Here is a 43918-nt window from a genome sequence, read left to right on the forward strand (position 1 = left end):
AATGCGAGTTTCCATGTTTTATCTCCTTGAATATGCTGGAGATACAATGTCTTTTTGCCAATTATGTTCCAAAAGTGAATAGATATGCGCCAAAAAGGACAGAAAACATCGAAAACAAGACGGTGATCATTATGGTAGGGCATTTTCTTTTAAAACTTTTGTTTAAAGCACGTTCATAGAGAGTTTTTGTTGATCATAAAAAAGGGGTGTAAAAACGACAAGGCACGCTATTGGGATTTATGAGTTCATTGAACAAAATAATATGGATGTTTTTTTGTTTATATTCTTTCACAAATAAAAGCACACTTTGTATAGAGAGCTCTTTCTTTGTGTTTTCAGCATTGTATTCTTTTGACAAATGCTTTTCTTTTTGATTGTATCAAAAAGTTTAAAGACAGACCGTGTTAGGATATAAAATGTTTTGTTCAGCTTTTTTTAAAAATAGTGAGAAATATGGACCGCTTTGTGTTGGTTTTGATCCGAGTCATAAAGTTTTGCAATCATGGAATTTAAGCTGTGATTATAAAGGTCTAAAAGATTTTTGTGATATTCTCTTAGCAGCGGTTGTGGGTAAAGTGGGGATGATAAAACCTCAAGCCGCATTTTTTGAGTTATATGGGGTGGAAGGGCTTCAAATTCTCAAAGAGCTTATTGAAAATGCACAGGCACAAGGTTTGTTGGTTCTCGTTGATACGAAAAGAGGGGATATTGGCTCTACCGCTGAGGCTTACGGTAAAGCTTGGCTTGGTTCAAGCAGTGCGTTTAAAGCAGATGCTATAACAGTCAATCCTTTTTTAGGATTTGATGCTCTCATTCCTTTAATAAAGATTGCAGAAGAAACAAAAACGGCTGTTTTTATGGTTGTTCAATCTTCGAATCCAGAGGGAAGGCACATTCGAAATGCGCGCATTGGTGATCAAACAGTTTCTGTTCATTTGGCACAGCGTATTTTTGAATATAATAGCCAATCTTCAAGTCAATATCATCATGTTGGTCCTATTGGGGCAGTGATTGGAGCAACATTGGGCAATGAAGCAAAAGATACAATCGAACAGTTAGAAAATAACTTATTTCTCGTTCCTGGTATTGGGGCTCAAGGGGGAACAATAACACAATTAACTCAGCAGTTTCCTCAAAGGCTATGGCAGAATCTTATTCCTTCCATTTCAAGATCGATTACACAGGTTGGTCGAAATAGTGTTGATTTAAAAAATGTTATTCATGATTTTGCCGAGCAATCTAAAAATACGCTTCTATCTTAAAGTTTTTTGCTAAGTTATCAAAGAAAAAAAGCTCTTATAAAAGAAGGGGGCTTATCAAATTTTAAGTCAGATACTTCTTTCAAAAAGTGATTTGCTTTATCTAAAGTCAAGAGTTATTTTTGATCTTTTCAAAAAGTGTTCATATATTTGTTATTTTCTGTTGGGATTGGGAGGATCAAATACGGAAAGCAAATGTTTGAAAAAAAATGCAGAAATCTTGGAAATATATGAAAAATTGCTTCAAGGAAGACAAGATATAAGGAAGAAAATGCAAGGAATACCTGAACAGTGCTAAAAGATGAGGCATAAGAGGGCTTGGAGAGTGTATTCGTTTTGGGAACATTTTAGTTTAAGGGCTATGATTCATCTTACAGGATAAACTCTTTTAGAATATCGCTTTATAAGGATATTGTTTTTGTAAAATAAAAGACTCTAACATGTTATTAAAAGTTTTTAGATTGATAAAGTCATTGCAGCGTTGGTTTCTATGGGATAATGGTTATTCGTGAACACATATTGTTGCTAGAGAATAACATGTCATTGAAACAAGAAAAAACCAAAGCCCGTTTACCCCGTGGTTTTGTGGATCGTACAAGTGCACAGTTGTATGCAACTGAAACAATGATTACAAAAATTCGTGAAGTTTATGAACTTTACGGCTTCGAGGCACTGGAAACACCAATTTTTGAATATACGGATGTCTTGGGTAAGTTTTTACCTGATGAAGATCGTCCAAATGCGGGCGTTTTTTCGCTACAAGATGATGATGAGCAATGGATGTCTTTGCGCTATGATCTAACTGCTCCTCTTGCTCGTTATTTTGCAGAGAATTTTGAAGTTTTGCCAAAGCCTTATCGCAGTTATCGTCTTGGTTTTGTGTTTCGCAATGAAAAACCTGGACCAGGGCGCTTTCGGCAATTTATGCAGTTTGATGCGGATATTGTTGGAACATCAACGGTAGCAGCGGATGCCGAAATTTGTATGATGGCAGCAGACAGTTTGGAAAAGTTAGGGTTTCACCAGCATGATTATGCCATTCGCTTGAATAACCGAAAAATTCTGGAAAGTGTTTTAGAATTGATTGGTTTAGGGGAAAGGGAGCAGATTGAAAGGCGCTTAATTGTTCTTCGAGCAATGGATAAACTGGATAAATTTGGTCCTGAAGGCGTGCGTTTGCTTCTAGGCAAGGGGCGTTTGGATGAAAGTGGTGATTTTACAAAAGGGGCCGAGCTTAAGGATAAAGAGATTGAGTGTATTCTTTCCTTACTGACTGTAAATGCAAAAACGGCAGAAGAAATCCTTGATGTTCTCAGACAAGTCGTTGGTCAGAGTGCTCAGGGGCTTGAAGGGGTTCGCGAGCTTGAGGAAATGCAAGCAATCTTTGTCGCTAATGGTTATCACAATCGCATTAAAATTGACCCTTCGGTGGTTCGTGGATTGGAATATTATACGGGACCTGTTTTTGAGGCGGCATTGCTTTTTGATGTTCTCAATGATGATGGGCAAAAAGTTGTTTTTGGTTCTGTTGGTGGCGGAGGGCGCTATGATGGATTGGTGGCACGCTTTCGTGGTGAAAATATTCCGGCAACAGGTTTTTCAATCGGGGTCTCACGCTTGATCGCAGCTTTGCAAAATCTTGGAAAGTTGCCTATGAAGGACACAACAGGGCCGGTTGTGGTACTGAGGATGGATAAAGAGCCAGAGGCAGTTGCTGGTTATCAAAAAATGGTGATGCAATTGCGTGATGCGGGAATTCGTGCTGAGCTCTATTTGGGGGAATCGGGGATAAAAGCACAGATGAAATATGCAGATCGGCGCAAAGCTCCTTGTGTGGTTATCCAAGGTTCACAAGAACGTGAGAGTGGAAAAATACAGATTAAAGATTTGATTGAAGGGGCGCGTTTATCTCATGAGATCAAAGATAATCAAACATGGCGTGAAAGTCGACCAGCACAAGTGACGGTTGATGAAGAGCAATTGGTTCAAACAGTACAAGATATTTTAGCAGCTCAAAGGCGGTTATGGTAAAAGTTTTATAGAAGCGATTGCCTGAAATATTCGGGAAATTTGAGATTCAATTTTTAAAATCTGTACTTTTCTCGTTTAGGCATACTTACGCATGCGTTAAAATGAGCAAAAAAATTTTAACGAAGAAAAAACTCTGAGAAAATTAAAGGGTTTCACGTAACGCTTCTGCAAAAGTTTATAAAAATATTGACAAGTTCATATTGGCTTCATCTTTGAATTCTCATCTATGAGCATCAAATTCTTTGATGTTCTCTTCTTAGACATTACAAAATCTAGCATTATTGCAAAAGGAGGGAGAACGAGAGCGTTTTATCCTAAAAGACTTTTTAAGCTTCAAAAAACAATGGAATGACTTAAATCGAACAATTTTTTACAGGAGCATGTTTGGATGAATTGTAAGCTGCCATAATGGTAACTGACTGATAGTATGCATTATTTCAATAAAATCAATTCTTTAATGGAGAAATAAAAATGGCCCAATATGATTTTACCGTGCTCTATGAACGAAATCCCTTTATTCTTGAAAGACCTGAGAATATTGGAAAATCATTTAAACTCCCTCCTTCAAACTTCGGATTTGAAAATCTTCCGCAAATTACTTTTTCAGGCGCCTCGTCGTGTCGGCGTATGATTTTGGGGCTATCATTTAGTGGTATGAAAGCTTTTTTGGTGATGTTGTGGCAGGTAGGGAAAATGTCAGATGAAGATGATGTGGATTTGTGGTTTGATCAGATAACATTGGATCATGATATTCTTGAGGAATTTTTGACTTGCGATCTTTCAATTCAAGAACCAGAATATCTTAATTTTGAAAGTTTTAAAGAAGGTATCAAAGAATTAGAAGAGAATAAAATTGTAGCGAAGGGGACAAAAAAAGATTGTTATTTCATTAATCCAGATATTTTTGGTCTTCCTGAATGTGATGAAGATTTTGAGCTCGATGAAGAGGAAGAGATAGAAGAGGAAGAAATGAAAAAACACTTTATGGTAGAATATCCAAATAGACGCCTTCTTTAACTGTTTTTCTCTTAGAGAAAAATAAAAGCTTAGAATAAATGACTATTAAAACAGCAATGAATCTGTTTATTGTATGTGAATTGGAATGTTTACGGGATCTGTTTTTATTTAATATTCTTCATGAACGGTTATTTATGCAGAGCCGTTTTTATACCATATTTTTTTCTTGATGCTTTTGTGAAGCTTGCAGTAATGATGTTCATAGCTTTTGTGTTTTAGAGCGTTTATGAGACGCATTTATACTCTTTTTAACCGTTTATTCATATGCCAATCTCACGTGCTAATGAGCAAGAAAATAGTTTTAAGAGATTCAATATAAGAAGGGATAAAATAAAACAATCTTATGATATTCAGTGCCTCTCATTCGACATGAAAAATTATAAATTATCTTTATAAATCAAATTATTGTTTGACACAAAGTTTTTTCAAAGCAGTTAAAACGTGAAATACCTATTAAAAATTTATTGCTGGGATATTTTCTTACCGAAAACGCTCAACCAAATTATAGTGTCTGCTTTGACAAATAGATGTTTCAAAAAATACAAACGACACAAATTTTCTTTACTAAGGAAATTTGTGTCGTTAAATTTTGTTTAAATGGACGACTTTGGGGGCGGAATTAGCTTTTCAAAGCTTTTAAAACATTTTGTGGTGAAGAGACTTCGTAAGGATCTGTCATGCAATTGTCTGAAAAACCCGCTTCTTCAAACCATTGCTCAACCACACCATCATTAATAACGGCAGCATAGCGCCATGATCGCATGCCGAAACCAACATTGTCTTTTGCAACCAGCATACCCATTTTGCGTGTGAATTCACCAGAGCCATCAGGAATTAATTTCACGTTTTTGATATTTTGTGTTTTTCCCCAAGCGTTCATGACAAAAGCATCATTGACGGAAAGGCAATAAATTTCATCAATACCCGCTTGTTTAAATTCATCATAGAGTTTTTCAAAGTCAGGCAGCTGAAAGGTTGAGCAAGTAGGGGTAAATGCTCCAGGAAGAGAAAAAAGAATAACACGCTTTCCTTTAAAGTAAGAATCGCTGTTAACTTCTTGCCACCGATAAGAATTATTTTCACCCACTTCATCTCGGACACGTGTATGGAATGTTACATTGGGAACAGTTTTTTTCATCATAAGGATGCTCCTATATTTTTTACAAAAATTTCGTTTTAAAACAGCTTTTGTCTTTAAAAGCATATCGGAAAGAACGGTTTAAATAAAAGGGATTCTTTAAAAATTCTGACTTCTAACGAGTGTGCAAATATTTCACACTTCCGTCAAGTAGAATTAATGGTCGACTTTGGATACTCTTCACCTTAAAATTAAAGGAAAGAATATGAAGGTATTTACATGACCATAAAGACAGTTTTGACCACGGCTTTTGAGGGGCAAAAACCGGGAACGTCTGGTTTGCGCAAAAAAGTGTCTGTTTTTCAACAACCTCATTATGTAGAAAACTTTATACAGTCTCTTTTTGATAACATTGGACCTCTTGAAGGAAAAATGTTGATTCTTGGGGGCGATGGGCGCACTTTTAATCGTACTCTCCTTCAGATTGTGTTGAAGATGGCAGCGGCGCATGGTGTTTCTTGTGTTAAAATGGGAAGGGGCGGTATTCTTTCTACACCTGCTGTTTCGCATCTTATTCGTAAAACTCATGCCCATGGTGGACTTATTCTTTCTGCAAGCCATAATCCTGGTGGTCCAGAGGGAGATTGTGGTATTAAATACAATGTTTCCAATGGTGGACCCGCTCCTAATTCTTTATGTGATGCTATTTTTGCAACATCGCAACGTCTTTCCTTTTATAAAATTCTTGAAGCACCAGATATTGATTTAGATAGGCAAGGTACGATCTTTATGGGAGCCATGCGGATTGATATTATTGATTCTGTCGCTGATTATGTTGCTTTGATGCAGGAGCTTTTTGATTTTGACTGTATTGCCAAGGCCGTCGCTCGAGGTCTTACTTTACGGTTTGATGCTATGCATGCGGTAACAGGGCCTTATGCTCATGAAATTTTTGAAAAATGCTTAGGATTTTCTGAAGGGACGGTGGTTAATGGTATTCCTTTGCCAGATTTTGGAGGCGGTCATCCGGATCCCAATTTGGTTTATGCCAAGGCTCTTTATGATTTATTGATGTCAGAGCAAGGACCAGATCTTGGCGCAGCCTCTGATGGTGATGGAGATCGTAACCTCATTATTGGTCGTGGGCAATTTGTCTCGCCTTCAGATTCTTTGGCTATTATGGCTGAGCATGCACACCTCATTAAAGGATATCGAAAAGGTGTTGTGGGGATAGCGCGTTCTATGCCGACGGGACGTGCTGCTGATCTGGTTGCGGAAAAACACGGATTAAACTTTTTTGAAACGCCAACGGGATGGAAGTTTTTTGGAAACCTTTTGGATGCGGGGAAAGTAACCTTTTGTGGTGAAGAAAGCTTTGGAACTGGCTCTCATCACATCCGCGAAAAAGATGGTTTATGGGCTGTCTTATTTTGGTTAAATCTTTTAGCGATAACAGAAAAAACTGTCGCACAAATAGTTCAGCAGCATTGGTACACCTATGGGCGTTTTTACACGTTACGGCATGATTATGAAGAAGTCGAAGCAGATAAAGCTTTGGAACTTATAGAACATTTGCGTACGCACTTACCACATGCAGGAACTGAAATTGCTGGATTTTTCGTCAAAAAAGCAGATGATTTTACATATCATGATCCTGTTGATCAGAGCGTTAGCACGCGGCAAGGTATACGTATTTTTTTCGAGAACGGAGCACGGTTGGTGATCCGTTTGTCGGGAACAGGGACGCTAGGTGCTACTTTACGACTTTATTTTGAACAGTATGAAAGTGATCCGCGCAAACACAATTTTAATCCGCAAGAAGTTCTCCAACCTTTGCAACAGGTGGCACTAAAACTGTTAAATATACAACAAGCATTGGGGCGAGATCGCCCTGATATTATCACCTAAGATCAGTGGAATGTTTTTTGTAAAGGTATGATGATTGATCACATGAGGTATGTTTTTAGGGACGTGATTTTATTGGCCATAAGGCAGAGCTTCCATTTTCAAGCTCGTTTTGTTTTTTCCTCTTTTACATGTCAATTGGATTCCTAAAACTTCTGGCTTCTTAAAACCAAATGCTGTAGGTAATTATAATCAGGCATAATCGGGGAATTTATGTCCAATGGTTTCTAATGGTTTGATAGAAATATTTGTTTAATAGGGGGGGCTCATACACAACAAAATACGATCATTGTTGCACATTTCATATGGTTGTCTTAAAGAAGCTTCTCTCTCAAAACGCTAAAAACGTATCTTATGCGTGTTACTTTTGAAAGGGATAACCGGCCATCCATTGAGCAGCACCATTTTTATGCTTATGAGAGAGTAAGACCAGCACCATCATTCACTTTGCCCGCTTTCAATGTTGGCTCTTATATTTGAGAGTATTTAGTATTTTGAATAATTGTTTTACACGGCTCTTCCTACTTGTAACATGCAAGGAAAAGGCTTTGGTTTATTCAATGTAAAAGAGGTTGAGAGAATCTCAGCTTATTTATTGGCTCTCATTCAATATACAAAACCATTAACTATGATTATAAATCAGTCTGTTCTCTAACATTATGACTGTTATCTTTACTTAAATAAAAGGTCAAGTTGAGGCTATCATTTTCTTGTTTCTCAGTTTTTAGCTTTTTGGAAGCGTTTTTATTCAGAGATGTTCCTTTTCTAATTGTTTTTTATTCATTCGTTAATTGTATTGGTGATGTATAAGAAAATGATTTTGATTCATTTATGAGAGAGAATGAAGTGAGTAAATTTTATGATATGCGGGGGCTTATTTAAGTTATATAATGATCAATCATTTTTATAAACCCATGTATGGTATGTGATGATAGCATTCATGAACACAGTTGGCAGATGAAGGTTAAAACAAAGGGAAATGTTTTTCTAAAATAATGGACAATAAGTACTTCTTGCTTTATGACCAGTCATAACAAATGATTTTTCTTTTAAAAGGGGAATTTATGACCCAATATCCCAAATGTCCTCGTTGTGATTGTCTTTATACTTATGAAGATGGTGAAAATTTTGTGTGTCCTGAATGCGCACATGAATGGCCACAAAAAAACGATGATACTGTTCTTGTCAATACTGTTTATGATGCCAATGGTCAGATTTTAACAAATGGAGATACCGTTATGGTGATAAAAGATCTGAAAGTAAAAGGCGCTTCATCTGTTTTAAAAGGTGGTACTAAGGTAAAGAATATTCGCTTGGTGGATGGGGATCATAACATTGATTGCAAAATTCCAGGGATTGGTCAGATGAGTTTAAAGTCGGAGTTTGTGAAAAAAGTTTAGGCATTTATCCCCTTGCAATTGTTTTTGCATTTCGCTGGTTTTTTATTTTTACATTCTTCTCGAATGGGCTTTTTTTGTTGTTTCACAGATTACACCAATCAGATAGAGGCAATATATTTTCCTTTATTGCAAAGCCATGTATCGCAGAGGAATAGTGGCTCTGTCTTTTCTTTTAATACGCAGTTATGGGTGAAGTTGGATGTTGACTTACATGCGACAGTAAAAGTATGTGCTTTATGAGAAGAACAACGCGGTAAAGCAGACAAACTTATTCCTGCTGGATTGAAGAAATATTCTCATTTTTTATTAGATAATTTCTCAAACAATCATAATAGATCTAGCTTAAATGTATTTATTTTTTACAGGTAATTCCACCGTTTGCGTCATATTTATGGAAATGAGATTGAAAATGATAGAGGGGAAATTCTTGATTTTAAGAATAGAAAAAGGACGGTATGATCTTGATAAGGTCGTACGGTTATGCTTTTCCAGTTTTTAGTGCTGCAACAGTCTCTTATAAAAAGTGTGTATAAGAGCTATTAAAAATAGTTTTTGTTATTATCCAGTTTGTGCTGTGTAAGCGGACGATTTTGATTGATACAATAAAAACAGAATTGAAATAAGAAGAATGCCAGAATTCTCATTCAAGTTGCAAAATGTGATCTTTGTTGATTGGCTGCTACAAGAAGTATTTTGCGTGATTTTATCGTTGGGAGAAGTGAGAAAGATGGAGCAAATGGGCACTCTATCTTACAATGTTTTCTTTTTTGGGTTTTCTTTTTTTGTAACGGGTCGTGTTTTCCTAGTTAAAATTGCATGACAAGATTATAAAACAAAATAAATTTAAAGTGCATGCCCATGTTTTGTACTTCTGTGGATATCATTATTGGGTTTGTTGTGAAACAACCGATGCTTCTTAAAAGGGGCTTTAAAACCTTTTTAAGGCATATATGGAGGTGAAAGGTGAGTGAAGGTATTATTATTGGACAGATTTTTTTAACAGTACTGTATTTTTATGGCTGCATAGCTTACTTTTAAAATTTCAGGAATAAAATGACGCAAGATTGTTACACTCCATGTTTGAGCGCTGTTGAAGAGGGGCAATCGGTGTGGTTATTTTACCTATTGAGGTCAATATTTATTGTGGCATGGCTTCAACGCCTAAAACTTCAGGGATAAAATGGCGTAAAAGATTTTCAATACCATGTTTGAGGGTTGCCGTTGAAGAGGGACATCCAGCGCAGGCACCCCGCATATTGAGATAAACAATACCATTCTCAAATCCGCGAAAAGTAATGTCTCCACCATCATTGGCAACTGCTGGGCGGATACGCGTTTCAAGCAGCTCTTTAATGGTTAAGACAATATCAGCATCTTTTTCGTCATAAAATTCTTCGTTAAGGGCATGGGTTTGTGCTTGTATTGTAGCGTTGGTGGTGATTACTGGCTCATTGGATAGAAAATGTTCCATGATTGTGCCTAAAATGACGGGCTTGAGATGTTGCCATTCTCCTTCTTTTTTGCTTACGGTGATAAAATCATAGCCTAAAAAAACACCATTGATATTGGGAATATTAAACAGCTTAGCCGCCAAAGGTGAGTTTTTAGCTGCTTCTTCAGGGTCACGAAATTCTAATACGCCCTCAGAAAGAACCACGCGTCCTGGCAGAAATTTAAGTGTTGCAGGGTTTGGTGTGGTTTCAGTTTGAATAAACATAGACTCTCCTTTTATAATGAAGGATTAGGAAGATCTTACATTGTAGAATATTATATTTTTTAGGCAATAGATCTAATATCGTCATCGGCAAGATTGCTAGGAATAACAATGACAGGAATTGAAAAAGCTGTCCCTTTATTCCCGATTAATTGAACAAGGGGTCCTGGTCCTTCTGTATGTCCACTGGCTGCTAAAACAATTAGTGCAATCCTTTTATCTTCGTCGATCAGTTTGGAAATCTCATCAATTTTTTTTCCTTCACGCACCACTATTTCTGTTTCAAGCGCATGGGTGGTGCGGACTTCACTGGCAATGCCTCCTAATATTTTATGAGCACTTTGCGTTGATTCTGTGCGCATAACGTTGTTTACACCCAGAAAGTGTTGAAATTCCACACTATCAACGACACAAAGTAATACCAATGTTCTATTGGTATTTTGGGCATGCTGTGCGGCAAACGCAACGGCACGCCGACACTCTGGTGTTTCATCAATAATGACTAAGTTCTTTTTCTTGGGTTCTTTTTTCGGATTTTTTGGTTTGGAAATCATGCACTTTCTCTATTTTGTACAAACGATTTTTTTGCTCTCTACAGTTTTTAGTTTTATTATCTTTATGTATCGTGCAAAAATCCAATAATTTCACGAATTTTTTTCATATTTTCTTCTGCGAGCATACTAGCACGTTTAGCGCCATCACGCAAAACAGAGTCGATATAATCACTTTCTTGATGCAGTCGACGTAATTCTTCTGTTATAGGGGCAAGCTTATGGACAGCAAGGTCGGCTAGGGCTGTTTTAAAATGCGAAAATTGTTGACCAGAAAATTCTAAAAGAATCTTTTCTTTGCTGACGTTAGCAAAGGCGGCATAAATACCAAGCAGGTTATCCACTTCTGGTCGTTCTTTTAAAGCGGTCAGGGTATCGGGAAGAGGAGCCGAATCCGTTTTGGCTTTGCGTATTTTTTTTGCGATAAGATCAGCATCATCGGTCAAATTAATGCGTGAAAAATCTGAAGGATCTGATTTTGACATTTTTTTCGTCCCATCGCGCAAAGACATAACGCGTGTGGCTGTTGTTCCAATAAGCGCCTCTGGGAGGGGAAAGAAGCATTGCCTTTTTTCTTCATCCGTTTGCATAGAGATACCAAAATTTAATTCGGCAATACGTTGTGCATAGTCGTTGTTAAATTTTTGTGCAATATCGCGTGTGAGTTCAACATGCTGTTTTTGATCTTCGCCTACTGGAACATGCGTTGCACGATAGACTAAAATATCAGCAGCCATCAAAGTGGGATAGGCAAAAAGCCCGAGGGATGCTTTTTCGCGATCTTTTCCTGCTTTATCTTTAAATTGTGTCATGCGTTGAAGCCAGCCGATACGGGCAACACAATTAAAAATCCAGGCGAGTTCAGCATGTTGAAAAACACGTGATTGGTTAAAAATAATGTGTTTTTGAGGGTCAATACCGCAGGCTAAAAAGGCGGCTGTCACTGTTCTGGTGGATTCCCGTAAAGTAAGGGGATCTGGGTTGACTGTGAGCGCATGCATATCCACAACACAATAGAGGCAGTGATGAGAGTTTTGCAGTTCAACCCAACGCTGAATGGCTCCAAGATAATTGCCAAGATGTAAATGACCACTCGGTTGTACGCCGGAAAAGACAAGTGGTGTGAAGGTATCCATAGGAGTGCTCTTTCTTCAATTAAGGTTATTTGTTTTATTGTTTTTGACAAAGTATAGATATTATGGGCGTTTTTTCAAATTTTTAAGCATGTGAAAAAAGGAATGGGTGTTGAATAAAAAATAGGCACTAAAATAGATCAAGAATATGCCAAGCATGATCCCAACTAAGGTGCTGGCGCGCAATAAAAAGGATGCTTGTGAGGATAAAGGAAAAGACAAAAAACTAAACACATTCAATCCGTAATAGAGGGCTAGTGCACTCAAAAGGGTTGCCATCATGAGACATAATATTCGCTTTATCAGTTGGAAGTCGTATTTCCAATAACCGCGTTTGAGAAGGACACCCCAAAGCAACAGGGCGTTGACCCATCCAGAAGTAATTTCAGCAATAACAATGCCTCGTGCAGAAAAAGAAGGAAATAATGTTAAGGCGAGACTGATATTGATGAAAACGCAAATACCTGTAAAAATCATCGGTGTTTTGGTATCTTCATGGGCAAAAAAATTAGGAATAAAGACCTTAATGAGAACAAAAGCTGGAAGTCCTAGTCCATAAAGTTCCAGTAATTGTGCCACATGATGTGTTGATTGACTGGTAAATTGTCCTCGCTCAAAGAGCAAACTGACAATGGGAGTGGAGAGCAACAAAAAAGCGATGGATGCTGGAAGTGTTAACAATAGCGTTAATTCAATAGAGCGGTTTTGTAAATGGTGGGTTTCTTCATGCTTTTTGCTTCGCAAAGCGCGTGTTAATTCTGGTAAAAGAACGGTTGCAACGGCAATGGCGATTACGCCTAGAGGCAATTGATAAAGACGATCAGCATACATCAAAGAAGAGACAGCACCCGATTGACTAGAAGCAATGTTGGTATTAATGAGCAAATTGATTTGTGTGATGCCACCTGTGATAGCCGCTGGGAATGCTAAAGTTAATAGCTTGCGAACATTAGAACTTAAATGGGGCCAGCGGAAGGATATTTTCATGCCACTTTGACGCAAAGCAAGGGCAATTAAGGTGAGTTGAAGAAGCCCTGCTGCCAATACACCCCAAGAGAGATTTAAGCCAATATGCCAAGCGTCAAGTTTATAAATCCAAGCATAGGCAAGCACACCAATCAGAATAATGTTTAAAAAGAGTGGGGCAATGGCGGCAATAAAATAGCGTCGCAGAGCATTAAGCATGCCTCCCATCATGGCAGCAAGCGACATGCAGGTTAAATAGGGAAACATGATCGCAGTAAAGTGAATTGTAGCGTTAAATTTTGTCGCATCTTCGGTAAAACCTGGGGCAATAATGGTTCGTACCAGAAAAGGCATACTCAGTTCCATCGCAATCGTTAACAGTAAGAGCAGCGAAAAGAGAACGCCAAAGACTTCTTCTGCAAATTTGCATGCCGTTTCTTGACCATCTTCAGTGATTTTTTTTGCAAAAAGAGGAATGAAAGCAGCGTTAAAGGCACCTTCAGCAAAAAAACGACGAAATGTGTTGGGAAAACGAAAAGCAGCGTTAAAGGCATCAGAAACAGGACCGGTCCCTAGCGCTGCTGCCATAAGCATTTCGCGTACGAAGCCAAAAATACGGCTCATAAGGGTTCCGGAAGCAACTGTTGCAATTTTTTTTATCAATGTCATAAAGATATATCGGTTTTGTTGTAAAAGAGAAGCGATGACAGGAGAAATAAACCGTTTTAAATCGTAAAAATCTGATCTGTATCCCAATCAAGGATACTTTTTGTAAGCGTTGTACGACGGTGTTTATCTTTCTGTCAACAATGGTGCTTGAAGACTTTTTTATGCTCCTTGTTTACTGTTGCATTACAATTTTTATTTTGCCATAAAATAATTAAAATTTCTTTTCAAACTGAAATATGGGGGCGATATCATAACAGTTTGAAGGGACATATGGGGATCTATAATGATAATTCCTCTTTATGGTGTGATGTCGTGAATAGTACAACCCAATACCCGTTCTGTTTTACGTGAGGGGCGTGACCCTATTAAAGAACGCAAATAAAATAAAAGCGTGAAGCAATGCGCAATCTTCATTATTTATCCATTATTTAAAAGACAGTACTTTAGATGTTTTTAAAAGTCGTAAGGCTGAGCTAAAAGGTGATGGAAAAGCTCCTAATTTGTTTTTACCTTTACGACTTTATATTCTCCTCAAATTAGGCTGCCTTCCCGTTTTAGAGATTACATAAACAAAAGGATAGGAAGACGTGATCTTTCAACAGCATTTTGCCTGTTCAGGTTTCTTTTCACAGTTAATGAGGATAAAATCTGAGGAAATAAGATAAATTTGTTCTCTCATGGTTTCCATTCCCGTTGAGGTGCGATTGATTTGCCAATGAAAGCAGGCGGGTAAAGGCTATCATTTTTATCAGAGAGGGCAAAAAGTTAAAGTTTATGAATCCTTTAGATATTCATTGCCATTGCTTTTGCGTGCTCTGTTTTGTGAGGTTGAATATTTTCTTGTCTTTTAGGACTCTGATTGACGGTTTCTGTCATTTTTTGCACTTTAATTGTTTCGTTACTAAGAGTGTTGGAACATTTTTTTTCATTATTTTTCTTTATAGATTGATGCTGGATAGATTGATGCTGGTTTGGTGCTAGGCGCTCATCGAATTTATGGTTATAAAAATACATGGGTTGTATATGCTGTTCTATCTCTTTTATTTGCTTGACTATTTCCATAATCTCTTTTGCTTTAACGGTTGATGTGCCAAGACTCTTCGCAAGTCTTTCAGGATTATTTTCCTTTATAGCTTCATGCTCGCTTGAGGATAAGCGCTCATTGATTTTTTTGAGATAAGTCCTTATCTTCCCCCTTAGTTCAGGAGAGTTTGATAAGGTTTCTTGCTGTTGTGCTTTTGACAAGGAAAAGAGATTTTTCATCCAAGCCTTAGGCATTTCTACCGATTGTTCACACCGCCTTTGTTTTACATGATGGGTATGGAGAATGTCTCTTTCTGTTTGTTTAAAAATATTGATATAACGATCAATGGCTCTACAGAGGGGCAAAATATTTGCTTCAGCATGCGCGCGCGTTGTTTTTTATGCCAAATACATTGCTACCAGAAAGTTTAGAAATAGATTGGGGGGAGGTGGCAATTTGATAGGTGAGCTGTTCTCCTTCAGTATGATTTTCATGGATCATCTCAATTCTTTCCCGCAAAATATGACGATTGCCATAAATGATTTGGCACAAAGTTTCGATTTCTTTTCTTCTTGCTTGAATGGATGCGTTGTTTTTTATCCTTGTGGTAATTTCATTGTTGGTAAGGGGGCTATTGTTTCTGCGGGGATAAGCACTTCTTGCTGGTTTTGAACTTTTGGTGCTGTAAAGGAGAGGGCGTCACCGATTTTTAATGTCTGTATTTGCTCTGGGGTGAGATCTTTTTTATTTCCCAAGATGAAAATCCCGTTGGCATCAAGCATGAAGCCATTGGGTCCACTGCCTCTGTAGAAGCCTTTATAGGTATGACCTTCTTTCGCTGTTGTAATAAGATGATGATGAATATTTTCAAACCCAAGATGTTTCATATTGTACATAAATTCTTTTAAAATAAGTATTTTTTTTGGATTTGAGATATCCTCAAGCAGATGTTTTATCTCTTCCTTATCATTATGTTTTAGCGATGCAATGCTGGCAAGATTCATGCGTTTTTCTGTTACAAGAGAAAAGTCGAGTGTGTGACCAGCAACTTGCCCAAGTTTTTCAAAAAACATTCGTTGTGTGCGTCCATTACCTTCTCTGAAGGGATGCGTATAGTTGAGCTGTATTAACATTTCAGTGACATGTTCAACAAATGTTTCGCGGGTTAAGCCTTTTAAACTATTCGTTTCAGAAAGTATTTTATCTAAATTTTCTAGTCCCTCTTGTATCTGTTTTGCTGGGGCAAAAAATACCAGCTTTTTTCATCATTGGCATATAAGCAACGCTACCATCTTTAAATGTAAATGGTTTTTCACGTGTTTGTCCGGCCCATTCAAAAGTATTTTTAAATAGGGTGTGATGAATATATTGGAGATATGTGGAAGTTAATTTTTGCGGTGGCGTTTCTTGGCGTAGATGAATGATTGCTTTTGTTGTATCATGCGCACATTGCACTTTTAATTTTTTATAGTCTTTTATTCCATATTTATTTTTTAAAGTGATACTATTAGGGCAAAAGAAATTCCCGTGCATTGTCTTATTTTCTTCGGTTTCAGGCGATGAGGATAATTTTTCTTGTAAGGTGAGAGGGACGGTGTTCGTTTTTTTGTACCAGTGTCCCAGTATGCCGTTGCTTTTTTGGGGGGCTGTTTCGTTCTTTCTTGATGATCAGAGCATTTTTCCTTTGTCATTTGGGCAGATATTGGATTATTTGTCGCTGTATTGCTGGTCTGTAAAATGTTTTTTTGGAAATCTTTTTGCATTTGCCTCATGGAGGAAGCAGATTGAGCAATTGGTTTGGTCATTTGTTCTTGCAAACTTTGGGACATAACTTCAATGCTGTCATGTAAAGCATGAGGGGCAATCCACGGTGAAAAATGAGCTTTTTCTTTGTTTGAATGGATGCGTTGTCTTTGCTCTTTTTAGTTATTTCATCGTTTGTAAGAACGGCTCTTTTTTTCTGGAAGCAATGTTTTTTGCTGGGTTTTGAGTTTTGGGCGCTGTAAAGGAGAGGGCGTCACCGATTTTTAATGTCTGTATTTGCTCTGGGGTGAGACCTTTTTTATTTCCCAAGATGAAAATCCCATTGGCATCAAGCATGAAGCCACTGGGTCCACTGCCTCTGTAGGTACCATGATAGGTTTCTCCTTCTTTTGCGACGACAGCGAGATAATAATTTTTTTCATCCAATCCAAGATTTCTTATAGATTTGGTAAATTCTTGTAAAATGAGCAATTTTTCTGGATTTGAGATATCCTCAAGCAGATGCTTCATAGGCTCTGGATCGCTATGTTCCATGGCAGCAGCGCGGACAAAGTCTTTACGTTTTTTGCTCACAAGAGAAAAGTCTAGCTCATGTCCTGCTGCTTGAGCGAGTTTTTCAACAAACAGTCTCTTTGTGCGCCTATTGCCCTCTCTGAAAGGGTGCAAGTGGTGCAAATCTATCATTATTCCAGCTGCTTGTTCAACGAATTCTTCGCGAGTTAAGCCTTGTAAATTATTCTTTTCAGCAAGCGTTTTATCTAACTTTTCTAGTCCCTCCTGTATTTTTCTGCCAATCGCAAAAGGTTTTGTAAATTCTTTTCTTTTCAAAATGGGCATAGAAGCAACAGTACCATCTTCAAATGTAAATGGTTTTTCGCGTGTTTGTCCGGCCCATTCAAATGCACGGGAAAAGAGGCGTTGATGAAGATATTTTAGATAGGAGGAATTAAACTGCTCAGGTAGAGGTTCTTGGCGCAGTTTTATCATTTCTTTTTTTACATCATCACAACATTGTTCCTTTAATATTTCTTGCTCTTTGATGCGGTATTTATTTTTAAGCACTTTGCTATTGGGATAAAAGAAATTCTGCGATGCTTCATTGATTTGCTTAGAAATGGCTGCACTAATTGCAGGGTGTTGTTCTTGCAATTCTTCGTGTGTGGAAGAGGCACAATGTTTAGTGTTTTCTTTCATGTATATTTCCTTTCAAATGTTAACATTATTTTTTGAAAGCTTTTTTTACATTTTTTGCCTTTAATTATTTTCATAGCGTTTTCTTCAAAGAAGAGTGCCCATTTGAATGATTGAAAAAATTGACCTTATTCGCATGGAACCAAGTTAATCATGGAACAAAGTTAAAGTTTATAATTTTGAAGTATTATCGTGAAATTTTATCAATGAATTCTGTAAAATAATGGGGTGTCTTATTCAAAGTTTTCTGTATTTCATACACCGCCTTTGGTGCAATCTTGGCAAGATAATTGCACCAAAGTTTTGGATAAAAAGCCAACAATTAGGAGATTTATTACGACAAAGCTATGGCTTTTGATGCTTCGGCTCTGCGCTGTCGAATATGCGGCTGGTCTTCTTGTCTACAAGTTTCTGCAACTTCTTGATGCCGCTTTACTGTTGAGCGTTCAGGCAGCTTCGGGGGTTGCGATAAGCTTTGCTGCTTTTGTAATTTTTTATCGAGATCGGTAAGTGGTTGATGACGTTTTTGTTGTTCTTCCTGATGGTTTTGCACAATGGTTTCTCTTAACTGTTTTATTGTATCAGCATAATCTTTAATGGCGGTACAAAGGGTAGGGATATTTTCTTCAGCGGCTTTGCGTGCTCCGTTTTTTATGCCAAGGGTTTTTCTACCAGCAAGTGGAGCAAAAGATGTAGAATCCTTTTCAATTTGAAATACAAGCTCTTCTCCCATACTTGGAATTTTGTGCATATCTTCCATTCTATATTGTAAAATAAATGGATCATCATAAACAATTTGGCACCAATATTGGATCTCTCTTTGACCATATTGAACCGATGGATCTTGTTGAACTCTGCGGGCAATTTCCTGATTTGAGAGAGGCTTTATTTTCTTTTCTGAATTGAGCGAATTTTGTAAATGTTGATTTATTGGCTCTTTCTCTTGTGCTTGTCGCTGATGTTGTTGTTCCGTGTGAGAACCTTGTGAAATATTTTCACTTTTTGTATATTTTGAAGTATACATATAACCGTTAATAGCAGCACATAGGGTAGGAAGAGTTTCTTCAGCTTGTTTGCGCGCGTTATTTTTTATGCCGAGAACTTTTCTACCAGCAAGCTTAGAAATAGACTTAGGCTGTTCTGTAATATCCCATAAGAGCTGTTCTCCCATATTGGGGTTTTCTTTGATTGCTTCTATTCTTTCTTCTAAAATAAGCCTGTTGCCATAAACCTTTTCGCACAAAAATCGTATTTCTTCTTGATATGCTACGAGCAACAGCTCTCTTTCCATTGTATTAATAGATGGTTTTTGTCCATGAGATGATCTTGGTTGTTCAATTGCTGTGTGTGGAGAGGCAGGTTTTGGGACGATAGTATCGCTTTGTTTTCTGTTTTCCATACGGTGCGGTTTTCTTGAAGGAGGGACGGCATATGTTCCACTGTCTTGTGATGATGAACTGCTTTGCTGTCTGACTTTCATATGTGATGGTGTTTTGGGTCTAACACTTGGGTCGTGTGTTTCAGGATTTTGGATTTTTGTACCGTTTTGTACTCTGTCTCTCATGCGTGGCGGTGTTTGCGAAGTAGGCGTTGCATAGAGGTGTTCTCCCTCTTGAGCTGTTGTTTTGTTTTGTTGCCTATCTTTTGCGCGTGGAGGTCTTTGTGGAGCTGCTTTTGTGTGCGGAGAGGAGTTTTCTTGGATTTGTGAGCTGGGGATTTTTGTTCCGGTTTGTGCTTTTTCCCTCATGCGTGGGGGTGTTTGCGAAGTAGGTGTTGCATAAGGATTTTCTTCCTTTTGAACTGTTGGTCTGTTTTGTTCTCTATCTTTTGCGCGTGGTGGTCTTTGTGGAGGCGTTTTTGTGTGCGGAGAGGAGCGTTCTTGGATTTGTGAGCTGGGTTGTAGATTTTCTTTTGCACGTGGTGGTTTGGGCGGAGCTACTTTTGTTTGTAGAGGAGGTGTCTCTTGGGTTTTGGTGCTGGGGATTTTAGCGCTGGAGGGCATTGTGCTGGTTTGAGTATTTGCTCTCATGCGGGGGGGGGGCGGTGGCGCAACCTTTGGGTGGTGTGATAAATTTTCTGGGCGTTTTTCTACAGTTGGTTTTGGCAAACTTTGAGAAACTTGGGAAGGAGGGGTTCTGGTGGGGGATTGTTCAGCCGGTTGTTGAAATTTTTCCATCATTTCGGTGATAAAAGGGGAGGGATTTCTTTTTTTCATGCATGTTCCTTTCAAACTCTTCCAATATTGTTTTTAAATACTATTTAAAAACGTACGTTGGTGTTTATTCTATTTTATGCTTTTTCATTTGCTTTTATGAGAGAGAATATGAAACTGAATGGTCTCGCACGATTTGACTCTCTTGGCTCAGATCATAATCATTCTCTAAAGATTGTTTTCTCCAGTGTTTGGGTTAAGGGACGGAAAAATAAATTTTCTATCAATTTTCTCTCTTTCTTGGCGCAAACACCTCTTTCCTGTGTTGCGCCAAGATGTTAGATTTAATGTGAAAACTTATGTCCTGTTTAGCTGGCAAAAGCCATCGCTTTTGGGGCGGCAGTTTTGCGAGGACGAATATCTGTTTCTCTTTGTTGCGTAGAGGGTGTTGCTCCTTCATGCGTTACTATTGAAGGCTCAGGGCGTTGAGCAGACTGTAAGACGCTTTGTTGTTGATGCAAGTTTTGCGATCTCTCAGAAGATGCTTCATTGTGTTCTTGTTTTGTCTGCTGAGTTTTTGAAAAGCTTTCTCTTACTTGTGTTACAGCCGTTGCATAATTGTCAGTGGCGTCAATGAGGTGAGAAAGACCAGCTTCAGCATGTCTGCGTGCTTTATTTTTAAAGCCACAAAAGTTGCGACCAGCGTACTTGTGAAAAGATTGAGGATTTCCGACAAGTTGCTGTGCGAGTGCTTCTATTGTTTCAGGGTTTTGGAAAAGTGTTTCCACTTGTGATTGCAAAATGTTTGTGTTGCCAAAAACAACTCCGCACCAATATTGAATTTGGGCATGGTGTCTTTTGACTTTTGAATGTTGGTGAATTTGGGTAGAAATTTCTACTTCTGAAAGCGTTGCTTTTTCACGTTGATCTGGTTTTTGTAGAAGTTTAGCGACGGCTTCCTTCCCCATAAAGCGTTCATAGTTTTTGAGTTCTTGCTCTGGAGATTGTAAGAGGTTCTCTCTTGCCTGTTTTACAGCTTCTGTATAACCATCAATGGTGACACTGAGAGCGGAATAACTCTCTTCCGCTTGTCTACGCACTCGATTTTTGAAGCCCAACGCGCTGGTGCCTGAAAGTTTAGCAATACTTTCAGGATATGCTGCCATGCGCCATGAGAGCTCCTCTCCTGCAGCTGGATTTCTTTGAATTTCTTGCATTTTTTCTTGCAAAATGTTTGGGTTACCATAGGCACTTGCGGATAAACGTTGGATTTCTTCTTGATAGGTTCGAACCAATGAATGGTGTGGAAGCAATAGAATGATTTCTTCCTCTGAGAGAACTCTTGTTGTCCTTTGGGTAACTTGTGAAGGAATTGTTGAGTGTGTCGTTTCAGTTTTTTGCTGCCTTTTGGTAGAGCTGCCTCTTGTTAACGAAGCTGTTGGATTTGTTGATGCATATACAGTTTCTTCGCTTAAAAGAGATTGTCTTTCCTCATCTTCTTCCGGTATGGATGACAGTCTTTTGCTTTTTGAAGGCGTTTCTTTAGGAAGGGGGGCTGCGCCTGAGACCTCTGCCGCTGCTTGTTCATAGAGCTTTATAAGTTCTTGTATTGAAGAGGATGGAAAAGGATGAGGGTGTTTTTTTTTCATGCATGTTTCCTTTCAAAAATTGTTTTAGAAAACCTCTTTGGTGCATTCTTGCCTTTTATGCTTGGATTGCTTTGAGACAAAAGAAATATCGAGCTGAATGAGTTTCCAAAGATCTGCGCTATTTGCAATCAGCTTAATGGACATTTGTGTCTTTTATACAGTTTTTTTGTGAAATATTATCAATAAGTTATCAATAGTTATCGTGAATTACAGGCGCCATTTTTAGGACTATTTTTTGTAACATTCTAAAACAATTCTTGGCGCAATCGCGATGAAACGATTTGCGCCAAGAAACTCACTGAAAAAAAGATTAAATGAAAAACAAAAACTATCTGTTTTTATGTTTATGCCCCCTTACATGGCATAAGAAAATCCTTTTTCTCCGTGTCTTTGTCGTTGAGGGCTGCGCTCTGGACTATTTTGTTCTTGTCCTCTTGTGTGATGATGATGATGACGATGATGGTGTCTCTCAACTTGCTGAGAATTTTCTTGACGGCGTCTTTGTTCCGCCAGAGGGGTGTGCAATAGCTGTTCCGTTGCATCTTCTACAGCTTTTGTATAACCGTCAATGGCATCAACGAGCAGTTTAAAACCGTCTTCAGCTGCTTTGCGTGCTTGATTTTTTAAGCCAAGTGTGGAGCGTCCAGCAAGCCTATGCATAGATTCAGGATTTTCAGCAAGTTGATTTGAAAGCTCTTTTCCTTTAGTGGGATCTTTAAGTATGTCTTGCAAGTGCTGTTGGAAAAGCGTGTCACTGTTATAAACAGTTGTACCCCAATGCACGACCTCTTGTGCATATGCTTGAACTTGTGGATTTTTTAAAAGTATGACACTTATTTGATCAGCTGTGAGGGAAGATGAAGATCTTCCTCTTTGTTGTGGAGCAACCATTGTATAGTCGGTTTCAGATTCTTGTTGCCTTTGATTATGGTGTCTCCCTTTGGAAGGAGAAATACTGCTAACAGTTGCGTATGTAACTTCTTCTTCGCGTTTTGGGGGAGCAACCTCTGTGTAATCGGTTTCAGATTCTTGTTGCCTTTGATTATGGTGTCTCCCTCTTGAAGGAGAAACACTGCTAACAGTTGCGTATAGAACGTCTTCTTCTGGTTTTGGTCCGCGCTGGTTTCCTCTGTTTGGTTTATTAACTGTTGCATAGAGGGCTTCTGGATTTGCAGAAGGATGTGGATGATGTTTTTTCATACATATTTCCTTTCAATATTTTTAGAAAACCTCTTTGGTGCATTCCCCACTTTTAGTTTTGATAACTTTTATATAAAGGAAGATATCCAACCGAATGACCGCCAAAGATTCTGCGCTATTCAATATTGATATGTAATGAACATTTATGTCTTTTATACAGTTTTTTTATGAAATTTTATCAATAAGTTACAATAAATTACAGGATCCACTTTTAGAACTATTTTTTGTAACATTCTAAAACAACTCTTGGCGCAATCACGATAAAATGATTTGCGCCAAGAAACTCACTGAAAAAAATTACATGAAAAACAAAAACTATCTGTTTTTACGTTTATGTCCACTTACATGGCAAAAGCCATTCCTTTTTCTCCATGTCTTTGTCGTTGTGGGCTGTGCTCTGGACTATTTTGTTCTTGTCCTCTTGCATGACGATGATGATGGTGGTGTCTGTGTTCTGCTTCTCTTTCTGGACTTTCTTGTCTTTGACCTCTTTCTCTTTCATGCTCCCGTGTAAACTGTTTATGGAGCTTTTGTGCCGTATGTATATGTCTCTCAAGAGCTGAGCAAAGGGGAGAAAAACTCTCTTCAGCTTCTCTGCGGCTTGGAGACTTTACACCAAGTATTTTGTGACCTGCAAGCTTACCAGCGCTTTCAGGATTTTCTGCAAGGCCCCATAAGATTTGCTCTGCATTTTGAGGATCGTCAAGAATTTTAGCAAGGTGGTCATTCAAAGCATGTTCGTTACCATAAACAACTCTGCACCACTCTTGCGTTTCTCTTATACCATATTGAAAGTCTACGTTTTTTAAAAGCTTTGTTGTAACCACATCTTTTGGGGTTCTGGGAGGGGGTGTTGCTCCTCTGCCAACACCTTGGTAGATAGGATTTTCTAGTTGTTCAGACTCTTGCCCACCTTCAGCTCCCATGCCAACCGTTGTATAGACAGATTCGAGTGGTTTTGGGGGAGAGGGCTCACCACGTTCACCAAATTCAAGCTCTGCATAGAGATGTTCTTCTGATTTTGAGGAACGTTGCAAATCCTGAGTGCTTCTCCTCGATGTATCGTAGAGGGGATTTATTAGCTGTTCGGATTCTGTCTCACCCGTTGCCAGATTAACGACGGCATAGGGATCTGTGAGCTTTTGGGCACGCCGCCCATCACTTGGTCTTCCACCAAGTCTGTCATAGGGATTTCCTAGTGGCTGTTGGGGAGCATAGATCGTTTCTGCTGGTTGTTGAAGTGTGTATTGTTGTTGGTTGCGCTGTTCTTTGGGTGGTTTATTAACCCTTGCGTAGAGGTCTTCTACATTAGGAGATCCTAGGTTTTGTTGGTCAAGTGGCTTTTGGGGAGTATAGATCGTTTCTGGTGGTTGTTGAAGTGTATAGTGTTGTGGGTTGCGTTGTTCTTTGGGTGGTTTATTAACCTTTGCGTAGAGGTCTTCTACATTAGGAGATCCTAGGTTTTGTTGGTCAAGTGGCTTTTTGGGAGCAAAGACCGTTTCTGGTGGTTGTTGAAGTGTATAGTGTTGTGGGTTGCGCTGTTCTTTGGGTGGTTTATTAACTTTTGCGTAGAGCTCTTCTACATTAGAAGCACCTAGATTTTGTTGGTCAACTTGTCGACTTAGTTCCTCTACATTGCTAGAAGGGCTTGGGTGACTTTTTTTCATGGCTGTTTCCTTTCAATATTTTTAGAAAACCTCTTTGGCGCATTCCCCACTTTTTTGATAACAACTTTAGGATAAGGTAAGATATCAAATTAAATGATCTCCAAAGATTTCGCGCTATTCATGTTTATATGTAATGGACATTTATGTCTTTTATACAGCTTTTTTATGAAATATTATCAATAAGTTACATCAAATTACAGGATTCATTTTTAGGACTATTTTTTGTAACATTTTAAAACAATTGGTGAGCGCAATGGAGATAAAATGATTGGCGCTAAGAGTCAGTTGGAAGGCAAAAGTTCACGCGTTTTTAGCCGGTAAGAGCAAGCGATGAAGAGCGACTAACTTTCAAGCTGCGGGCTTGAGATTGTGCTTCTTGGGTGTTCTTTACAGTATTCGCAATTTCTTTTGCTTTGCTTTCCGATGTCCCAAGGAGGCACGCTAGTCTGGTATGATCTTTTTCTTGTATGGCTTTACGCTCTTCTGAGGATAGACGATTGTGTAGTTGGCGCGAAAAGTGATGGAGTTCTTGTCGTAGTGTTGGAGAATGCAATAAAGCTTCCTTTTGTTGTTCTCTTGGTAAGGCAAAAAGGTTTTGTAAATTTTTTCCAGGTGTTTCGACAGCGTGACTCAGGCGATTTTGTTCTCTTTGATGTTGCTCTAAAATTTCTTCTTTTGTTTGTTGTGTTATTGTGGCATAATTTTTAAGGGCTTGGCTGAGTTGTGGAGCAGTTTGTTCCGCCATTCTGCGATTTGGGCTTTTCATGTCAAGTATTTTTCTCCCTGCAAGTTTAGAAATTGATTGAGGGTTTTGTAAAATTTCATCAGCAAATTGATTTCCTAAGCTTGGATCAGCCGTTAAGATATCCATTTTTGTATTTAAGGCGTGGATTTTACCATAAACAGTCTTTGATAAATTTTTGATTTCTTTTCGGCATGCTTCAACATAAGCGTCATTTGAAATCTTTGTGAATAACTCTTCATGGGTGAGAGATTCTAATGTTTCTTTTGGGATCAATATTTCTTTTACATTTTGAACGTTGGTTTTTTGAAAGCAGAGGCGAGTACCGTTTTGTAATGTTTTGACGAGTTCTGGGGGGAGGTCATCTTTGTGGCCGACGACGAAAGCACCCTCTACTTCCATGACAAAACCTTCTGCTGAAAAACCTCTAAAGACGCCTTCGTAGGTTACATCTTCTTTTGTTGCAACAACAACACGATTGTTAATTTCATCCAGTCCCGCGTTTCTCATTTGGAAGATGAATTCTTTTAAAACAAGGGATTTTTGCGGATGCGTGATATCTTCAAAAAGATCCTTCATCGGTTGGGGATTGCCATATTGCATGGCTTCAATACAAGCTGCTGTCATGCGTCTTTTTGTGATGAAAGAAAAGTCAATGGTATGTCCTGCTGCTTGTCCAAGTTTTTCCATAAACATTCGATTTACGCGCCCATTCCCTTTTCGGAAAGGATGTGCGTGCTCGAGCACCATAAAAACTTCAGCGGCATTTTCAGCAAATTCTTGGCGCGATAAACCTTTTAAATTGTTCTTCTCATTAAGTGTTTTTTCGAGTTGTTTTAGTTTTTTTTGAATCTGCGGTCCGACAGCAAAAGGAACTTCATAACCTTTGGGACGCATCGCTGGCATATGGGCAGAGGTTCCGTCTTCAAATGTAAAGGATACATCGCGGGTTTTTCCAGCCCATTCAAAAGTTTTGTGGAAGAGGTTCCAGTGAATTAATTTTAAATAAGTGGAATCAAATTTTTGTGGAAGTGGTTCATGGCGAAAATTGACAGCTTCTCTGGCGGTATCATGGGCACAGCGTTCATACAGTTTTTTGGGATCTTTTATGCCATATTTATTTTTGAGTGTTAAGGTACCTTTATATAAATAATTTTGCTCTAACATATAATCTCTCCTAAGTAGGGTGGTGGTTGATAAGCGTCTTAAACGCTGCATATGAAAAATTCCCCTTCGCGTATTCTTTTGAGATTTTTGGTGTTATGAGAGGGAGTGCTTTTCCCTCAAGTGTATGGATGGTTGTATCGATCGTTTTGTGATACTTTTGAAAGGTTTTTGGGTGAGAAATGCCAAATGTTCTGTTGTGATTGTTTTCATGTATATTTTCTTTTTTCATTTATTTTTGGAAAGATTTTTTGATGTTTCTTTTTGTTTATTATCCTGTTGTGCTGTAAAATACTGGTATTGAAGGTGCTGGTATGAATCCCATGAGTGGTCAGAAAATGGATTATCTACAAGTTGACTCTGGAAAAAACTCCATTCTTTGAGGTGTAAGGAAGAGGTCAAAAAGAAAAACGTTGCTTAAAATTGTTGGTTTTTTTCTTTTGATAAAGTTATTTGTAAGAGCGCTTTGATGAAGATCGTGGATATGGCGGGTGCAATCGCTCTTGGTTTGCGGATGGAGTTGGTACTTTTCATACACAGTACTTAGATTAGTGAATCTATGGGCAAAAGCAGTCATCAAGAATCTTTCTCCATTATGTTTTTCTTATTGCTCCATACGAACATCTTGCCATATGAACATCTCGTTTGTGTATGTTTGAAACAAATTGTTTTTTATTTTGATTGTTGCTCTTATCGTATTGCGCTTCTTTAAGATCCATAAGAGAGGAATCCCTTTCTTTGGTTGGGGAGAAAGGCTTTTTTTCAGCGCTTTATCATTAAAGTAGAACACTTTATGATATCGTAAAGGGGGAAAAGCTTGTATAAGGATGATTTATTCATTTTGATGTATATCTAAAATGTTTTTTTTGGAAAAGTCGATGTTCTTGAATGTAGGTGTCTTGAGAGTTCTTATCTCAAAGATTAAATTTTGGGTTGTTTGTAGGGGACAAATTATACACAAAAAGCTTTGGAGGAATGTATTTGCAGACTTTCCTCAGTGGAGATGTTGGTTTAGTTATAGGTGATTTGATGAGGGGATTGGTGTTTTTTATAAAGACGATGGGCGCTGGTAAAATGATACACAAAATACAAAAAGGAAAAAACACGGATTTTTTTTATCATGTTTTCCCTATGTGTGTGAGGAAGCGGGTAAAAACTTTTTGTTAACGGGCTTTTAAAAAACAGAAATGTATATTGTTTTTGTTCTTTTCATAGTCAAGATCTCATAAGAGGAGGTTAGTTTTTCTTTTGTGGGGCAAAGCGGTTTTTTGCAGCTGCGGCTAACATTTCTTTTCTTCTGAAATAGATAGCGCGACCACATCGCAAAGGAGGTTGTCCTTGCATAAGGATAATTTGTTCGTCTTGACGCATTTCTTGAATAACTTCATGGGGTAAAATCAGAGCTCTTTGTTGGTAATTGACGTTGTATGAACCCTTTCCTAAAGATAAGCCTCTTGATTTGCTTGTTCCGGTTACTTCAACGGTCATTTGTCCACAGCGTTCTGAAATGTCTTTGGCAGTTTGGAAGTCTTTAATGGCAGCATAGCTGACAAAGGAGCAGCTTTCAAACCATGAACGTGCTCCAGCTTCTCCAAAGTGATTGACCAACTGACCAGAAGATTGATAAAAAAGCATTAAGGATGTACCGTATTTACGTCCACGATCGCGCGCTTCTTCTAAAATATTCATATAGCCTAGAAGATCAACTTCATCTAAGACAAATAAAACACGCTTTTTATAGTTACCGTCTGCTGTAACCATGGCATTGAGAAAGGCGCCAATAATCACGCGTCCAATAGCTGGATAACTGTTTAAAATGCTTGCGGGGAGATTGAGAAAAACATCTGTATTGCCATTTGTAATATCTGAGGAAAAAAAATCATCTCCGCAGACAAGATCTGCGTAATTGGACAAAGAAAGCCATTGAGTGTCTTTTGATGCGGTTGTATAGACTCCTGAAAAGGTTTGCTCTGCCATTTCTGTAAAAATGCCAACCATTTCGCGAATAAAAGGAGAAGGTGTTGTTTCTTGAATCATACGTAGTTGATTGACAACAGCTGTTTCTGATTGAGAGAGAATTCCACGCAATGTTTTTAAATTGCGCTCGTTGTCTTTATATTCATCAGAAAATATAACATGAGCAAGAAGAGCTGTTAAAAGGTTATGAGCTTGTGTCGAGAAATATTCCGCTGAAGAATTGTCTGATTTTTTATCTGTAAGAAGCAACTTAGAAAAGCTTACAATATTTGCTTCGCGTTGTGTTCGTGGTACGCTGTCGTCTAAAAGCCAATCGATGACATTAAAATTTTTTGTTAAAAATGAATTGGGATCGAGAACAATGACATTTCTATTCCCCATCTTTTGACGCGCAAATTTGACCATTGGGGCAACTTCTGTTGAAGGATCAAGACAAATAATAGACCCTGGATAGGTTAAGCACGTAGGAACTACTGTACTTGTGGTTTTATAGCCACCAGAACCAGCAAAAAAGATCATATGAGTTGAGCCAAAATCAAGATTAAAGGTTAGCAAAGGGGCCGTCCCACCCTTTCCCCATGTTGTTTTATTGCCAGGTGCAAAGGGAATTTTGCACACATTATCTTGATCAACACGGTATCTTTCACCCACAACAATTTGCCCATTGGCAGGAAAAATTTTCGCTGCCTCTCTTAAATTCATCCACGCGGATTCACCAAACACACCTTTTTTTGCTCGCCTGACCTTATTTTTAGGTGGAGAGGTTGTTATCAATTGAATAACGGAAAAAAAAACACCAATGATGATGCCAAAGACAACCATGGGGTCCATGAATTGAAGCGCATAATTCCACGTTATTCCTTGTTGTCCAACATAGGGACTTAAACGTTTTATTTCTCCACCAATATAATAAAGAGCTGCGGTTCCAAAAAAGATAAGGGAAACGAAAGTAATTCCTTTACGTAAGTGCAGCTTTTGCGAGAGACTATAAAACAATGACACAGCAGCTGTTAGTGCTAAGACTAGTAAAGGTTCTGAACGAAGTGTCCAATAAATTTGATTGCTCTTTAGTCCATTTGTTATAAACAACAAAAAATGAGGAACAAAGAATATCGTTAAAGCACCTAAAGCGATTGGTGTTAAAATGAGTACCATTTGTGTCTTGGTATATTTCATTGTATTTACTTTCAATTCTATCAGACGATGCTGCGAAAAGCTCTTTTTTCAGGTGTGTGATATTAAACTCTCTCTTTTTTGAAAAAGCGCAGATGACGCCAAACAGTTCTCGTTTATGAGCCCTTCTTATAAAGGAGGAAGCTTTTATCCATTCTTAGCAAGCCATAGCAAATGCTTTGGAACGATGCATTGTGCATACTTGTGTTTGCTGATGTAGCTCTTTGGCTTGCTTAACGGTTTGTGTAATTTGTTTGGCTTTATTTTCTGATACACCAATGCTTTGAGCCAGTGTTTCATACTCATTATTTTTGACAGCTTTATGTTCAGTTAGTGAGAGACGGCTATTGATGTTTTTTACAAAGTCGGTAAGCTCTTTTTGAAGTAAAGGATTTTTTGCTAAAGCTTCTTGCTGTAATTCTTTTGGCAAGGTGAAGAGCTCTTGTAAGCTTTTGCTTGGCATTTTTACTATTTTTGCACGACGACTTTGTTCTGTTGCATGTTCTTGAGTAATTTCCTTCTCCGCATGTTTTACAGCATGGGCGAAATTTGCAACGGTAGTACAGAGCATCTCAAGATGATTTTTAGCGTTTGCACGTGCTTGATTTTGTAGTCCACATAAACTGAAACCTGCAAGATGAGAAACAGAGTGCGGTGCTCTTTCAATCTGGTTGGCGAGCTGTTGGCCTAAGCTTGGATTTTTGATGATCTCTAGCATCTGTTTATCTAATATTTTTTCTTTACCATAAACAATTTTTGCCAATTTCTGGACCTGTTTTAGGCTTGCGTGGACGCAAGAATCTTCTGAAACCATTTCGGCTTTTTTATTTTCTGTCAAAGGAGCTAATCTTTCTTCTGGAATGAGAATGCTTTCAAGCTCTTTTGTTTTTGGAACTGTAAAGGTAAATTTGTCACCGGGTTTTAATGTTTTGAGTTGTTCTGGTGTGAGATGCTCTTTATTGCCGATGATATAAGCCCCTTTCACATTGAATGCAAAGCTATCATAACCAGCACCTCTATACATTCCTGTGTAGGTTTCACCTTCTTTTGCAACCATAACGGGACGATCATTAACATTGCGCCCAAGTTCTTTCATGTTGTTCATGAATTCCTTTAAAAGAAGTATTTTATTGGGATTAGAGATATCCTCAAATAGATGTTGCATTGGTTCTAGATCACCATTTTCTGCTACAGCAACACTGGCGAGCATCATGCGTTCTTTTGTAACAAGTGAAAAATCAAGCTGATGGCCTGCTGCTTGAGCGAGCTTTTCAAAAAAGACCCGTTGTGTACGTCCGTTGCCTTCTCTAAAAGGATGGAGCTGGTTAAGGAAGTTAAATAAACTTATTGCTTCAGAGTTAAATTTCTCACGCGTTAAGCCTTGCAAATTATCTTTTTCGGCAAGTGTTTGATCTAATTTTTGTAAACCTTCAGGGATTTCATCACCGAGTGCAAAAGGATTTTCCCATCCTGTTCTTTTCATTTCGGGCATAGCGGCTGTGGTACCATCTTCAAATGTAAAGGGAAGATGGCGAAGATGACCAGCCCATTCAAAGGTATTTTTAAATAACTGATAATGAATAGAGCATAGATAGGAGGTATCAAATTTTTCTGGTAGGGGGGCTGCACGCAGATTAACCATCGCTTTTGCTGTATCATGCGAGCATTTCTCCAGAAAGGATTTAAAGTTTTTTATTCCATATTTATTTTTGAGTGTTGTGGTGTTCGGGTAGACATAATGATGAGGAGAAACTGTCTGTATATTTTTTGTTTTTTCTTTTGCTTTCGGCATCGTAGCTTCCTTATAATGTTACGTTGTCCATGAGAGTATTAAATTCCTCGAGTGAAATATTCCCCCTTGCATATTCTTCTAAAATTTTTAGCGTTTTGGAATGTAGCGCTATTCCCTCTATTGCATGGGTGCTGATGGCTGCTTCAACCGCTTCACGGCGTTGTTTTAATTCTTCTACTGTCATAGGTAAAAGGTTTTCGCTGTTTTCTGTTGCTTTGGTTTTCATGCATTTTTCCTTTTATGTGCAATCGTTGCTTTAAAAGAGCCTTTAGCAACCGATGTGATCTTCTTTTAGTCTCCTCCAAAGATGTTTCGTTGTTTGAAGGGATCATAATAAATTTCTGTGACCTTAAACTTTCCTTCAACCCGTTTGCATTGGATGATGATATCAATCATTGAAATCAACAGTCCTCGAATATCATCACGCTCTAAATCACCTCCTCCGTCACTTTCTTTGACCAAAAGGGTCATTTGCTCAAAGGCAGCAAGGGCTGTTGAGGCATGAACCGTTGTAATGGAACCTGGATGACCTGAATTGACATTGCGGATATAATAAAAGGCTGTACCATCTCGAAGCTCTTGCAAAAGAATACGATCAGGACGCATCCGTAAAGATGATTCAAGCAACTCTTTGGGTCCAACAGAGGCTAAGCCTTGTCCATCTTTTGAATAGAACATCGAGACATGATTAGGGTGCGGTATCACCAATTCTTGTGTATCTTCAATGGTAATAATACGCTCTTCTTGAGGAATTTTGGCGATTAATGCTTTTGATAATGTTGTTTTACCCGAACCAGTTTTTCCTGCAATTAAAATATTTTTCTGGCATTTTACAGCTTGATTTAAAAAGGAGACAAAGTCTTTATTGCAGTAGGCATGAGCTAAGTTATGCTCGATGATTTTGAGTTCGTTAAAACGAGAAAGATAATCATTCAATGGCGTGAAAGATATCTGTTCACACAGTGAAAACAGACCTTTATTCGCGAGCTCTTCGAGAGAAAAACTCTGCGATGATGGTTTGCGAATTGTCATACTAATCGTGTTTTTTTCGACAGCCGGCGGAATAACAACTTGAATGCGCTCATTACCTGGCAGAGTAGCCGATAATATTGGATTCTTGTCTGATATGTTTTGCTTGGAATAGGATGCGACAACTTTCGCAATCCCCATAAGCTCATTAAAAGAGAGAGCCGGTGCTTCTATTGTTTTCCATCCATCAAACCCTTCCGTCATTACTTGATAGGGACGATTGATAACAATTTCAAAAAGACTTTCATCTTTCAAAAAAGCACGGATGGGTTCAAGTTTTGTGAGAACAATCGCGATGGTTTCATCGCTCATGGTATGTAAGTTTGAGTTCATTTTAAAGGTATCACAGAATTTTTGTAAAAGTTTCTTGAAACAGCTCGATTGGTAATCTGTTTTTTATTTTCGATGACTTTCAATTTATAGACGCTGGAAAAATCCAAATCGCGGGCAACAAAGATATTCACCATTTCCCCTTGGTTTTTGGATAATGTTGGAGGAATATTGGCGTAATTTTCTACGAGAATGTTTGCGATGTTTTGTCCGGAAGAGATTGTTTCAGTTTCTTCTTTTTCTTGTTTTTTTGCTAAACGTTTATTGGCATAGTTTGTCGCATCTTTTATCAGGGAGACAAGAAGCGCAGATCCAATCCTCTCTAACCAATGGTTATCAATATCTCCATCTATACCAGAACGCCCTAAACTGTCTGTTGCAGGTGAAGCTAAGGATATAATGATACCATTAGGGGTTTTTGCTCTATTCCATAGCACAAAGAGACGTGTTTGGCCTTTTTTCAAGCCGGCGCGATATTCACCAACAATTTGGGTGCCTTTATCAAGAAGGACAACACGACCATTGTCTGATAAGATATCTCTGGAGACGATACAACTGGCAAAACCTTGTTGATCACTGTTGATGGCTGTTTCTAAAATACAAGGGATAGAAGTTCCCATCGCGATGATGTAGTTTCGATTGCCAAGGGTTGAAGCACGAATACCTTCAAGCACTGTGGGTTTGAGAAGATGATTAAAACGTTGTGTCGTTTCATCAGGTTTACTTTCAAGTTGGTGAGGCAATACACCATTATTTGTTTGTGAATCTATTTTGCCTTGTTGTGTATTTGCATAAGCTAATACAGGAGCACGTTGTGCTGCTTCCAGAAGTGAGTCATCAGAATTTAATTGATTGATGTTTGGTGTTGGTAGCTCGACTTTTGGCAATAGAGCGTTATTTCGTTGAGGCTGTTCAAGGGGGGAGGGGGTAGGCTTTGCAGGGCGAAAAAGCTCTGTTTGTTTTATAACTTTTCCTTCTTTTGAAGATTCAATTGGTTGTTTTTTTTCTGTAACAAGTGTTGAATAGGCTAAATAAAGACAGACACTGAAAAGAATAATAAGAGCAATAGCTTTCCCTACATTGTTCTGTTGACTTTTTCCTTGAGCATTTTTTATTGTATCGCGATCATTGATGCTTTTTTCATCCACGGCGTTATTCATGGCTGCTTCCTAGGTTCACTTTACGTTGTACAGATGGTGATGTCGTACCTGTTTCAGGGTTAATTCCTTCTGGTACGAACCTTTTATTAAAGATGCACAATACTTCATTCCCACGCCGTAGCGTGAATTGTGCAGCTGTTGCATGAACAATAACTTTGTTGCCTTTAATCGATTTGGGAATAAGAGCTTCTTGCCCATCAGGCGATACAATGTAAATGGCAGGGATTTCAATGTTGCCTAAAAAGGTAAAGGTTGTTGTTTTTCCATTGTCATAGACAGACGCAGGTTCAATGAGGGATGAGCCTTGGGCTTCATAAGCCCAATTGCGTGGTCCAAAATCTTCATGGATATTTAAAACATCATTGACAAAGTTTTCTTCACGTTGTTTTGCTTTTTCTGCTTCGGCTAATTTCTTACGTAAGGCTTCATCTTCTGGATAACGAAACTTTACCAAGAAATACGTCTCATTGCCGGCTGAAACATCGCCTTCACGGACTTGCAGCTCGAATTGATAAGAGCGTTGTGTACCATCTTGGCGGCTTGTGACAATTTGTAAATTGGTCACAGGTTGGACTTCACGCGGCTTGAGAAAAACAAAGTGACCAGCCGGCGCAACTTGCCAAGCAACGGAATTTCCAATTCCTACATAGGTCACGTTTTCATCATCGGCAAATTCTAGCTGAACTGAAGAGCGAATGGAGCCAATGATTTGTACGACGTTGTAAGGGTCATAATTGACAAATCTGATGCGGTTATCTTTACGTGCACTGACAGGCGCTGTTTCCGCAAATGAGAGGACTGTGTGAAAGCTGAGAGTAATCGTAAAAATTAAAAAGATTGTTTGTAAAAGTCTGATCATTTTATCACCTCTGGATCAGATCTATATTCCGATACTTGAAAACCAAGTGGGTTGATGAGACGGTCAGATGTTGAAATGTGTGCGTTCACGTAGGAAAAATTTAAGATTGAAATCCAATGGGAAATATTTTCTTTTTCATTAAAGTCTCTGACCGTTTTATAGTAACGAACTTGGATAAGATCTTTGCTTATAAAAGAGATTGATTTGATTGTGACGGTAGCAATCATGTTATGATAAATATTTTGCGGACTTTCTGGATTATTGCCCGCGTACCATTTTGCAAAACGGTTTTGTTCTTTTGGAGAAGATAAAAGAGAAACTAAGCGAAAATTGTTTTCTGCTTCGGATGCTTGAAAACCTTCACGGGCACGAACATATTGGCTGGCAAAATAACGCGTTATCGCTTCATCATAGTCGTTAGGGGATTCTTTGAGGGCGCTTACAGTATCAATAATGCCTGTTGAGTTATCAACGCGGATAACAAAAGGCTCTACCGTTTTCAAAGGCGTCAAAGCTGCGACAGCTAAAGCCAGCGCAATCGTCATCAATCCAAAAAGCACTGTTAAAGCCATGGAAATTTTCATTCGCACGCGCATGCTATGCATGCGATCAATGTCAAATGAGCGGGCTTCTTTTATATATTCTTCAAGGGCATCACTTTTCACGCGTAACCTCCACAGTTTTATCAGATCGTGCTTCATGAATAACCGGCTTTAATAAAGCTGAATTGGCTGTTGCTTTTTCACTTTCCAAAGTATTGAGAATGATAGGAGTTGTAACAGTCTTTACGCTCTTTTCTGGGTGGACAACGTTTTGATTGTCCCAATTCCACTTATCTTTATTTAAAGCACGTGTATGTTTGCCATTACAGCGTGGTGGTTTTTTGGGGCCACTCAAAGAGGCGCAACCAGTAAGAGCGATTGTTAGGACCATAACAAAAGTTATTTTTCGTTTCATTTTTTGAACTCACAAATATCTTGGAATACAATGCATGAGAGCCTTTATTTTGGACACTTTTACAAGTCTATGTGATGCAAGACTTTGATTGGTTTTGTTGTAAGACCCGAGATGTTAGGTCTTATCTGGAACAGGACCATGGCGCGTGCGCCAAAGGGCGCACGCAAGGCTAAAACAAAAGTGCTTATTCTTTTAAAGAGGTGCTTTATCTTAAAACCGACCACGACCACCTCCAGATCTTCCTGCTTTTGCTGCCGCGCCTGCCGCACCTTTAGAAGCGTTACCGGCAGCACCTGAGATTTGTAAAGCGGCATTTTTTACTGTATTCGCACTCGTTCTTGCACCATTGGCAAGCATTGTGAAAACCTGTCCTCCTGAAGAGACACCAGTGTTAAAGTATGGTCCGCCAGAGGCCAGCGCTGTTGCAATACCGGGAAGCGCACGGAAGATAATAACCCCTATGATCGAAATGACGAGGACAGGGGGGAAAAGAACATAGATTGATTCATATGAAACTTTGAGAACCTGTAGGATAACTTGACATATAATGGTTCCAAGCATGATCACGAGAACCTGTAAAATGGTAAAATTGATCAAAGTTGTAATCCATGCATCGGTGTATTTTCGCGTTGCATTAAACAAATATAAACTAATGAATAGAGGGCCAAGACCTATAATCATTACGAGTGCAACTTGTGCAAACATTTGCACAATAAAACCACCTATACAAAAAAGAATAACGGCTAAAAGCATGATAGAACCAAGAAGCCCCACAACGATCTTTTCAAAAAACCAAGCGTTGTATAAAACTTCTTGATAGCGAGTATTTGCCTTTAACAAAATATAATCAAAAACATTGGAGCTTGCAGGATTGCTGTTAAGCGCATTTCCAATAGCATTGGATAAATCTTTGAAGAAAATATCCTTGACATAAGTATTAAATGTATCCGCATTCGTTGCCATTGTTGTCACAACAACGATTTTAACAACATTATTGAGAAGACTATGCATGGAAAGCGCAACGCGACCTGTCATAACATTATAGCCATAAAGAAAGATAAAAATGATTGCGGCGAGATTTAAGGGCGCTGAAATAGCAGAAGATAACCCTCTCACCGTTGTGTCCATCACATTATCGAGAGGGGTTAAAATATACCCAGAAATGCTTTCAAATGGAGAAAAACTAAAGTCTGACATTTGTACTCGTACTTTCAAGTTTTTCTTTTAATTGTTTTTCTTTTTCTTTTAATTGTGCCTCAAGGTATTTATGTTTTTGTTGTTCCTTTTCTTCACGCATTTCGTCTTTTGTTTTCGTATCTCTTGCTTGAATCATATCAAGAGACTGAAGTTTTAGAGAAGCCACTTGAAGATCGGCTTGAAGAAGAGAAAGTTTTACTTGAAGCTCTTGTTGAAGAGCTTGAAGCTTCTGCAATTCTTCAAGGCTAGGTTTTTTTACAGCTTCTGTTGTTGTTATATCTGTTTGTGACTTAAGTTGTTCAAGTTGATGACTTATTGCTTTAATTTTTTTTGCAGTTTCAGTTGCAGTTTTATATACGCTTTCAGCTGTTTCTGATTTTGCAGCATCTAATTTTTGTGTATTCTCGAGTGCTTGTTTATAATATTCATCCGCATCGGGTGTCGTTTGTGATATTGCATGTGAAATAAAAGAAAAAGATAACAGTGTAACTAAGCCATATTTTTTCATTGATTTTTTCTCCTTTGATAAAATATGGGCAGCCATTTGTCAGGGTCTGCTCCATATTCGTTGATAATTTCATTCATGAGTTCAATGTTTTTTGTTGTGCCGCTTAAAACGGCGATCTCATCATTCATTCCACGTAAGTTAAGTTCTGCAACGACGGAACTTTGTCCTTGTTTGACGAGAAAACGGCGAGATTCTCTGCTTAATTCTGACTGTATCAGTTCAAATTCACGCTCAGTAAGTTTGAAAGCTTCGACATAATCATTGTAATTTGCTTTTTGATTTGGAAAAAATATTTGGGTGGGGCATTGCTCAATAATTGTGTGCGCGATTGTTGAGTTCAAAGCATCTTTAGGGCTTTGTGTTGCAAAGAGCATCATGCCATTTTGTTTACGAATTGTTTTTAGCCGATCTTGCGCAAAAGCTTTGAATGAATCATCTTCCAAAGCTTTCCAGAATTCATCAACGACAATAATGATGCGCCGCCCATCAATCAAATCAAGAATGCGGTGAAAGAGATACATCATTAAGGGGCGCCGAATTTCTTCATTGTCTAAGAAATCGGTCATGTCATATCCAATGAACTGTGCGTTTAAATTGAGATCATCTTGATCATTATCAAAAACCCACCCTAAATCATTGCCCCTAATCCAGCGTTGTAGTCGTATGGCGATACCTTCTTTTGATGTGTTGTCAAAAAACAGTTGAAGTGCACCAAGAGAACGTTGTGTTGGGGGTAAGTTTTCTAAGGAATCAATAGCTTTGGCGATATCTTGTCGCTCTTCTTCTGTTACGATTTGCCCTTCAGCGCTTACCAGCTTTAAGATCCAATTACGAAGAAAGATTTTATTTTTTTCGGTGTATTCCATGCCCTTTAAGGGAGCAATACCCGTGGGCTGCCCATTTTTTAAAGGTTTGTATTTCCCTCCTCCAGCCCGTACAAAAATCTCTGCTCCTTGATCTTTATCAAAAAAAACCATTGTTGGATTGTGTTTTTGTAATTGTGCAAGAAGAAAATTAACAATCACTGTTTTACCGGATCCCGATGGACCACAAACAAACGTGTTTCCAAGATCGCCATAATGAAAATTAAAATAGTAAGGTGAACCAGCCTGTGTTTTTAGCAATGCGACAGCAGCTCCCCAAACATTATCGTTCAGTTTGCCAACGGGAAAAGAATGGAAAGGCGATAAAGCGGCAAAGTTTCTGCTAGTAATGGCGCCTGAACGCGCCCGATAGCTAAAGTTTCCAGGAAGCTGTGCCCACCATGCTGCTTCCAATCCTAAATCTTCTCTGGCAATCACCGCTCCTCCATTGGTTAAATGGGAACGTGCTTTTGATAAGTTTTCAGACAATATTTTGGGATGATCAGCAAAAACAGCTAAAGAAATGTGGTGTTCTCCCAAAACAAAACGGTTTGATTCTAAATCATCTAGCGCTTCATCTAGTGCATCGATTTGTGAGCTAGCACGATCAGCTGCATTGATCATTTGATTTTGTTTGCGGCTCATAATCGCACTGGCGGCTGCCTTACTTTTAAAGACAAAGGATTGTGTTAAAATGAATTCAAATGGCACCGTAAGAAGACCATCAGTCATACCTGGGCGTGTTTTAGAAGGATACTCTTTCCATCCAAACATGCCCACAAAGCGTTCATTGCTTTCATGGCGAATTTCGATAATTTCTTTCCCAAAAATAACACGATCTGAGTAAATCGTTGAAGCAATAGTTCCAAATGTGAGAGGAATACGCTCACGTCTTCCCCCCACCAGCTGGTGGAGAAATTCACTTTGTTCAGAAAATAAAATACCTTCATGTTCATAGATTGATAGCAGACGGACTTCATACTCTTCTAAACCTTGCATAAGGTCTTGACTTAACTCTTCGAGTTTACGAATAGCTTCCTCATCGGGTTCAGATTGTGTTTTCTTCGCTTTGCTCAAGCGCTGAAAAAATGAAACCAGCTTTTCTGTTTTATCCGCTGCCGGATTCCAAAGCAGTGAAATAAATAGATCATTTCTATACAGTTCTTGCGAAACCATTTTCTTTTTATATTTTTCATCTAATGTTGTTGCAAAAGATGAAAGAAAGTGACCTTCTGGGTATATCGTTTCACGGCGGCGGATGATGTGAGAATATAAAGCAAGTCGTTCGTCTGCGATATTTTTTAAAAGGGTGTTTAATTGGTTGTGTAAAGAATTTAATTGATCAATATCCGCAGTGTCAAAATTTATACCCTCAACAGCCATCACAACCATTAAACAGCGTGAATTTAAAGCAACGACATGTTGGTTGATGTAGCGTATATAGGGAATATATTCTTCAGGCAAAGTTTCCCGTTTCATTATTGACATCTGTTTCACCGGCTTGGCTCCTTCAGCTTAGTTCCTTATAAGTTCGGATAAGGCGCAAGGGGGAGGTCGAACCTCCTCCCCATCGGTTGAGGTTTTTTTGTTTTCCTCGAGTATTGAGCCATGCAAATAATACGCGAAATTGGTTGTGATCATACTTTGTCACTTCTCGCAAAATAAAGTGCATCCCAATCCCAAGACCAAACATGGTAAAATCACTCGTCAAAATAAAAAGAATGGATGTCGCCATGACATTAAGCGCCATCGCTTCCATTGTAACACCAGCAAACATGGCTGGGCGCGTACAGGCAAGGAAAAGAGTATCTTCGTTCATTTATGTTGTGCCCGCTAATTTACCAACGAGAGCAGGGGCACCAAAAACAATAGCAATCCCGAGAACACAGTAAGCTGCTTTGCGTAAGTCAATAAAGCCGTACATCCAACCAATCCCCACAGCAGCAACACATATAATTGCAATAAGCTTTGCCGTTGCACCCGTCATCATTGTGACAATATTGCCTAAAACACCATCAAGATTTCCCAGACCACCTCCACTAGCAGCAGGAGCAGCATAAGAAAGATCAGATACAAAAACTGCCGTAAAAAGCAGCATGGTCACGATAAAAATGATGTTTTGGAATCTATTATCTGTCATTTTACCTCTCTTTAACAAATAATATTTGTTCATATGTCGACATTCCATTTCCTCTAACAAACTGGAGAATGCTGTCATTTGATAACAGTTTAATCTTCTCGTTTGTTTGTTTTAAAAGCCTTGATAGTGGATCTGTTCACTCTCAAACTCTTTTTCTTAAAGAGACAGAAGTCTTTTCAAACTGGGATTGTGTTACATGAAAATGGCAATTTTAAGTTGTATGTATTGGTAAAGACAATAATATTAAAACAATGCAAGTAAGGAATATTATTCTTTACAAAATGTAGTTAATGTGCAACACAGATATTTGGATTTTTTTCTTTAAAAACAAGGGGATTAGTGATAAATAATGTGAAAGGATAGAAAAACAATGAATTTTTTGAGCGAGCGTGTTAAGAAATGCTATTTAAATTGATTGTTATTATTTACATTATGGGTTCCATAGTGTGGGGATTAAGCCAGTATAAAGATAAAATAGATTTCAGTATTCTTAAAACATTTGAGATGCAAGATATACAAGATATTCTCAATTTTTATCGAAAAGAAAAAAATCGAGAAGAAGAAAAGTTGGTTAAATCTATCACCAAACAGCAATTAGAAAAAAATGAACCAGTTCTCGATTTGCAGAAGAGTGTTTCATCAAACGATGTTGCAAATAATGCTGTTGTTTTTCATGGTAAGGCCTCTGTTACAAGTGGGGTTACATTTAAATTACTGACGCCTGCTGCACAATCTTGGCGCTCATATATCACCCGTGATATTCATCTTTATGGTGTAGACACGTGCGCACCACGCCAAAAAGCACGATTAAATGATCAAGAATGGCCCTGTGGTGCGGTTACAACGGCTTGGCTTGTCACCAAAACACTTGGGCAGGATTTATCCTGTAAACAGGCTGTGATGCACAATGGTGTTTATTATGCGCAATGTTTTGTTCAAGGGGTTGATTTAGCTGAGGCAGGTCTTACAGAAGGTATGTTGGTCCTCTCAAAAGAGGGAAAAGATCCTATTCCAACTCAGTACTATCATGCGGAAGAAAAAGCACGCAACAACAAGATCGGTCTTTGGTCAAGTGATTTCACTGAACCTTTAAAATGGCGGCGAGATAATGGATCTTACAACCCCTTTGAAAATCCGTGATTGGCTTTAACGAACATATTTACTTAAATTTTTATAGAGAAAACTTTATCAATAAAATTGCACCAGAGCATAGGGCAAAAGACCATAGGGAAAGTTTGAATAAACCGTGAGATTATTTCCGCTTGTGAAGTAAATGGATAATATTTCCATTTTCAAGGGGGGGCTCTCAAAATCGCTCTTCTATTTTTACTTATGTGTTTTATAAAAGCAGGAAAATTTCATTGTTGGTGGCAAAACGTTTTTGAGTATTTGTGTTTGAAGGAGAAAATGAGACGATAAAAAACGCTCAAGAAATGGATTTCTAGAGCAGAGTTGATAAAAGTGAAAAATGAATAGATCCCAAAATGGCGTAACGTTTGATATAACGGATAGAATATTTTACAGTGCCTTAAAAGAATTCCTAGCAAAAGTTTTTTCATCAGAATTTTGTCTTCAGGATTGGATCACGTTTTTTTACTTCTTTAAGAGTGATCAAACTGTTTCATTCCTTGAAAAGCTTTCATAATTATCTGCTTCTAAATTCAGACTTCTAAAAGATGGATTTCAAACAGACTCCACACGAAGAAATCTTCGTAAAAATGATTTGCATTGTTGATTGTTTTCTATATATTACAAGATGTTTTTATTTAAGCATTCGATGGGGGAAACAATAATCAACATACGAATAGGTAAAAAGAGCTCATACTTTTTTGTAATGGCTTTGTAGTCTATTGATCGTGATACTAAGCGTTATAATGCTCATAGGCTTTTTATAGGGTGAGGGGCGCGGTTCCTATCGCTATGTCACTATTTGAAATCAGTTGGAAAAAAAACATTAGTGCGTCTTCTGATTTTGTCATTTTTACTCAGTTTGGGCTTTTTTCTTCTCATTATATTTTATGACAAACTCATACGATGGCTGTCGTGAGTTCTTCTTACGTTATTTTACTCAGAGTGCTCACTTTGAAAGCAAGTAAGTGATAGTAAGGCTGTCTTCTCATACAGTATGAAAACTTAACACCCATTTGGGGGATGATGTTAACAGATAAGGTATTTAAAGAGGGTAAAATGAAAAAAATTATTTTATTATGCATGGCTCTATTATTCGCTGTGGGGTGTGAAAAAACTTATAGCGTAGAGGATTTTAAGAAAGATGCAAAATTAAGGGAAGAATGGGGAAAGAAGTGTTTTCTTTCAGGACAAGCTGTTAAGGAATCTAAAAATTGTAAAAATGTTTTACAAGCAGATACTGAAATGTTTTTCTCGCCAAAGCTTAATTCTACAGATCGTGGTCATGCGTTTTAACGGTTATGCATCTCAACAGTAAAGTGTTATATAAAAATTCTAAAATAAAGAAGTTACGTTTCAACGAATAGTTTCTTCTTTAATTTTTATAGCGGAGATTTTTATCATTTTTCATCTTTCAGATGAGCTCCCCAAATCATATTTGCAATCCTATTGTTTGTTTCATCTTTGTTAGATTGAGGATTATGATCATGAGAAAACAGGATAGCATTGTCTTATAGAAACATCTCTTAAGGCAACCAATCCCATTTCACGGTGGTGTCCGTGAATGGTATATAAAAAGCAAGTAAAATAAAATAGTTATGTCTAATATGGGGGAATAGGTGAATCTTGATTCTATTGAGTTTTTTTGCCTCTATCCCTCATCTTTTTGAAGCTTTTTTATCGCCTCTATAGCTAACCTTTTACGGTCTGCGCTCTTTGTGTAAAGAGATGCCATAGCATCATTTGTCCAGCCAAAAATTGCTTTGAGTTGTGATACTGTTGCACCAGAGTTAGCTGCGCGTGTTGCTGCTAATTTTCTTAATCCATGCGCCGATTTTTTAATTCCAGCCGCATTACAAGCGTCTCTAAATGTATCGCCAAAGCTTTCTTTGGAGAGTTTTTGATTAGTTTTACTACAGATGAAAGTTTCTGTTCCAATAGGACCAGCTTCAAGCGTTTTGGCTAATTCCGGTAAAATAGGTAGAAAGACATCTGTTTGGAATTTACTTTTCTCTGTTTTGAGATGAATAATATTGTCTTTGACATCTTTCCAGCCAATGCGAACCGCATCACCACGACGTAAGCCCGTATACAGAAGAATATCAATCCAAACGCGTTCATGGGTACCATGGGACCATCTTTGATAATATTTCTCAACATCTTCTTCTGTCCAAACAGGAAAGCCGCTTTTATTTTTAAGAGGAGGTTTTTTGACGCCTAAAGTTGGATTATTTTCCAAAAGACCTTGATCAATTGCCCAATTAAAAAGTCCATTAAGGGCTTTCAGAAAGTTTCTAGCCATTGCTGGTGTTTCTTTACGCCGTTCAACACCGGCTATAATATGCTTCTTTTCAATTGCTTGGTATGGAATGTTTCCTATAGTATCACATACCTTCATAAGGATGAGTTCTTTTTGTTTTTTTGTAGCTTTAGTGTAACTATGCCAATTAGAGCTGTTAAAGTATTGTTTAAGCAGCCATGCAAATGAACCTTCAACAAGTTTACCGGTTTTTGATTTAGGAAGTATAA

At 38.3% G+C, this 43918-nt stretch carries 37 protein-coding genes and 1 pseudogene; 8 read left to right on the forward strand and 30 right to left on the reverse strand.

The annotated features are described in order from the left end of the window. The first annotated feature begins 416 nt into the window (after positions 1–416). The 3 genes from pyrF to ACFIKG_RS07360 all read left to right on the forward strand — a co-directional run bounded on the left by pyrF (position 417) and on the right by ACFIKG_RS07360 (position 4307). The gene (pyrF, locus tag ACFIKG_RS07350) at positions 417–1262 is read left to right on the forward strand and encodes an orotidine-5'-phosphate decarboxylase (RefSeq protein ID WP_375626423.1); all 846 of its coding nucleotides are present in this window, start codon (positions 417–419) and stop codon (positions 1260–1262) included. A 534-nt stretch (positions 1263–1796) separates the two neighbouring features. Then, positions 1797–3290, forward strand: coding sequence for a histidine--tRNA ligase (gene hisS, locus ACFIKG_RS07355; RefSeq protein ID WP_375651998.1), 1494 nt, complete (start codon positions 1797–1799; stop codon positions 3288–3290). Between the two features lie 471 nt (positions 3291–3761). Next, the gene (locus ACFIKG_RS07360) at positions 3762–4307 is read left to right on the forward strand and encodes a replication protein (RefSeq protein ID WP_375651999.1); all 546 of its coding nucleotides are present in this window, start codon (positions 3762–3764) and stop codon (positions 4305–4307) included. Between the two features lie 619 nt (positions 4308–4926). Here ACFIKG_RS07360 and ACFIKG_RS07365 read toward each other — a convergent pair. Then, positions 4927–5448: a peroxiredoxin gene (locus ACFIKG_RS07365; protein ID WP_375626417.1), complete on the reverse strand. Its 522-nt coding sequence runs from the start codon at positions 5446–5448 to the stop codon at positions 4927–4929. A gap of 216 nt (positions 5449–5664) precedes the next feature. On the opposite strand from ACFIKG_RS07365, the gene ACFIKG_RS07370 reads away from it, so the two are divergent. Together ACFIKG_RS07370 and ACFIKG_RS07375 are read left to right on the forward strand one after the other, a co-directional pair. Further along, complete coding sequence (locus ACFIKG_RS07370) at positions 5665–7293, forward strand: alpha-D-glucose phosphate-specific phosphoglucomutase (RefSeq protein ID WP_375652000.1); 1629 nt, start codon at positions 5665–5667, stop codon at positions 7291–7293. Positions 7294–8354: 1061 nt separating this feature from the next. Beyond that, on the forward strand, positions 8355–8690 hold the full coding sequence (locus ACFIKG_RS07375; protein WP_375618296.1) for a zinc ribbon domain-containing protein YjdM: 336 nt from the start codon (positions 8355–8357) through the stop codon (positions 8688–8690). Between the two features lie 1138 nt (positions 8691–9828). On the opposite strand, the gene ACFIKG_RS07380 is transcribed toward ACFIKG_RS07375, so the two are convergent. The 4 genes from ACFIKG_RS07380 to murJ all read right to left on the reverse strand — a co-directional run bounded on the left by ACFIKG_RS07380 (position 9829) and on the right by murJ (position 13723). Beyond that, positions 9829–10407 (reverse strand): NifU family protein, encoded by a 579-nt coding sequence (locus ACFIKG_RS07380; protein ID WP_015856727.1) that lies wholly within the window; start codon positions 10405–10407, stop codon positions 9829–9831. A 59-nt stretch (positions 10408–10466) separates the two neighbouring features. Next, positions 10467–10958, reverse strand: a complete 492-nt coding sequence (locus tag ACFIKG_RS07385; protein WP_375626412.1) for a universal stress protein — start codon at positions 10956–10958, stop codon at positions 10467–10469. A gap of 62 nt (positions 10959–11020) precedes the next feature. Beyond that, entirely contained in the window at positions 11021–12091 is a 1071-nt protein-coding gene (gene trpS, locus ACFIKG_RS07390; RefSeq protein WP_375627368.1) for a tryptophan--tRNA ligase, read from the reverse strand. Between the two features lie 60 nt (positions 12092–12151). Continuing rightward, positions 12152–13723: a murein biosynthesis integral membrane protein MurJ gene (gene murJ, locus ACFIKG_RS07395; protein WP_375652013.1), complete on the reverse strand. Its 1572-nt coding sequence runs from the start codon at positions 13721–13723 to the stop codon at positions 12152–12154. A 334-nt stretch (positions 13724–14057) separates the two neighbouring features. Here murJ and ACFIKG_RS07400 point away from each other — a divergent pair. Continuing rightward, a pseudogene (locus ACFIKG_RS07400) lies at positions 14058–14289 on the forward strand (integrase); the annotation flags it as partial. Between the two features lie 217 nt (positions 14290–14506). Here ACFIKG_RS07400 and ACFIKG_RS07405 read toward each other — a convergent pair. From ACFIKG_RS07405 to ACFIKG_RS07520, 24 genes are all read right to left on the reverse strand, one after another. After that, positions 14507–15112 carry a hypothetical protein gene (locus ACFIKG_RS07405; protein WP_375652001.1) on the reverse strand — a complete coding sequence of 202 codons (606 nt, stop codon included), beginning with the start codon at positions 15110–15112 and terminating at the stop codon, positions 14507–14509. Positions 15113–15122: 10 nt separating this feature from the next. Beyond that, positions 15123–15359, reverse strand: a complete 237-nt coding sequence (locus ACFIKG_RS07410; protein WP_375652014.1) for a BID domain-containing T4SS effector — start codon at positions 15357–15359, stop codon at positions 15123–15125. Next, positions 15344–16003: a Fic family protein gene (locus ACFIKG_RS07415; protein ID WP_375652015.1), complete on the reverse strand. Its 660-nt coding sequence runs from the start codon at positions 16001–16003 to the stop codon at positions 15344–15346. Before ACFIKG_RS07415 ends, ACFIKG_RS07410 begins: the two co-directional genes overlap by 16 nt. Beyond that, positions 15948–16280: a hypothetical protein gene (locus tag ACFIKG_RS07420; RefSeq protein WP_375652002.1), complete on the reverse strand. Its 333-nt coding sequence runs from the start codon at positions 16278–16280 to the stop codon at positions 15948–15950. Before ACFIKG_RS07420 ends, ACFIKG_RS07415 begins: the two co-directional genes overlap by 56 nt. Next, entirely contained in the window at positions 16241–16552 is a 312-nt protein-coding gene (locus ACFIKG_RS07425; protein WP_375652003.1) for a hypothetical protein, read from the reverse strand. Before ACFIKG_RS07425 ends, ACFIKG_RS07420 begins: the two co-directional genes overlap by 40 nt. A 121-nt stretch (positions 16553–16673) precedes the next feature. Beyond that, positions 16674–17705 (reverse strand): Fic family protein, encoded by a 1032-nt coding sequence (locus tag ACFIKG_RS07430; protein WP_375652004.1) that lies wholly within the window; start codon positions 17703–17705, stop codon positions 16674–16676. Positions 17706–18036: 331 nt separating this feature from the next. Then, complete coding sequence (locus ACFIKG_RS07435; protein ID WP_375652005.1) at positions 18037–19917, reverse strand: BID domain-containing T4SS effector; 1881 nt, start codon at positions 19915–19917, stop codon at positions 18037–18039. Between the two features lie 305 nt (positions 19918–20222). Then, positions 20223–21503 (reverse strand): BID domain-containing T4SS effector, encoded by a 1281-nt coding sequence (locus tag ACFIKG_RS07440; protein WP_375652006.1) that lies wholly within the window; start codon positions 21501–21503, stop codon positions 20223–20225. A 354-nt stretch (positions 21504–21857) separates the two neighbouring features. Continuing rightward, positions 21858–22703 carry a BID domain-containing T4SS effector gene (locus tag ACFIKG_RS07445; RefSeq protein ID WP_375652007.1) on the reverse strand — a complete coding sequence of 282 codons (846 nt, stop codon included), beginning with the start codon at positions 22701–22703 and terminating at the stop codon, positions 21858–21860. A gap of 341 nt (positions 22704–23044) precedes the next feature. Further along, the gene (locus ACFIKG_RS07450) at positions 23045–24370 is read right to left on the reverse strand and encodes a BID domain-containing T4SS effector (protein WP_375652008.1); all 1326 of its coding nucleotides are present in this window, start codon (positions 24368–24370) and stop codon (positions 23045–23047) included. A 310-nt stretch (positions 24371–24680) separates the two neighbouring features. Continuing rightward, positions 24681–26279: a BID domain-containing T4SS effector gene (locus ACFIKG_RS07455; protein ID WP_375652009.1), complete on the reverse strand. Its 1599-nt coding sequence runs from the start codon at positions 26277–26279 to the stop codon at positions 24681–24683. Between the two features lie 1233 nt (positions 26280–27512). Continuing rightward, positions 27513–29429, reverse strand: a complete 1917-nt coding sequence (traG, locus tag ACFIKG_RS07460) for a Ti-type conjugative transfer system protein TraG (RefSeq protein WP_375626392.1) — start codon at positions 29427–29429, stop codon at positions 27513–27515. Between the two features lie 154 nt (positions 29430–29583). Continuing rightward, positions 29584–31218 (reverse strand): BID domain-containing T4SS effector, encoded by a 1635-nt coding sequence (locus tag ACFIKG_RS07465; protein ID WP_375648602.1) that lies wholly within the window; start codon positions 31216–31218, stop codon positions 29584–29586. A gap of 10 nt (positions 31219–31228) precedes the next feature. Continuing rightward, positions 31229–31444, reverse strand: coding sequence for an antitoxin VbhA family protein (locus ACFIKG_RS07470; protein ID WP_015856714.1), 216 nt, complete (start codon positions 31442–31444; stop codon positions 31229–31231). Between the two features lie 65 nt (positions 31445–31509). After that, on the reverse strand, positions 31510–32580 hold the full coding sequence (virB11, locus tag ACFIKG_RS07475; RefSeq protein WP_375652010.1) for a P-type DNA transfer ATPase VirB11: 1071 nt from the start codon (positions 32578–32580) through the stop codon (positions 31510–31512). Continuing rightward, positions 32577–33737, reverse strand: coding sequence for a type IV secretion system protein VirB10 (gene virB10, locus ACFIKG_RS07480; protein ID WP_375652011.1), 1161 nt, complete (start codon positions 33735–33737; stop codon positions 32577–32579). The genes virB11 and virB10 overlap by 4 nt, the downstream gene beginning before the upstream one ends. Further along, entirely contained in the window at positions 33730–34596 is an 867-nt protein-coding gene (virB9, locus tag ACFIKG_RS07485; RefSeq protein WP_375652012.1) for a P-type conjugative transfer protein VirB9, read from the reverse strand. Before virB9 ends, virB10 begins: the two co-directional genes overlap by 8 nt. Next, positions 34593–35297, reverse strand: coding sequence for a virB8 family protein (locus ACFIKG_RS07490; RefSeq protein WP_273788313.1), 705 nt, complete (start codon positions 35295–35297; stop codon positions 34593–34595). Before ACFIKG_RS07490 ends, virB9 begins: the two co-directional genes overlap by 4 nt. Then, the gene (locus tag ACFIKG_RS07495) at positions 35251–35553 is read right to left on the reverse strand and encodes a type IV secretion system protein VirB7 (RefSeq protein WP_375626383.1); all 303 of its coding nucleotides are present in this window, start codon (positions 35551–35553) and stop codon (positions 35251–35253) included. The genes ACFIKG_RS07490 and ACFIKG_RS07495 overlap by 47 nt, the downstream gene beginning before the upstream one ends. Before the next feature lie 210 nt (positions 35554–35763). After that, a complete protein-coding gene (locus ACFIKG_RS07500) occupies positions 35764–36750 on the reverse strand; it encodes a type IV secretion system protein (protein ID WP_375626427.1) in 987 nt (328 codons plus the stop codon). Further along, positions 36737–37258: a type IV secretion system protein VirB5 gene (locus ACFIKG_RS07505; RefSeq protein ID WP_375626381.1), complete on the reverse strand. Its 522-nt coding sequence runs from the start codon at positions 37256–37258 to the stop codon at positions 36737–36739. Before ACFIKG_RS07505 ends, ACFIKG_RS07500 begins: the two co-directional genes overlap by 14 nt. Next, a complete protein-coding gene (locus ACFIKG_RS07510) occupies positions 37255–39609 on the reverse strand; it encodes a VirB4 family type IV secretion/conjugal transfer ATPase (protein ID WP_375652016.1) in 2355 nt (784 codons plus the stop codon). Before ACFIKG_RS07510 ends, ACFIKG_RS07505 begins: the two co-directional genes overlap by 4 nt. Positions 39610–39631: 22 nt before the next feature. Next, positions 39632–39940, reverse strand: a complete 309-nt coding sequence (locus ACFIKG_RS07515; protein ID WP_212112790.1) for a type IV secretion system protein VirB3 — start codon at positions 39938–39940, stop codon at positions 39632–39634. Then, on the reverse strand, positions 39941–40261 hold the full coding sequence (locus tag ACFIKG_RS07520; RefSeq protein WP_375626379.1) for a TrbC/VirB2 family protein: 321 nt from the start codon (positions 40259–40261) through the stop codon (positions 39941–39943). 399 nt (positions 40262–40660) lie between these two features. On the opposite strand from ACFIKG_RS07520, the gene ACFIKG_RS07525 reads away from it, so the two are divergent. Both ACFIKG_RS07525 and ACFIKG_RS07530 read left to right on the forward strand, forming a co-directional pair. Further along, entirely contained in the window at positions 40661–41401 is a 741-nt protein-coding gene (locus ACFIKG_RS07525; RefSeq protein ID WP_375626378.1) for a hypothetical protein, read from the forward strand. Between the two features lie 1047 nt (positions 41402–42448). After that, positions 42449–42685 (forward strand): EexN family lipoprotein, encoded by a 237-nt coding sequence (locus ACFIKG_RS07530; RefSeq protein WP_375626376.1) that lies wholly within the window; start codon positions 42449–42451, stop codon positions 42683–42685. A 355-nt stretch (positions 42686–43040) separates the two neighbouring features. Here ACFIKG_RS07530 and ACFIKG_RS07535 read toward each other — a convergent pair. Further along, positions 43041–43918 (reverse strand): tyrosine-type recombinase/integrase (locus tag ACFIKG_RS07535; RefSeq protein WP_375626354.1); only part of this gene is annotated, 878 nt, incomplete at its 5' end.

This window comes from Bartonella sp. LB28NMGDW, assembly GCF_042194435.1.
GTDB lineage: Bacteria > Pseudomonadota > Alphaproteobacteria > Rhizobiales > Rhizobiaceae > Bartonella > Bartonella grahamii.

Excerpts from the sequence above, each read along its gene's own strand:
- pyrF (WP_375626423.1), top strand. The coding sequence starts at position 417 with ATGTTTTGTTCAGCTTTTTTTAAAAATAGTGAGAAATATGGACCGCTT.
- hisS (WP_375651998.1), top strand. The coding sequence starts at position 1,797 with ATGTCATTGAAACAAGAAAAAACCAAAGCCCGTTTACCCCGTGGTTTT.
- ACFIKG_RS07360 (WP_375651999.1), top strand. The coding sequence starts at position 3,762 with ATGGCCCAATATGATTTTACCGTGCTCTATGAACGAAATCCCTTTATT.
- ACFIKG_RS07365 (WP_375626417.1), bottom strand. The coding sequence starts at position 5,448 with ATGATGAAAAAAACTGTTCCCAATGTAACATTCCATACACGTGTCCGA.
- ACFIKG_RS07370 (WP_375652000.1), top strand. The coding sequence starts at position 5,665 with ATGACCATAAAGACAGTTTTGACCACGGCTTTTGAGGGGCAAAAACCG.
- ACFIKG_RS07375 (WP_375618296.1), top strand. The coding sequence starts at position 8,355 with ATGACCCAATATCCCAAATGTCCTCGTTGTGATTGTCTTTATACTTAT.
- ACFIKG_RS07380 (WP_015856727.1), bottom strand. The coding sequence starts at position 10,407 with ATGTTTATTCAAACTGAAACCACACCAAACCCTGCAACACTTAAATTT.
- ACFIKG_RS07385 (WP_375626412.1), bottom strand. The coding sequence starts at position 10,958 with ATGATTTCCAAACCAAAAAATCCGAAAAAAGAACCCAAGAAAAAGAAC.
- trpS (WP_375627368.1), bottom strand. The coding sequence starts at position 12,091 with ATGGATACCTTCACACCACTTGTCTTTTCCGGCGTACAACCGAGTGGT.
- murJ (WP_375652013.1), bottom strand. The coding sequence starts at position 13,723 with ATGACATTGATAAAAAAAATTGCAACAGTTGCTTCCGGAACCCTTATG.
- ACFIKG_RS07420 (WP_375652002.1), bottom strand. The coding sequence starts at position 16,280 with ATGCACGGGAATTTCTTTTGCCCTAATAGTATCACTTTAAAAAATAAA.
- ACFIKG_RS07425 (WP_375652003.1), bottom strand. The coding sequence starts at position 16,552 with ATGACCAAACCAATTGCTCAATCTGCTTCCTCCATGAGGCAAATGCAA.
- ACFIKG_RS07430 (WP_375652004.1), bottom strand. The coding sequence starts at position 17,705 with ATGAAAGAAAACACTAAACATTGTGCCTCTTCCACACACGAAGAATTG.
- ACFIKG_RS07435 (WP_375652005.1), bottom strand. The coding sequence starts at position 19,917 with ATGAAAAAAAGAAATCCCTCCCCTTTTATCACCGAAATGATGGAAAAA.
- ACFIKG_RS07440 (WP_375652006.1), bottom strand. The coding sequence starts at position 21,503 with ATGAAAAAAAAACACCCTCATCCTTTTCCATCCTCTTCAATACAAGAA.
- ACFIKG_RS07445 (WP_375652007.1), bottom strand. The coding sequence starts at position 22,703 with ATGAAAAAACATCATCCACATCCTTCTGCAAATCCAGAAGCCCTCTAT.
- ACFIKG_RS07450 (WP_375652008.1), bottom strand. The coding sequence starts at position 24,370 with ATGAAAAAAAGTCACCCAAGCCCTTCTAGCAATGTAGAGGAACTAAGT.
- ACFIKG_RS07455 (WP_375652009.1), bottom strand. The coding sequence starts at position 26,279 with ATGTTAGAGCAAAATTATTTATATAAAGGTACCTTAACACTCAAAAAT.
- traG (WP_375626392.1), bottom strand. The coding sequence starts at position 29,429 with ATGAAATATACCAAGACACAAATGGTACTCATTTTAACACCAATCGCT.
- ACFIKG_RS07465 (WP_375648602.1), bottom strand. The coding sequence starts at position 31,218 with ATGCCGAAAGCAAAAGAAAAAACAAAAAATATACAGACAGTTTCTCCT.
- ACFIKG_RS07470 (WP_015856714.1), bottom strand. The coding sequence starts at position 31,444 with ATGAAAACCAAAGCAACAGAAAACAGCGAAAACCTTTTACCTATGACA.
- virB11 (WP_375652010.1), bottom strand. The coding sequence starts at position 32,580 with ATGAACTCAAACTTACATACCATGAGCGATGAAACCATCGCGATTGTT.
- virB10 (WP_375652011.1), bottom strand. The coding sequence starts at position 33,737 with ATGAATAACGCCGTGGATGAAAAAAGCATCAATGATCGCGATACAATA.
- virB9 (WP_375652012.1), bottom strand. The coding sequence starts at position 34,596 with ATGATCAGACTTTTACAAACAATCTTTTTAATTTTTACGATTACTCTC.
- ACFIKG_RS07490 (WP_273788313.1), bottom strand. The coding sequence starts at position 35,297 with ATGAAGCACGATCTGATAAAACTGTGGAGGTTACGCGTGAAAAGTGAT.
- ACFIKG_RS07495 (WP_375626383.1), bottom strand. The coding sequence starts at position 35,553 with ATGAAACGAAAAATAACTTTTGTTATGGTCCTAACAATCGCTCTTACT.
- ACFIKG_RS07500 (WP_375626427.1), bottom strand. The coding sequence starts at position 36,750 with ATGTCAGACTTTAGTTTTTCTCCATTTGAAAGCATTTCTGGGTATATT.
- ACFIKG_RS07505 (WP_375626381.1), bottom strand. The coding sequence starts at position 37,258 with ATGAAAAAATATGGCTTAGTTACACTGTTATCTTTTTCTTTTATTTCA.
- ACFIKG_RS07510 (WP_375652016.1), bottom strand. The coding sequence starts at position 39,609 with ATGTCAATAATGAAACGGGAAACTTTGCCTGAAGAATATATTCCCTAT.
- ACFIKG_RS07515 (WP_212112790.1), bottom strand. The coding sequence starts at position 39,940 with ATGAACGAAGATACTCTTTTCCTTGCCTGTACGCGCCCAGCCATGTTT.
- ACFIKG_RS07520 (WP_375626379.1), bottom strand. The coding sequence starts at position 40,261 with ATGACAGATAATAGATTCCAAAACATCATTTTTATCGTGACCATGCTG.
- ACFIKG_RS07525 (WP_375626378.1), top strand. The coding sequence starts at position 40,661 with ATGCTATTTAAATTGATTGTTATTATTTACATTATGGGTTCCATAGTG.
- ACFIKG_RS07530 (WP_375626376.1), top strand. The coding sequence starts at position 42,449 with ATGAAAAAAATTATTTTATTATGCATGGCTCTATTATTCGCTGTGGGG.